Source organism: Candidatus Cloacimonas sp. (genome assembly GCA_035403355.1).
Lineage (GTDB): Bacteria > Cloacimonadota > Cloacimonadia > Cloacimonadales > Cloacimonadaceae > Cloacimonas.
Map to the genome: position 1 here is coordinate 1 of DAONFA010000001.1, position 57671 is coordinate 57671.

Genomic DNA, 57671 nt, shown 5'->3' on the forward strand with positions numbered 1-57671 from the left:
GTTGCACTTTCTGTTTTAACTCACAATTTTTCGGTTTGGAAACCAGCTAAAAAGCGGTTGGAAGTGAAAAAGATGGTGGGGTGTAGAGAGATTGAAGGCAGGTGAAAATTGTAAGTCAAAACTTCCCCGCCGGTTGCACTTTTTGTTTTAACTCACAATTTTTCGGTTTGGAAACCAGCTAAAAAGCGGTTGGAAGTGAAAAAGATGGTGGGGTGTAGAGAGATTGAAGGCAGGTGAAAATTGTAAGTCAAAACTTCCCCGCCGTCTGCATTGTGATTTTTCTGCGTTATCAGCGAAATCTGCTTGCTTCCATTTTCCGCCGTTAAGTTGTAAACGAGCTTTTTCTTGACGCCAAATGCTCTTTTCAGAATTGGTTCAAATTAAGTATAATATGCTTAAACAAACAATAGACGACGACAAAAAAAAGAGGTAACTGCAAAAATGGAAATCAGTAAGACATTTGAACCTAAAGACCTGGAAAAGAAATGGTATCAGTTTTGGGAAGAAAACGGCTATTTCAAGCCACGGGAAAACTCTGCCCAAAAACCATTTACCGTTCTTATGCCCCCTCCGAATGTGACCGGAATTTTACATATCGGTCATGTGCTAAATAATACTCTGCAAGATGTTGTCGTTCGTTTTCACAGAATGAAAGGCGAACCTACGCTCTGGTTACCGGGTGTTGATCATGCCGGAATTGCCACTCAAAATATGGTGGAAAAAGAACTTGCCCAGCAAGGAATTACGCGTCAGGAGCTTGGTCGCGATAAATTGGTGGAAAAAATCTGGCAGTGGAAAAACGAAAAAGGCAATATCATCATAGACCAGCTGAAACTTTTAGGGGCAAGTTGCGATTGGGATCGTTTGCGATTTACGATGGATGATATGCTTTCGCGAGCTGTGAAAGAGGTTTTTGTCTCTCTGTATGAAGAGGGGCTAATTTATAAAGGGAAATATATCATCAATTGGTGTCCGCGTTGCGTTACTGCTTTGGCAAATGATGAAGTAGAACATACAGATGAAAATGGTCATCTTTGGTATATTCACTATCCTTTTGCTGACGGGAATGGCTATTTAACTGTGGCAACAACCCGCCCGGAAACAATGTTAGGAGATGTTGCCGTTGCCGTTAATCCCAAGGATGAACGCTACAGTTCCTTAATTGGCAAAGAATTGCTGCTGCCTTTAACGGATAGAAAGATACCGATAATAGCGGATGATTATGTAGATAGGGAATTTGGCACCGGTTGCGTGAAAGTTACTCCTGCTCACGATCCTAACGATTTTGAAATTGGCATCCGGCATAATTTACAGCAGATTTTGGTGATGGATGAAACCGGAGTAATGAACGCAAATGCCGGGAAGGAATTTCAAGGTTTGGAGCGTTATGCCTGCCGGGAAAAAATTCTGAAAATGCTTACCGAACAATGCCTGCTGGAAAAAACAGAAACTCATCCGTATTCTGTAGGGCATTGTTATCGTTGCGATACAGTTATTGAACCCTATCTTTCCGATCAGTGGTTTGTGAAAATGGCTCCCTTAGCCCAAAAAGCCATAGAAGTGGTGGAAAAAGGAGAAGTAAAATTTCAGCCGGAACGCTGGACAAAGGTCTATATGCACTGGATGAATAATATTCGGGACTGGTGTATCTCACGGCAAATTTGGTGGGGACATCGCATCCCTGTATATTATTGTGATAGTTGTAATAATATGATTGTAGCCAAGGAAATGCCGGAAAAGTGTCCCCAATGTGGAGGAACGAAGTTTACTCAGGATTCCGATGTGCTGGATACCTGGTTTTCCAGTTGGTTATGGCCATTTTCTACAATGGGTTGGCCTGATGAAACGGCAGATCTTAATTACTATCTTCCTACCAATGTGTTAATTACGGCTCCAGAGATTATCTACCTGTGGGTTGCCAGAATGATTATGAGTACCCTCCATTTTAAGGATAAAATTCCCTTTGATACTGTTTTGCTACATGGAACTGTGAGAGATGAAATCGGACGCAAAATGAGTAAGTCCTTAGGCAATTCGCCTAATCCGATTGATTTAATTAATACCGTAGGAGCCGATGCTTTAAGGTTCAGTATGATTTTTGGCACTCCCAAAGGTGCGGATGTTATTTTCAGTGAAAGCATTTTGGAAACAGGACGCAACTTTGCCAATAAAATGTGGAATGCCTACAGGTTCATAATGATGAATGCGGAAAGTATTCAGGGACTTCCTGCCGAAAATGAATTGCAACTGGAACTTGCTGATAAATGGATAATTTCCCGACTTCAGGAAGTGACCATAGAAGTGCGGGCTCACTATGAAAATTTGCGGTTTAACGATGCTGCCACTGAAATCTTTAAGTTTATGTGGGATGAATTTTGCAGCTGGTATATTGAGCTGAGTAAAGACAGGTTAAACCCTTCTGCAGAAAATGAAAGCAGATTAACGGCTAAATATATACTGCTGAATGTAATGCAACAGGGAATGCGTTTATTGCATCCAATTATGCCTTTTATAACTGAAGAAATTTGGCAGGGCATAAAAAAAATCTTTCCGCTAAAAGAAGAAGCACTAATTATCGCTGCCTTCCCGGAAGCGGATGAAACACTTATAGATAACGAGATTAATAATAATATGCGCTTTGTGCAGGAAAGCATTACTGCTATTCGGAACCTGCGTAAACAAATAAACCTGGCTCCCTCTCAGGAAATTGAGATGGTTATCCGCTTTGCCGAAGGTTCTCAACAGGAACTCTTTGAAAATTATATGGCTTACTTCCGTCGTTTGGCAAAAGTGAAAAGTTTCTCCGGAGGAGTGCAGATTACTAAACCCAAAGCTGCTATCGCTTCTGTAGTTAGGAATATAGAGATATTTTTGCCCTTGAGCGGACTGGTGGATATTAAAAGCGAAAAAAATCGCCTCGGGAAACAAATTGAGAAATTGACTAAAGAATTAAACGGAATTCAGACAAAACTGGCTAATCCCAATTTCCTGAATAACGCTAAAGAGGAAGTGGTTGCCAAAGAAAAAGAGAAATTTAACGAGGTGAATACTAAGCTGGAATTGCTGCAACACTTACTGGAAGAACTATTGTAGCTGGAGGACGCTATTCCTCCCCAGGAAAAAAATGCGGAGCTACAGCGAGCTCCGGCTACCCAAAAAGCGGAGCTACAGTGAGCTCCGGCTATCCAAAATGCGGAGCTACAGCGAGCTCCGGCTACCCAAAGTGCGGAGCTACAGCGAGCTCCGGCTACTTTTTAGACCTCTTGACCTCTCGCCCTCTCGACCTCTTGACCTCTTGACCTCTCGCCCTTTAGACCTCTTGACCTCTCGCCCTCTTGACCTTCTTACCTTTTTTCATTTCCCATCCAATTCCTATTGCCAGAAGCACAACCGTTGCCAGGATACCTGTTAAACTTAAAATCAAACTAAAGCGATAGATCTCAGAGATAAATTTCATTTCCACAGTATGTTTTCCCTGGGGAACGATAACACCTCTTAAAATGTGATTTGTGGGATATATTGCTGTTTCTTTGCCGTCTATAAATGCCTTCCAGCCCGCAGGATAGTAAATTTCCGAAAGCACGAGATAAGCATTTTTATCGGTTGCCACCTCATATTTAACATTGTGCATATCAAAAAAGGTCTCTTTGGCATAGCAGCTATCGGGTTTATAAACGCCCTCTATTTTACTTTCCACAATGGCTAAAGAGCGGGGATTAAAGTATGGGTTCCGCATTTTTTGCAGACGCGCTTTCGTTTCCGGAATTACGGATAGCGAATCAACAAACCAGGCACGAGGATAAGCTGTTAAATTCTGATAAATATTAGCTCCCGAGTAACTGGTAAAAACAGGTTTTATTTTATTCAGCAGAAAAGCGTAGGGCAACGAATCGGGATAGATAATGTATTTCGTAGAAAGCATATCCAGTAAAGGGGTGGGAATTTCTTTATTTCCTTTATTATAAAAACCATTTAGATAACGATATAGTTCATTTTCATTTTTCTCATCTCCCTGAATAAGCTTCCAGACATCATCATAGCGTTTTAGTTTGGCAGCGCTGTAACCATCTATGGTTTGATGGTAATAAGCCCATTCACCTGCATTTCTTATATTACCCATATTATAAGGGTAAATACGGAAATTATCTTTATCTGCCAGAAGGAATTCATCAAAATCCTGAGTTACGAAACGAGCTTCTCTTTCTTCTGCCGGATAGAGGTCTTTTAAGTGTTTTCCTGTGTATATATACAGGTCTATAAAAGTAACGAGGGTAATAAGTAGCACTAAAGCAACTTTCTTCAGTTTTTTAGCGCTGGCAAGATAACATAACCCAAGAGAAACAGTTAACAGCAGCAAACTCAGAATTCCGCTTTTGTAAAGCAATCCGGGGCGCAAACTTTTCATTTCTTCCAATTTGGCAAGGGCATTATATTTTTCGTATTGTTCAATTTCTGCAGCATTAGTATAGGGCAGACCTTTGAAAACACTTTGTCCCAAAATGAGAAAGAGAATAAACACCGCTCCGCTAATCCAGAAAGCAGTAAATAAGCTTTTTTGCCACTTGCTGTTATTTTCCAGGGAAGCAATTGTATCCAAACCCAAAGCAGCAAGAATAACTCCAATAATCTGAACCATAATCAGCATCATAGAAGGCACGCGGAATTTATTGAACATCGGCAGATACTTAAAAAAGAAATCAGATATAAAAGGAGTAAAACTGCCAAAACTAAGCACTAAGAAAATAGCTGAAACAATCCATAAAAAGAGAGAGAACTTTTTATGTTTGCCAAAAAGAGCCATCACTCCCAAAGCTAAAACTACTATGCCAAAGTAGTTATAAATTTGCGTGAAGGGCATTGCACCCCAATAGTTCTCATTTATTCCCCCAAAGAAATCAGGGATAAGAAAGGAAATTATTTCTATAGGTGGGAAACTCCATGCTTGAGCATAACCTTTTTCCAGACCTGCTGTTCCACCTCGCATTGTGTAATGACTATACTCCCAAGTAGATAGATAGGGATTCATCACTGCCAGGGCAGTTAACCCAAAAGCAATAATCAGCAGTCCTGTCCAGCCCCCGAATTTTTTATATTGCTTACTCTGAATTGCCTCAATTAAAGCATAAATCCAGAACATACCGATAAACAGATAGAGATAATATGTTATCTGAGGATGGTTTTCCCTTAATTGCGTAATCAGAAAAGTTGCCAGTAAACCCAAATTGAGCATATTGGGCTTTTCCTTTAAACGCAAGAGAGCCCAAACAACCCAAGGGATATACATTATAGCACGGAATTTGGTATTATGGCCAATATCCAAAAGCCCTACCCAATGGCAGGAAAAAACAAAGGCAATTGCAGCAAAAAAAGCAATCCAGGAATCCATTTTCAGCTGCCTTAAAAGTAAAAAGATACCCAAACCGCCAACAAACAGCAAGAAGATACGCCAGTTGATAACTTTATCGGTAATCTTGGTTATGCTTTCCAGAAAAGGATAGCGATTAGGAAAGGAAATCATATAAGTTGGCATTCCGGAAAACATATAAGGAGTCCATAAAGCATTATCCTTGTGCGTTGCATTATAATCAATTATGGCTTTTGCGGCTCCCTGCCATTGATTTATATCTGATGCCTGAGGTGCCTTTCCTTGATAGGCAACAGGAAAATAGATTAAACTGAGTAAAAGAAATAGCACTATAACTAAAATCCAGGGAAGGTGTTTGGCAAAAGCAGAGGGCTCTTTAATCTTCGCTGCGGGCTTGGCGGGATGCATAGTTTTGGAGGTTTTGCCGATATTTTGCTTTATTTTCTGATTGACATTTTTTCCAGCCATAATATCCTCTATCTATAATAATTTTTTACATACCAAAATAAAAGCGGTTATCGGTCAAGAAAAATTCCGCTACAACCTTTTTCTTAAGAGGATAAAACAATGTTTTTTGCTTTTACTAAAAGAATCTATGGCTACGAATGCGATATCTACGGTCATTTAAATAATGCCAATTACCTTCAACTTTTAGAAAGTGCACGCAGCGAAGCCCTCTATGAAATGAATCTGGCGCAGTCCGAGCTGCAAAAAAAAGGCGTCCAGCTCTTTGTGCATTATGTGGAAATGAGTTTTATTAAAGCCATTGATCACGATGAACTGATAACTGTTAAAAGCTGCTTTACCGAAATGAACAGAATTAAAGGAAAATGGCATCAGGAAATTTATAACGCTGCAGGAGAAAAATGTTTTGCAGCAGATATAACAATCGTTTTTGCCTCGGAAGGAAAAGCCAAACGACTGCCGGCTGAGGTCTTTGAACTCTTTCTGCGCTACCTGGAAAAATGAAATGAAGAGAAAAAAATTGCAGGATGAATACCGGGCACAAGATAAATGAGAGGTTTTTGGAGGGTTGAGAGGGTCGAGGTATCTTAAAGCCCTTGGGGCTTACTTTTCCCGAGGGGCTTACGCCACCGTCGCTATTTTAGTGTCGCCCTAAGGGGCTTTAGGGAACCGGGAAAGTGAAAAAAAACACTCGGGGCTTACTTTTCCCGAGGGGCTTACGCCACCGTCGCTATTTTAGTGTTGCCCTAAGGGGCTTTTTTTTGCCGGAAGAACGAGGTCCTCGTCGTTCAAGCACAAGAAGGGGTTGACCAGGAGGTCAACCATCCGATCTTGCCCTAAGGGGCTTTGGCTATTTAATAACAATGTTGTATTCATCGTAAACAGGTAAGTATTAAGTAGATAATGCAATTAGGGACGAACGGATATTTTTGAAGATTTTGCTTGACAAATAAGAGCAGAGATTTTTAAAAGAATTTATGTATATAAACCGATACAGAAAATCGGTTTCCAGGGAATAGTAACCGTTTAAAACGGAGATAGATAGCTACATTGATAGCTATTTTTTTTGAAGCAAATCGGGTATAGAGATTTGAGGATTTTTCGCTAATTGGATGGATTGATTGCGAGAAATAATAAAATAAAGTAGTTAACCGGATGGTTGATGTTCCGGTCAGTTAATTATGAACGCTGAGGACATCGTTGTTCCGGGTTTTATGAACGACAGGGACATCGTTGTTCCGGAAAAAGAATGAGGTAAAAAGATGGAATTTTACAGAGCGCAGGTAGAAGAGATAGCCAGGAAGATTTGTCAGGAAATGCATCTTGCAGTGTATGACATTGATGAAAAGATGTCTGGCAAAGGGAGAATTATAACTGTCTATCTTACTAAAATTGGGGGAGTTACATTGGATGAATGTGCTGCTTTCAGTTCTGCTTTGGGGAACGAATTGGAGACCTTTGACCTCATTCCGGAGCGTTATTTTCTGGAAGTATCTTCGCCAGGAGTGGAAAGGCCTTTAAAGTTGAAAAGTCATTATGTTAGCGCTATCAATGAAAAAGTAGCGGTGCAATTCACTGAAGGCGAAGAAAAGAAATCCATAATGGGGACTTTAACAGAGGTGAATCAGGATACAATAGTTGTAGATGATAGAGGGACGATTACGGAAATACCTTTTAAGTCCATAATCCGTGCTAAAACAGTATTTTTAGGTATTCCGAAGAGGAGAAAGTGAGCGATGGCTATTAATACAATTGAAGCTCTCAGTAAGCTTGCGGCAATTAAGCAGTTGGATACAGGGATGATTCAAAACATCATTCTGGAGTCCGTAACTTCCACTTTGCAAAAGCGTTTGGAACCGGAAGCAGAGTTACAGGTTTTTGTAGATGAACTTTCCGGTAGTGTGAAAGTGAAGTTTAAAAGTTTGGTGGTGGAACAAGAAGAAAGCTTTGGGCAAATATCTTTAATTGATGCGCGTAACGAATACAACCCCAAAGCGCAAGTGGGTGATTATATTGAAAAAACGATGTCTCTGAACGAATTTGAGCCAAAGTTAGTGAAGACAGTGCAGAAATTGATTCAAGATAGAATTCGCCAGCTGGAAGATGATAAAATTCAGAATGATTTTAATAAACAGAAACATACTATAGTAACTGGAAAAATTAAGGCAATAGATGATTTTGGAGGTTACATCATTGATATTGGACACACCGATGCTCTGCTGCCAATTGATGAACAGATTGAGAATGAATTTTACCGGGTGGGTGAAAATATCAAGGCATACATTGTTAATATCAGACCCGGAAAAGACGGGATTGTAATTATTCTTTCCCGCACCAATCCTGAATTTGTGAAGAAATTGTTTGAAGCGGAAATTCCTGCCATATTCAGTGGGGAAATTAAAATCAGGAAAATAGTGCGGGAGCCGGGAATTAGAACTAAAGTAGAATTGGAAACTGTTGACCCTAAGATAGATCCGATAGTTGCCTGCGTAGGTCCTAAAGGCACGCGTATTGATTCTTTACGGAAAGAATTGCATGGTGAACAAATAGATATAGTTGTGCATAGTGAAGACCCCGAAAAAATGATTGAAAATGCCCTTGGTATAGAAGGAATTAAACGCGTTATTATTGAACGCAATCACTCTGCCAGCGTGATTGTGGATGAAACAGATAAACTGATGGCAATAGGCAAACAGGGAAAAAATGTGAAACTGGCTGCCAAACTGGTAGGAATGAAAATAGATATTTTTACGATGGCAGAATTTGAAGAAAAAATGGCAAAAGAACGAAGAACTATAAGCCATATTACAGAAATGGATGGAGTTACTTCTAAAATTGCCGATGCATTAAAACAAGCAGGTTATACAAGCGTTCAGGATATTTATATGGCTTCCGTAGAAGAATTGTGTAATATTGAAGGGATGGGGCAAAAGACGGCTGAACGACTCAAAGAGGCAGCAAAGTATTTCTGATGCCGAATAAAAACAGTAAAGCAGCTCACCTTCCGATTCGCACTTGCGTGGTTTGTAAGAAAAAGGTTGACCAGAATCAACTGCTCAATTTTTTTCTCACGGAAAGTGGCATAGTTTTTGATTTTCGCAGGATAATTCCGGGGCGCAGATTCTACTTATGCCCTTCTGCTGATTGTTTTAAAGGACTTAACAAATGGCGGAAGGGTCATCAGAAAAGGAAAATAAGATGAATCTTAGGATTCTTACTCTGATGCAATTTGCCCGCAAAGCAGGAAAACTGGTTTCCGGTTATAGTGCCTGTGAAAGAGCAATGCATAAAAAAGAAATAGAGCTGTTAATTCTGGCAGCGGATAGTTCAGAGCGGACAAGGGATAAAATGAAGAAATTAGCTTTATCGGCAGGGATTTCCGGAGCGGTGATAGAAACCGGAAGTCAGCAAGAAATAAGCTCTGCTTTGGGTTTATCCGTAACAGGTGTATTCGGAATTATAGATAAGAATTTCGCAGGTAAAATAATGGAGTATTGGCTCTCTGAAACAGAGAGGAGGATAAATTGACGATAAGAGTTCACGAATTGGCAAAAGAACTGAAAATAAGTACGATGGCGTTAAAAAAACATCTCACCGATTTAGGAGTGAATGTTAAAAGCCACATGAGCTTAATTGAGGATGATGTTGCTAATAAAATACGCGTTAAATATAACGAACAAATAGATGCTGAAAAGCGAGCTGAAAGAGATCGTAAACGGTTGATGGAAATGCGTCAGGCAGCTAAAGCACAGCATATTGCCCAAGAAGAAGAAAGCAAAAAGGCAGCGGAAAAAGTTCCTCCCGTTCAGGAACCGGTTAAAGAAACACCTAAAGAAGAAGAACCGATACCCGAAAAAGAAACTGAAAAGATAACAGCTAAACCGGAGATAGAAAAACCGGCTGAAGAAAAACCTGCGGAACATCCTCCGAAACCAATTGTGGAAACACCTAAAACTGATGTTCAACCCAAACAGGAACATATTCAGCCCAAACCGGAAAAGGGTTATAAACCGGAGCATATTCAGCCCAAACCGGAAAAGGGTTATAGACAGGAACATATTCAGCCCAAACCGGAAAAGGGATATAGACAGGAACATATTCAGCCCAAACCGGAAAGAGGTTATAAGCCGGATCATATTCAACCCAAACCGGAAAGAGGTTATAAGCCGGAACGCTTTCAACCCAAACCGGATCAGAGAAAAGGTGACCAACGCAGAAAAAAAGAAACAGGCGTCCCTCCAGTAAAACAAGTTGCCGTTCCACCGGCAATTGAACCTGCTAAAGAACCCGAAGTAAAGAAATTCGGCAAGGGAAAAATTAGCCATGAAGAACTGGGAGATAAAAGTAAACATAAAAAAGCTATTATCTCCAGCACCAAGAAAGCGAAACAGAAATTAGTTGAAACCGTTGAAGTGGATGAGGCGGAAATTTCCCGTAATATTAAAAAGACCCTGCAAAAGAGCTCTAAGCGGAAAAAATACCACCGGGAAGCCCAAAATGTAGAAGACCGCAGTAATGAAATCATCATCAGAGAATTCACCTCAGTTAGTGAGCTGGCGAAAATTATGAATGTTTCGCCTTCCGAGATAATTTCCAAGTTCTTTATGATGGGTCAGCTGGTAACAATGAATCAACGGCTGGATAAGGACTCGCTGGAAATGATTTGCGATGAATTTAAGGTTGACTACCGCTTTGAAGATGAATACGGAATGGATATAATCAATCGGGAAATGGAACAATATAGCGAAGTGAGAGAAGAAAAACGACCTCCCGTAGTTACTATTATGGGTCATGTAGATCACGGCAAAACTTCTATTTTAGATTATATTCGCAATACCCATGTAGTGGCTGGTGAATCTGGAGGCATTACACAACATATTGGTGCTTACCAAATTGATATCAATAAATATAAAATCACTTTTTTGGATACTCCGGGGCACGAAGCATTTACAGCGATGCGTGCACGCGGAGCCAATGTTACTGATATTGCGGTAATTGTAATTGCTGCTACGGAAGGCGTTAAAGCTCAAACGCGGGAAGCTATTGATCATGCTAAAGCAGCCGGAGTGTCAATGATAATTGCCATTAACAAAGTTGATCTTCCGGATGCCAATGTAGATAAAGTTATTTCACAGTTATTAGATATGGGTGTCTATCTGGAACAATACGGAGGCGACATTCCCTGGTGCAGAACTTCAGTGGTAACCGGAGAAGGTATCTTAAATTTGATTGAGCTGATTCTTTTAACGGCAGAATTGCTGGATTTGAAAGCCAAAAAAGATGTTCCTGCTTCTGCTGTAGTGATTGAAGCGGGAATGGATGCCCGAATGGGTCCTTCTGCCACAATTCTGATGCAAGAAGGAACTTTGCGTAAAGGCGATATTGTTGTTTGTGGAGCTGTGCATGGCAGAATTCGGAAAATGGAAAACGAACGCGGAGGCGAAATTAAAGTTCTCCTTCCTTCAGATGTGGCAAGGGTATATGGTCTTTCCGATACCCCTAAAGCAGGAGATATTCTTAATCAGGTAGATAGTGAAAAAACAGCGCGCAGTATAAGTGGCGAACGACAACAAATTCGGATGGAACGGGAAAAATTCCAAAACAAGAGTTCCCTGCAGAATATCTTTGCCCGCATAAAAGAAGAACAGATAAATACCTTGAATATTATCTTGAAAACAGATACGGATGGCTCTGCAGAGGCATTGGCAGATAGCTTTCAAAAACTCTCCAACGAGGAAGTTAGCGTTAATATTATCCATAAAAGCATTGGCGGAATAAGCGAAGCGGATGTTTCTCTGGCTGCTGCTTCGGATGCTATAATAATGGGATTTCATGTGCGTCCTTCGCATCAGGCACGAAAAATGGCTGAAGATGAAGGAGTGCAAATAAAGCTCTATCAGGTTATTTATGATGCCATTGAAGACCTGCGTAGTGCGTTGGAAGGATTGCTGAAGCCAAAATATGAAGAACAGGTTCTGGGTAGCGCATTAGTGAAACAAGTATTTAAAATAAAGAAAGTGGGAACTATTGCCGGCTGCCAGGTTGATAAAGGTGTTATTCAAGCAAACTGTAAGATTCGTGTGTATCGGGATGATGTTTTAGTAATTGAAGATATGCTCAGTTCGTTAAAACATTACGCCGATGATGTTAAAGAAGTGCGTGCCGGTTCTGAATGCGGATTAACCTTAGCCAATTTCTCTGATATTAAAGAAGGAGATGTATTGGAAGCATTTGTGGTGAATGAGGTTAGCCAAAAATTGTAAATGAAGAACTATCGCATCCCCCGTTTGCAGGCAGAACTAAAAAAGCTCTTCAATATTGCGCTTTCGCAAAAATTGAACGACCCTAAACTGGCTTGGGTGCAAATTACCGATGTTGTAATCTCCAAGGATTTGCACTATGCCAAGCTTTACTTTTCGCATTATAATAATCCCGCCAGTCATAACCAAATCAGGGAACTCCTGATGAAGTCATCTGGCTTTTTAAAAAAACAAATTGCAGGAGCACAAATTATGAGAACCATTCCCGAACTCTCTTTCTACTACGACGAGACAGAAGAACGTGCCTCTAAGGTAGAGACACTGCTTGCCTCACTTAAAAAAGATGATTTTGATGACGATGACGACGAAGACCAGGATATTGATATTGACGAATACCTGGATGATGATGACGACTTCTTTGATTTTGATGAAGATGAGGACGAAGAGGATTACGACGATTTTGAAGATGATGATGAGGACGAATAGTAATTCTCTCTCTTCGCTTTAACCTGAAAACCTTTTATTACAGAAGGAAAAATCGCCCTCTGAGGCGATTTTTTTGTTTACGAGAAAAATGGAAAATATTAGAACCAAACTGCTGGAACTAATCTCCTCAGCAGACAGCATAGTAATTACTACGCATATCAGTCCGGATGGAGATGGTTATTGTGCAGCTCTTGCCTTGCAAAGAATAATTTCTTTTTTAGGCAAGAATTCGTTGCTGGTTACCGATAACGATGACCTTAGCCGCTATAACTATTTGCGGGACGGGAAAGGCAATGAAAAACGCTTTGCTATGCTTAATGTGGAAGACCTGAATTTTGCCTTGGCTATAGTTCTGGATTGTAATTCTTATGACCGCTTGGGGAATAGACGAGCTTTAATTGATAAAGCGCAATTAACGGTAGTGCTTGATCACCACGAAAAAGAGAATAACCTGATTCCAGCTGAACTAAGCTACATTGAACCTGCTTTTGCCTGTGTAGGGGAAATGCTTTATGCCCTTTTTGAACCGGAAATACTGGAAATGCCTGATGCCGATTGTCTATTTGTGGGCAATTGCCTATATACAACTATCTTAAACGATACCAATAACTTCGTGAACGCCAATACCGATGCCGCGGTATTTATTTTTGCCTCCAAATTGGCATACCTGGGAATTAAGCCCAATGAACAATACCGCCATTTCTTTATGAATCACTCTGCAGAGGAAATGCGTTACATTGGAGAAACCCTTGCTACCATTGAACTTTTTTATCAGCGCCGGATTTTAACGATGTATTCCACTGCTGCGATGAGCAGAGATAACAATATTGATCCCGAAAGTATTATGAATGCAACGCGTTGGGTGCAAGGTATAAAAGGAATTGAGGTAATTATATACTTAAGGGAAGAGCAAGAAGGGGTCTATAAAATCAGCTTGCGGTCTGAGACCGTTGATGTGAACAAAATTGCAGTTCCTTATGGAGGTGGAGGTCATAAACAGGCAGCGGGTTGTTATCTATATGGCAAATTGGAAGAAGCAAAAGAGAAACTGCTGAAGGATGTTATCAATGCCATCGCTGTCCCGAAAGAATAATGCTTTTCTGGCTATTGATAAACCTGCCGGTATCACCTCTTTTGCGGTTATCAGAGAACTGCGTAAAATTACCGGCATTAGAAAAATCGGGCATACCGGAACGCTTGATCCTTTCGCTGAGGGATTGCTTATTTGCTGTATCGGTTCCTTCACTCGTTTGGCGGGTTTTTGTGAAAGAGAGGATAAGACCTATACTGCAACAATGAAATTGGGGGAAAAAAGAGATACCGGTGATCAGGAAGGGGAAATAATTGCTACGGCTTCAATTCCCGAATTTAGGGATAAACTGGATAGCTTGGCAAAGAAGGCATTGCAAATTAACGAACTTTCCGTTCCAGCATATTCCGCGGTTAAAATACAAGGGAAAAGAGCTTATGAACTGGCACGCCAAAAAGAGCAATTCAATTTACCGAAGCGGGCAGTCCGGATAACGGAGTTTGAATTTCTACCCCTGAATACAGAAAAGCCCGATGAACTTAGTTATCGTTGCCGAGTAAGCAAAGGAACCTACATAAGGGCATTAAGTGAATGGCTGGCAGAACAATTAAACACAGTTGCCTATACCACTTTTCTTAAACGAGAAAGCATTGGCAGGATAACATTACAGAATGCCGTTAAGTTACAGGAGCTGAATAGAGATAACTGGAGTGATTACGGTCTTGATTATAACAAAGTATTTCCTTTGTTTTCCTGCCGTAATTTAACTGAGGATGAATTTGCCAAAGTGATGAATGGAACAGATATAGCGCTTGCGGAAGAGAACGCTGAAAACTATCTTTTGCTGTTCAATTCCGAGCTTTGGGCAATCGGAAAAAGAAACCAAAACCTTATCCATCCTGAAATAGTGCTGAAATGAATAGAAGAAATTTAAAACGGAAGAACGGAATCCTCGTCGTTCCACTTACAACCAGCTTCTTTCTATATAACGAATTTTGCGGTAACGAAAGAACCAGCCAAGAAAGGGCAATGCAAACATCGCTCTACCGGGGTTACAATCGGAAGAACGATGTCCTCGTCGTTCCATTTACAACCAGTTTCTTTCAATATAACGAATTTTGCGGTAACGAAATAACCAGCCAAGAAAGGGCAAAACAAACATCGTTCTACCGGGGTTACCAATGACAAAGAATTCGGTTTTAACCATTGGGACTTTTGACGGCTTGCATTTGGGGCATCAGAAATTGCTGCAACGGGTAAGAGAAATAAGCAAAGCGGAAGGTTTGCAAAGTGTTGTCCTCAGCTATAAAGACCATCCTGCTTTTGTGTTACGAGTTCATCCTTTGCCCAAAATGTTGTGTCCCGCAGTTCTCAAAGAAAGGGAACTGAAAAATTTGGGTATTGAAAGGGTGGAGTTGCTGAATTTTACTTCCGAACTGGCAAAGACGCCTCCCTTAAAATTTTTGCAGGAATACATCATTCCCCAATTTCAGCCCAAAGTAATTGTAATGGGTTATGATTCTCATTTCGGGCATTTGCGTCAGGGCAACTATCAGTTTCTCTGCAAGCATTCCGGGGAGCTTGGTTATCGGGTAGAATATGTGGAACCCCTGCTTTATGAAGGTAAACCAATCAGCAGCAGTGTTATCAGGAATTTATTGTTACAGGGGCAAGTGGAAGGAGCCGATCTTCTTTTAGGTAAACCTTACCGTTTATTAGGCACAATAGGACACAGTAATTCTCAGGGCAGGAAAATTGGCTTTCCCACTGCCAATTTGAATTTGCTAAGTCCTCATCAATTGATTCCCAAAAATGGAATCTACCTCTCTAAAGTGTATTGGCAGGGCAATGTATTTTTCGGGTTGACAAATATCGGTTGCAGTCCAACCGTGAAAAAAACGGGAATTATAGAAATAGAGACCCATATTCTTGATTTTACGGGTGATCTTTACGGTCAATATCTGGAGCTGGATTTGCTCCGTTATTTGAGAGAGGAAAAGATGTTTCACAGCATTGATGAATTGCGTGTTGCTATTATTAGCGATATTATTACGGCTCGCTTAATGCTGAAGGAGTTTGCCTAAGTGAACAGTCCTGCGTTTCAGCCATTAGCTTTCTTGGAAAAAGTAAAAAAAGGGCTGCCAGGTATGATTTTGGCAGAGAGGGGAAATGCGTAACTTTCTATCTCATCCTTCGTTTATTATGAGAAAGCGGAATTTCCTGTCTGATTTCAGCTGCATTTTATTGCTAATGTTACCGTTATTTGGCTATGCTGTTTCTCCTTTGCAGGTTGTTGCCGGCAGTGGGATTAAAGATACCGAAGACAGCAAGTTATATCACTTTCGCTACCATAATTTGGAAGATGCCTATCATCTATCGGGTCCAAAAACCTGGGCTGTGCGTTTCAATTTTCAGGGTGCATATCCTTTGTCTGATTCTGCTTCTTTCGCTTTAAATAGTTTTAAAATCTATTCTCCCTATCCCAATTTGGAAATGCGGGTTTCTTTATGGAGCGAACAATATGGCGGCAATAACGAATTAAACTATTTTCCAGGCACAATAATGCCGGGAGGGGACTGGCAAACAATAACTCTATCGGAAAACCCGGCTGTTATTACCTTTCCTGCTGTTCAAAATCCTTTGCGGATTGCCTGGTTAGTGATGGATTTTACTTTGCCTGTAAGTGATAAATATTTAAGTGCTTCGGTAGGAACCGGTAAGAACAGTTTTTATTACAATACTGAAGTGCAGGGCAATGAATATTGGCAAAGTTTATTTACTGCCGGTTTTAGTTGTGAATTACGGGTTAGTGCTATAGGCGATTTTAATTTAAGCAATACGAACCTGGAATTACTTAGTTTTTCTCTTCCGGAAAACATTTTGCCCGGTTCAAATGTTTCACCTTCCGTAACTGTTTACAATCACAGTCAATATTCCTTCAGCGACACTTTGGAAGTTAATTTCACCAATCCTTCACAGGAGCTTAATCAAACCCTGCAAATTCCTTTATTGAATATTAGTCCGCGGGATTCTCTTAGGGTGGATAGTTCTGAAAGCATTTCTTTCGGAAGAAATCCTACTCAGATAAAGGTAACTCTTGCCTTTAAAAATCATCCCGGGATAATTCTTGCGGCGCGTTATTACAATATTTTTCAGGATACAGGAAGCTGTCATCTGGTAGAATATTTCCGGCGTTATGCATCCGGGATAGATGATTTGCCTCAGGAGACATCTGATGTTCATCATTTGCTCTATTTTCCCAATCAGTCAGATGAGCTTTCCAATTTATCGGCGGTGCAAAGATTTAACTATTACCAGTTCAATTCGTTACCGCTAACCGTAATAGATGGTTATAAAAGGTTTTATATGCAGGTTGCAGCCAATTCGGAACAAGTGCTTACTGCCATTTCTGCAGCCCAGCAAAAGCGAAGTTTTATTTCCCGTAGCAATTGCAGCGTTAGTATTCTTGATCCTGAAACCCCGGAAAATTTACTGGTAAATATTGAACTCTATAACGATAGAACTTCTTTATTTGAATGGAATTCCACCTCTGCTCTCAACCCCAAATTTTATGCCGGGATTTTTGAAAGTAATCAATTTACCGGTGGTGAATATTTTTCCCTTAAAAAATGGCTTGCTTTTGAGATCCCTTTCAGTGGCACTCTGAATATTGGTGATAGTGTAGCAGTAGAAATTATTATCAATACTACGGAATTGGATTCGCTAAAATCCTATCGCATATATTACTGGCTGCAAAATCCTTATAACAGCGGGGGCACAATTTATTACGCTAAATGGGCAGAGCTTCCTTTGAATTTGGTAGTTTCCAATGCCGATGAAGTTCTTCCGCAACCCGTTATTTCCATCTATCCCAATCCTTTTAGGGGGAAAGGGATGTTAAATATATCATCTTCTTTCTATCCTGCCAGTTACACGGTTTACAACATCAAAGGGCAGAAGGTCTTCAGTATCGGTAAAAGCTTTAAAGAAACTGCAATCCCGCCTGAAATTTTCCCTGCTTCCGGCATCTATTTTTTGCGTTGTGAAACCTCAAACAGGGGCAGAGTAATTCATCAAACCCGAAAAATAACAGTTATAAAGTGATATCTTATTATGACAGAACATATTTCCGTAGCCGAATTATATCAAAAAGTTAATCAGGAAATCAGCGGCTTATATCTGGTAGCCGAAAAAGAACTCCGGGAAGGGAAAAACGACCTTTACTTGCGCCTTAAACTGCAAGATAAAACAGGAACCATCTCAGCTAATGTATGGAAGGACGCTGCCAGGCATTCCGATGAATTTGATGCCGGCGATATTATCAGCGTTCAAGGAACCGTTGTAAATTATAAAGGGCAGGTTCAGCTTTCCATTACTAAACTGCGTTTTGCCGATAAATCCGAATATAATTTGGATGATTACTTAACGCGGAGTAAAATTGAGCCGGAAGTTCTTGGCGACCGTTTTTTTGAATTTGTGGATAAAGTGCGGCAACCCTATCTGAACAAGCTGCTTCATCTTATTTTTGACGATAAGGAGTTCTTTACTAAATTCCTCCGGGCACCTGCAGCTAAAAGCTGGCATCACAATTATATCAATGGACTTATTGAACATACGGTTGCCGTTGCCTCGCTATGTGAATTTGCCTCTACTTTGTATCCTGTAGATTATGATTTACTCATCAGCGGAGCATTATTGCACGATGTAGCCAAAGTTCAGGAATATGCTAACTTGGGCAATATTGATTTTACGGATGCGGGACGCCTGATAGGGCATTTAGCGCTTTCCGATCAAATAGCGTGTGAAAATGCCTCTAAAATTCCAGGTTTCCCTGAAGAATTGTTGCTAAATTTGCGTCATTTGATTCTCTCTCATCATGGAGAATACGAAAAAGCGTCCGTCCGTTTACCGCAAACCCTGGAAGCGATTGTCCTTCACCATTGTGATAATCTGGATGCCCAAGCAAAAGGCGTAACCCAAATTATTGAAGCTGCCCCGCCTTTTGCGGTTTGGACAGAATATGACAAACTGAATAACCGCTACTATAAAATTTACAGACCAGTTTAGGACTTATGTTTCAGACCGTTATTATTGCCAGTGGCAGTAAAGGTAATTGCGTTTTAATTCAAACCGAAAAGACCGCTCTGCTATTAGATGCCGGAATAAGTATGCACAGAATTATGGATTGTCTGGCATCATTAAAGGTAGAGCCGGCAAAAATAGACGGCATTCTCGTAAGCCATGAACATTCCGATCATATCAAAAGCGTAGGAGCCATTTCCCGCAAACTGAAAATACCCGTTTATATCAATAGACCTACTCTTTTTTCCTGTGCCGCGCGTTTGGGAAATGTGCAGGACAGAATAGCCCTTTTCAATACGGGTAGCAGTTTTGCGATTAAAGATATAGTTATAGAGCCGTTTTCTTCCATTCACGATGCTGCCGAGAGCTGTAATTTCGTTTTTTATCAGGATTCCGAACCCAAACGCAAATTGGGAGTGGCTACAGACCTGGGTTATCCTACTCAATTATGCCTTTTGAAATTAACCGGAGTAAGCACTTTAATTCTGGAAAGCAATCACGACGAAAGAATGCTGATGGAAGGTCCCTACGATTGGAAACTTAAACAGCGCATTCACGGAAATCAGGGTCATCTTTCCAATATGCAAGCAGTTGGCTTAATTTCTGCCCTGGTTCATCCCGGTTTAAAAAACCTTATTCTGGCACATCTAAGCGAGATAAATAATTTGCCTTCTTTAGCAGAACAGACAATGCAGGAATATCTGGATAGCATCCGCAGCGATATAAAACTGTTTATTGCCGCCCAAGATAGACCTACAGCCCTGATAGATATTTAAATGGTCACCTTTCTTTGAGTTAAAATCGGCTTTTTTCAAGCCAATTCTATCTTTTCTTCCTTGCGGATAGCTTTCAAACTCTTTCCGCATTTACGGTTGCCTTCTGCCGATTTTGACACCAAGAAATTGTCTGCACTGGCTTCTACTCTCTGGAAATTATCTTACTGCAATTCCATAATTATCAATCTATCAAAGAAATTCCATCCTTACTCTTTTGCAATTTGCAGCCATTGAGATTCCCGTATCTTTCCCATATCGCGATACCGGAACGATACGGGAGTTATATCGGAAGATTATGAGGAAAATTCCGGGATGAGAAGACATCCTATATACTTTCCCTATTGAAAAGATATAAAAGAAAAAAGAGGATTTATGAACAAAGAGAAAAAGAGAAAAAGAGATTGAATTTGGCGAGATGGCGAGATGGTGAAATAGCGAGACGGGAAGAGATAGATAGCGAAATAGATTTTTTTACAAAGAGAAAAAGGGAAAAAGAGGATTTTGAACAGAGAGGAAAAGAGAAAAAGAGAATAAATTGAGAATGGAGAATTGAGAGTGAAGGGTGAACGGTGAAAAGTGAAAGGTGAACGGTGAACGGTGAAAAGTGAAGGTGACAGAAGGGAAAGGAAAACTTAGGTATTCATATCATTTATAGAAGCACATTCAAGTTTATAAATCCCAAAAATCCCGATAATCCTGTTCATCCCAGACCTATTATTTTTCTCTGCCCTCTGCCCAAAAGCCCCTTAGGGGCTTTTTTATTCGGAAGAACGATGTCCTCGTCGTTCATAAGAAACATCAACCCTCTAAACCTTCTCAACCTGCTAAACCATATTTTCCTTTTATGTCTTCTCAATATGATATGTATATAATCCGGCAGCCAAGAATCAGGTAAGAGATAACCTTTTATGATTGATAACTAAAAGAATAATATTACATTAAGTTATTGGGGTCAATATCTATCTGTTTACGAATATGGGAAGGGCAATTATAGGCAGAATTGAATTGCCTGATTGCCTCTTGTAATACGGTTACGGTTTGGGCTTTAAAAATTAGATGGTAGCGGTAATAGGAGCTGATTTTGCTGAAAGGAGCCGGAGCAGGACCTAATAGAAACAATTGAGGCACAGGAAATTGTTTATGTAATTTGTCAGCTGCTTCGTGAATATTGGCCACTTCCTTTTTTAACAGCTCCAGATTCGGACTCTGAAACAAAATTCTGGCTAAGCGGTAATAGGGCGGATAGTAAAGCTTTTTGCGGTAGCCCAATTCCTCTGTGGCAAAAAGAATATAATTTTGTTGACTGGCAGAAACAATGGAATAATGTTCCGGGTTATAAGTTTGAATAATCACTTCTCCAATTTTGTCTCTACGCCCTGAGCGTCCTGCAACCTGAGTAAGCAATTGAAAAGTTCTTTCGGCAGCCCTGAAATCAGGCAAATTGAGCGAAATATCTGCCATCACGATGCCCACAAGGGTAACCAGTGGAAAGTCCAAACCCTTGGAAATCATTTGTGTTCCCAGTAAGATATCCACTTCCCTGTTTTTCATACGATTATACATTGATTTATAGGTATCCCTTTTGCGTGCCGAATCCGAATCCATCCTTAAGATTTTTGCTTCGGGGAAAAGGATTTTCAGGTTCTGCTCTATTTTTTGAGTTCCCGGAGCTCCATAGGTGAAAGAATAGGAACCGCAATGAGGACATTTACGAGGACTGGGAATTGTGTTGCCGCAATAGTGACATTGCATTTCTTCACGGTCACGATGATAACTCATACTGATTTCACAATTCTGGCAGGTTATCAGTTTTCCACATTTCAGGCATTGCATAAAGGAAGAATAACCCCGGCGATTTTGAAAAAGAATAACCTGCTCCTTCCTTTGCAGGCGTTTATCTATTGCCTCTAAAAGGAGGGGAGAAATTAAGCTCTGGTCATATTCATCGCATAAATTTACTACTTGCACATTGGGCAGGCAATAATCCAGGGGACGGTTTTCTATTTTTTGTAATCTATACTTACCCGTTAAGGCATTATGCCAGGATTCCAAAGCGGGAGTGGCGCTGCCTAAAATTACTTGGGCATTTTGCAGCTGAGCTCTCTTAATGGCTAAATCCCTACCTTGATAACGAGGGGTATTTTCCTGTTTGTAAGTTCCCTCATGTTCTTCATCTACAATAATTAAACCCAAATTCGGTAAAGGGGCAAAAACGGCACTGCGGGCTCCAATTACAATTCTCTTCTCTCCGCTTTTAATTTTCTGCCACTGGATTAAACGGTCCTTTTCGGTTAGCTGACTATGCTGAATAGCCAGTATTTGTCCGAAATTACTTTGAAAGCGATCCACCATTTGCGGAGTGAGAGCAATTTCCGGAATGAGAAAGATAACGGTTTTATCGGCAGCTAAATAGCGTTTGATAAGTTCCATATACACTTCCGTTTTTCCGCTGCCGGTGATGCCATAAAGCAGATTTACATTAAAAGTGCCGAAAGCATTGTTAATATCTGCTATGGCTTGAAGTTGAGCATTATTTAGCGCTATCTGTTTCACTTGCGGAAGACCTTCAAAAGAAAGAGATTCGGGATCAAAACGATGCGGTTCAATTTTTATGAATCCCTTTTTTACTAATGCCTTAACTGCACTGTAAGAAATGGTGGAACTGATATTGGACATTGGAAAAGAGTTCTCTTCTTCTTTAATTTGTTCCCATGCCTCCCGCTGTTTTAAGGGAAGGGAATCTTCCGCCACAGGGGGCTGCAAACGAATGATATAATTAACTGTTCGGGGCTTATCCTTATGATTAAGTTTGCGCTCAATTTTAATGAGACCCTGCTCTTCCGCTTCTTCAATTCTTTTATAAAGAGGATAGGAAGAAAGCTCTTTGCGTAAAGTTTTCAGATTGGCATTATCACTTCCGGCAATTGCCTTTTTTAAGGGAAGAAACTGTTCCGGAACTTCCTCCGCCAGCCAAATTACATTTGCTTCCAATTCAGGTTGCAAACGCGAAGGTAACATTGCAAAAAGTGCCCTGCCAATTGAACAATGATAGTAGTTAGCCATCCAGTAACCTAATTGCATCAATTCCTGGCAGAGCACGGGAACTGTATCCAAAACCTCTATAACTGCTTTATAGCTAATGTTTTTAGCGGTTTCAGGCACTGTTTTTCTGCCGCATATACCGGTCCATAAACGGCCTGAAAGATTTACTATTACTCTGGCTCCTTCCCTTATTTCCCCAGGTGAACAATAAACCAGTTCCCTCGGTATTTCTAATGGTAGATGAATGATATAATATTCCATATTGCTACGGTTTTGCCCGGGCTGTAGTTTGTCAACTTCAAAAAGTGGAAAAATCAGCGGGAACGGTCATACCCTTACCCTCCGCTCTTCGTCCTCTGCCCAAAAGCCCCTTAGGGCGACACCGGATGGTTGATCTCCTCGTCAACCCCTTCTTGTGCTTGAACGACGAGGACGTCGTTCTTCCGAATAAAAAAGCTCCAAAGGGCGACATTGGATGGTTGACGTCCTCGTCAACCCCTCGTAAAAATGCGGAAAAAATATCTCTCCGCCCTCCGCCCTAAGGGGCTGTTTCCCGAGATTACTTCATTAACAGCATTTTGCGGATTTGGGTAGAACTTCCCGCTTGGATTTTAGCGAAATAAATTCCGCTGCTTACCGTTCTACCGTTATTATCTTTTCCATCCCAAATTAGCTTGTGTTCTCCGCTGTTTAGTTTACCCTGAAAGAGGTCGCGGACTTTTTGTCCTTTCAGGTTATAAAGAGAAAGTTCCACTTCTCTGGTTGTAATATTAGAGAAGGCAATGGTAGTGGAAGGATTGAAAGGATTGGGATAGATAGATATCCTGGTAACCGGAGCTACAGTTAAATCTTCTGCGCTATCGGGTCTATTGGAGACCTTAATTATGCCGCTATAAGTTCCCGGAGAAGGAGGTACGAAAGTAAAACTGGAGGCATAGTCATAACTGTAAATTTGGTCTGCCAGGTATATTTTTACGCTGTAATTTGCGGGCAGGTTTACCTCGCTAAGATTAAATTCTACGGGTGAATTAGAATAGCAGTCAAGTTTGAAGTGCCAGATTTTCTCCTGAGTAATTGCCTCGGCAAGGGGTTCCTGAAATTCTGCAGAAAGCAGAGGATCACGAAAACCGGTATCTTCTGCTGCTTCTCTGGTTAAATATAATTTCAGGGAAGGAAACGGTTTTACCGGCGCTGCAGGTAAATCCAGATAAAAATCGTAGCCATCAGTAGCAATGGGATTGGTGCCCAAAATGAAGGTATTGCTATCGCTATCTACGGAAGAAGCCGTAACCTGGAATTGCCAGAAATTTTCCGGAGGAGTAATTTCCGGTGCTTCAAAATAGGGGTAAAAATCAATATAAGTATTGAGGGCTTGGTCGCCATAGTATTTAATATAAAATGCCTCAAAGGGCTCAATGGTATCTACTGCCTGAAACATTCCGTTACGATAAACAAATACGGCTCGGGAAACAAGGTTCTGAGCAATCATTTCACTGTAGAGGAACTGATTGGTCTGGATCCGAAACCTTAAATTATGAACAGGATAACGGCAATAATGAGGATTGGCAATAAAATTCCAACCTGGTTCCAAAGGGAAGGAATCCAATTCCGTAGCACAAATATCGGCAGTGGCAGAAAAGAAATTAATCTCCGGAGCGTTAACCCAATAGGCAATGCCAAAAATGAGGTCTTCGTTTTCCAGCCAGGTTCCTTCATTGGTAGGGGTAAAAGCTACTGCCCCGGTGCCGTAAATACTTTCTACCGAGGGTATTAAAGATGGCCAAATAAGGGAGCGCGTTTGCCAGCCGGATTCATTATAGTGTAAAATCATCCGCGGTATAAGACCAAAAGTGTAAGTTGCCGCAAAGGTCTGCAAAAAGCCATCCACAGCATAACAATCAACATAAAAACGGGCATTTTGCATATCTGCAACAGCAGGAACATTATAGCTCCAGCTGCTTTGACTGGCAGGTATATTTCCGGTTAAAAACAAGCTGTCGGTTTCATTTTTAACATATAAATCCAGATGGTCAATCAGAAAACTGTTTTGAGCGCTCCACTGGAAGTTTATATTGGTGCCACCTTGATAAAGATGGTTGTTCTGATTGTTGAGAACTATTTTGGGTTGCAGGTTTCCCCAATACAAAGTCATAGTTCGCACACCCGTATTGGTAACGGTAAATTGATACGGTCCGCTGAATAGATTGTGCCAGGTTCCGTTTCCGGAATCGTAAAGATAAAGTTTTTCGGCACGGCTGAAATTATTGGAGGCAGTTAAATATAGAGGTGTATTCAGTTGTGTAGCATAAATTCTAAGCGTCCAGGTTTTAAGGTCTAAAGCTGGATCATAGCCACTTTTAACTTCGCGGGAAAGAGATGTTCCGCTGGAACTCCAATAAGGTTCCCAAAAACCTGCCCACACATAATTTGGTCCTGAAGGATTTGCTTTAGTTACATCGTAATAAGTATCCTGGCTATCGGAAGCATAAGGATTTTGAGCAAAATAAACAGTATCTGCCAAAGTAGCTGTGGAATTTGTAAGGCACAATGAATGGATAGGTCTAACTGCAGCCGAAACAGGGTAATTATAGAAAAATTCCTGATTATTGTTATTTGTGCAGCTAATCATATAATCCAAATTCTGACCGTTAGTAACATTGTAATCCCAAAAAGTGTAGGTGGTAGCTGTAGTATTAGCTAATAGGGGATTAGACAGATAGGAATCAAGTAAAATATAATCCGATTGGGATGAAACTTTCCGGTAAACCTTGTAACCCAGATTATTGGTTTGTCCTGAAACACCCCAATAAAGACGCACAGCATTATCCAAACCGTGAGCCATAAAAGAATAGATATTGGCTGGAGCAGGAACAGTAGTAACTTCATTGGAAAGTAGCGAATAATTGCCGTTTTTATCCTTAGCTCTAATTTTAAAGTAATAGCTGTTCTGATAGCTCAAGCCGGAAATTGTAGCAGTTTCACAATTGGGAGAAGCCAGCACTGCATTATTGTTGCGATCATAAACTGTATAGTTATCATTGCCGATAGGAGTTGTGGCATAGAGCACTTCAAAAGTATCAAAATCGTAGCAATCAACAGGTCGCCAGCTTAAAGATATGGAATATAAAGATTGATTTTGAATAGCTAAACCTGCAGGAGTAGGAGGCGTTAAACCGTCATCCATTGCGAACATATCATCCAAAACGCTATTCAGATCATAAATCCAACGCAGATAGTATAGATTGAAGTTATCAAAAAGATGGTCAAAATTCCAGCGCTGCAATGCTTCATTCCAGCCGTAAAACCATTTATAGGTGTTTTCGGTTAATTCATAAGAATTGGGTAATTCATCCATCTCTGCATGTAAAAAAGGATCATACACATCATAGTCAGTAGTTCCACTTTGCGTATATAGCATTTGATAGTTTTGAGAATAGGCAGGTAAATCAATATTGTTATTTACGGCGTAGTTATTTTCTCCGTCATCAAAGGTAAAAGGATATATACCATAATTTACTCCATAAAAATCGTTAAGAGTAACCTCTTGATGAAAACCTACGGTATTTGCCGGAATCATTATATGGTGACCTTTATTGATCATATCCAGTTTACGGCTGGAAAGGTCTCTAATAGGTAAATTAGGACAGAGGCGATTATAACCGGCTGAAATTTGAACATTAGGATAATAGGGATGAAAATTCCAGTCGTAACTATGAATTTGAGGGGAAAATTCCCTAAAACTAAATACCGCTCTAAGCTGATCGGCAAATTGCTTATAACAAACATTGAAAGGATGATTAGCTGTGCGGGTAGGATCAGATAGGGATTTGGAATTGGTATAAGTGCCTGAATTTGTCCATTTAACTTCTCTGCCTGCACCATTGATCAGTAAAAATTGCCCATCCCAAATTTGAAATGCTTCCCAAGCAAAAGCCGGAGTAGGAAAATCATCACAAGGATGAGGAACGGTTACAATAATGGGTCTGCTGCCCGCAGGATTGTATAGATATAAACCCCAACCGTAAGCAAAAGCACCGCTTTCATCATCATAAGTATCAGTTGTCCCATTATCATCATAAAATTCAGCATTGGGAATTTCGCGCAACATTCTATAGGAGATGCCACTATCTGTATCGTTAAAAATAACTACCTGATAGGGGAAACCTGCTGCATCAATAGCTGCCTGGGCTTCATCAAAAGAAGCTGCTAAAAATAAGCTCACAATATTACCCCATGTAGTCAGCTGTTCAGTTGTAGGAATTACAAAATCCCCGAATCCGTTGGTCTGGTTATCATAAGGTGCATAAGTATTATAGCCGTTTATAACCACCCCTTCCGCCAAATGAGAAATCCAATTGTCATAAGCGCAATTGGGTTCGTGCCCATATAGGAAATGCTTTAAGGAAGCGGTTTCCTGAATTACTGCTGCTAAAGGTAAAACCAGCAGCAAGCTAAATATTATCATCCAATACCTTTTCATCTGAACTCCTGATTTCTTAGGTTCTGCAAATTTCTAAAATGCATTCATTGAGCGGTTTCAAATTTAGTCAAGAACAATATGCAGGTAGGGCGAAACCTGCTTCCGGAAAAAACGACATCCTCGTCCGGAAAAACGACGTCCCCGTCGTTTTTATAAATATTTTAATCCTTGGTTGACGAGGACGTCAACCTTCCGAAAGAACGACATCCTTGTCGTTTTACTAATATGGTTGACCAGGAGGTCAACCTTCCGAAAGCGCGAAACCTCCTTCCGGAAAGACAACATCCCCTTCCGGAAAAACGACATCCTCGTCGTTTTTATAAATATCTTTATCCGTGGTTGACGGGGACGTCAACCTTCCGTAAAAAACGAGGTCAACCTTCCGTAAAAAACGATGTCAACCTTCCGCAAGAACGAAACCTCCTTCCGAAAGAACAGCATCTTCTTTCAATCAATATTTTAGCAGTCGGATTGCAGGACTGCTAAAAACACTTGACAAAAAGCCAGGATTGATTATTTTATCTCCAGAACACAATGAATAAACAATAAGGAGATTAAACATAATGGCAGACAAGAAACCTAAAGAAAAGGGAAGCTTAAGCATTCATACCGAAAACATCTTCCCGATAATCAAGAAATGGCTCTATTCACAGCACGATATTTTCCTGCGGGAACTTATTTCCAATTCCGTGGATGCTATTTCCAAACGCAAATATGCCGATCCCAACTTCAAAGAAGAAGAGATGAAAGTGGAAGTGAAACTGGATAAAGGCAAAAAGACCATAGAAGTGATAGATAGCGGTATCGGAATGACTGCTGAAGAAATAAAGAAATACATCAATCAGATTGCTTTTTCGGGTGCCGAAGATTTTATTAATAAGTATAAGGACATCCAGAGCAATATGATCGGGCACTTTGGACTGGGCTTTTATTCGGCTTTTATGGTTGCCGATAAAGTGACTATTGATTCTCTTTCCTTTACCGAAGGCAGCGAACCGGCATACTGGGAATGTGATGGCAGCACGGAATACATTATGAGTAAAGGCAAACGCAAAGAAGCTGGGACTACGATTACGGTTTATCTGAATGAAGAAAATGCGGAATATGCTGAAGCCGATAAAATTAGGGAAATTCTGGAGCGCTATTGCAACTTTATGCCCTATCCGATTATGTTTGAAGGCAAACAGGTAAATCAGAAAGAAGCGCTTTGGAATCGTAAACCCACCGAAGTGAAAGAGGAAGAATACATAGAGTTTTACAAGAATGTGTTTCACGATTATATGGATCCTGTGTTCTGGATTCATCTGAATGTGGATTTTCCTTTCAACCTGAAAGGGATATTGTATTTTCCCAAGCTGCGTAATGAGCCCGATTTCTTCAAAGGGGAAGTGAAACTATTTTGCAATAATGTGTTTGTAGCGGATAATCTGGAAGACCTTATTCCGGAATTTCTGCTGCTTTTGAAAGGTGGCATAGATATTCCCGATATTCCGCTTAATGTTTCTCGCAGTTTTTTACAGAACGATGCTCAGGTGAAAAAAATCAGCCAGTATATCGTGAAAAAGGTCTCTGACCATTTTAATAATACTTTCAAAGAAGACCGCAAAAAATATGAAAGTTACTGGGAAGATATTAGTGCCTTTATCAAATTCGGTTTACTGAAAGATGAGGGCTTCTTTGAGGCAATGAAGGATATCATTATCTTCAAATCCGCCAGCGGTGACTATGTAACTATTGAAGAATACAAAGCCCGCAATAAAAGCGAAGACGATAAAACAAAGATTTGGTACGCAGCCAGCGAAGATACTCAGGTAAGCTATTTGAACTTAATGAAAGAACAGGGAATTGAAGTTGTTTTTCAAAACAGCCCTCTGGATACCCATCTCTATCAACAGCTGGAAAGCAAACTGGATAAAGTGGAATTTGTGCGGATAGACAGCGAAGTGAATGACCTCCTGGTAAATAAAGAAGGGGTTGCAGGGGACTCTGAAGAAGAACTGAAGGAACTATTTTACAGAGCATTAGACCAAAAAGTTGAGGCAAGTTTCAGCAAAGATAGTTATGCCGATTATGTGAAGAAATTCCCGCAGGCAGCAACTCTTTTAAGCCCCTATCTAATTCAAAAAGATGAGCAGACCATCATCAAACCCTTTGAGCTGCCTGAAAATGTGCGTAAAGAACTGGGCACTGAAGCAATGCAAGCTCTTGAAGCTAATGCTTTTACCGATATTAAAGTGGAAGTGAAAAGCTTGAAAAGCCAGGAAATACCTTCAATGATTGTGTTTAGTGAATATATGCGGCGCTGGCATGATATGGATTTGCTAACTCACCAAAACTCCTCCTCCGATATGCTGAAATACCATACATTAGTAGTAAATCGCGATAATCCTATTATCAAAAAGATTCTCACATTACACGAACAGGGAAAAGAAGATGTAGTTAAAACCCTTTGCTCCTATATTCACGACCTTTCTCTATTGGAGCAGAAACCTTTCAGTGGCAAAGAATTAAAGAGTTTTATTGGCAAAGCCAATCAGGTGCTTAGTTACTTAAGCGAATAAAAAAAATTGCAGGGTTTAAAAAACCCGAAGGTATAAACTACAGGGACTTTTATAAAAAAAACAGTCCCTGTATTTTTTTCCCCTTAAGAGGTGAATATGAAAAAAGCGTATCTTATTCTTTGCCTGATGTTTTGCCTAAGTATCAGCTTAGTGGCACAAACAGATTTTTACGATATCAATACCGTGAACACAATTCAGTTATTTTTCACGCAATCCAATTGGGATCAAATTCTTGACCAGCTTTATGCGGCAGGAGAAGAACGGTTGGTGGGCACAGCAATTATCAACGGAGTTACTTATGATAGTGTAGGAGTGCGTTATAAAGGCAATAGTTCCTACAGTGCAAATCGCAATAAAAACCCTTTCAATATTAAGGTGGATCATATTATTGAAGACCAGCTGATTGACGGAAAATATGGAACAATTAAGCTTGCCAACGGTTTTTCCGATCCTTCTTTTGTGCGGGAAACCCTTTCCTACGAAATTGCCCGAAAATATATGCCTGCCTGCAAAGCCAATTATGCTAATGTTTGGGTGAATAATGTCCTCATTGGTGTTTATACTTCCGTGGAAGATGTGGACAGCAATTTTATGGCAGAACATTTTCATACTTCTGGCAAGCCACGTTTTAAGTGTGATACCAATACTATGGCAACTGTAACCGTTTGGGGTTACTTGGGAGCTGATTCTACTGCCTATATGCAATATTACGGTTTGGAATCAGATTACGGCTGGAATACTTTAATCAACTTTACTAATACCCTGCAAAACAACTATGCTAACATAAGCCAGGTGATGAATGTGGATCAGAATTTATGGATGTGTGCTTTTGATAATCTCTTGGTAAATTTGGATTCACCCATCAATGTCTTTCATAATTTCTATCTTTTTGCCGATGCCGATAACAGAATAAATCCTCTGCTATGGGATTTGAATATGTCTTTTGGCGGCTTTCAAGGTGGTTCCGTTTCCGGTATGCAAAATCTTGATCCCTTGCGCAATGTGAATAGCAGCACTTTTCTCCTGCTCAAGAATGTATTAGTAAATCCTCGTTACAAAAAGATGTATCTTGCTCATATACGCACAATGATAGAAGAGAACTTTTCTAATGGCTGGTATGCAACCAGGGCAGCTGAATTGCAAAGTATTTGCGGTCCCTCTGTGCAAAACGATCCTAATTACTTTTATACTTATGCCAATTTTCAAGCAAACTTGAATAATCAGGTGGGAGGTGGTTCAGGAGGTCCCGGAGGTGGACAAACCGTTCCTGGAATTACTCAACTGATGAATGCTCGGGCTACCTATCTTTTAAGTAATACCAATTTTGCCGGAACTGTCCCTACAATGACGGTGCAAAATTATTCTCCTGCCAATCCTGAGCCGGGCTCAACAATGCAATTTACTGCTACTTTTACCAATGCTACTTATGCTCAGTTGGGTTTTAAACAGGACATAGCTCACAAATATACCTATTATCAAATGTATGATGATGGAGCTCATTCCGATGGTGCTGCTAATGATGGTGTGTTTGGAATTAGTGTTCCTGTCACTTATGGTGATATCAATTATTTTTTCTGGGCAGAAAATACTTCGCAGGGGATGTTCTTTCCTGCGGGAGCAGAACACGAATATTACACAATTCCGGTTGCCGGTTTTACGGGGGAACTTTTTATCAACGAAATTATGGCAAAAAATGCCTCTTATACCGATCCGAATGGCGAATTTGATGACTGGGTGGAAATTTACAATCCCAATGATTATGCAGTTGACCTTGGCGGGATGTATATGACCGATAGCCATTACAGCAATGGAATAAGTGCCTGGACACAAATTCCGACAACTAATCCTGATGTTACAACTATTCCTCCGCATAGTTATAAAATTGTGTGGTTTGATGAAGACCTTGATCAGGGTCCTTTGCATATCAATGATAAACTCGGAGGCGGAGCAGACGCTGTTTATTTAATTGATACGGATGGGATTACAGTTATTGATAGTTATATCTGGACTGAGGCAGCTGATTTAAATGTAGATGACAGGTCTATTGGCAGATTACCTGATGGCAGCGATAACTGGATTTTATTTGGAGCGGGACAAACCAATCCCTGCACTCCCGGCGCTTCCAATCAGGGAACTGTAAACACGCTTCCCATTATTGAAAATATTGCTTATAGCCCTCTTATTACAGATGAAAACAGCATTATAACCGTTTCCACCAGTGTTAGTGACAGTGATGGAACTATAAGTAGCGTGCAATTATTGTATGGCATTTCCGACTGGACTTTGAACACTGTGGCAATGAGTTTAAACCAAAACAGCTACACTGCCCAAATCGGATCTTTTGCTTTGGGCTCTATTATTAAATACCGGATTCAAGCAACCGATAATGCCTCAGGGATAACTCAGTCACCTGTCTATTCAATACTGATTGGATATACTGCTCCAGTTCTATATATTAATGAATTGATGCCTTCCAATGCTACAACCGTTATGGATGAAAACAGCGAATATGAGGATTGGATAGAAATATATAATCCCAATGATTTTGCAGTTGATTTAGCGGGCTATTATTTGACGGATGATCATTATCCCGATACCGGAACTTCTTTAACTCAAATTCCTGCCGGTTTTTCCGAGACCATCATTCCTGCCCACAGCTATAAAATAATCTGGTTTGACGAAGACCTTGACCAGAGTCCTTTGCATATCAATACGAAATTGAGCACAACAGCTGATGCTGTATATTTATTAGCTCCGGATATGTTAACCGTAGTTGATCATATTGCCTGGAGCGAAGATTTGGCTTTAGGCAGTGATATTTCTTATGGCAGATATCCTGATGGGAGTGAGAATTGGATACAGTTCGGAGTTGATTTTGAACATCCCGTAACGGCAGGAACAAGCAATAATCCTGTGTCCAATAACGATAACAACATTACTCCGGTAGTGATCAGTTTGGATGTTTGGCCTAATCCTGTAAGAGATGTTCTGAACATCAATCTGAAAGGTGCCTCCGATAAATATAGAGTGAAAGTATATAATCTTAAAGGTCAGTTAGTTGCGGATTACTATACTGCCCAAGGCGGTAAAAATGAATGGAACCTGAAAGATAAACACAGCAACAGAATCAGCAGTGGAATCTATCTTGTCCGCACGCAATATGCGGGCAAACAATTCAGTAAAAAAATCTGTATCATCCAATAAGGAGTAAAAATGAAAAAGTTCTTGTTCATAGCATTCATCCTGATGTGGGCTGCATTAAATGCTACCGTTATTTCTTCCTGGACTTTTGAAAATACACTTTTACCTTCAACAGGTAGTGGAACTGTTTCTTTAATCGGAGGAGTTACGGATGATGGTTTCAATACCGGTTATAGTGGAGGACTGGGTTGGAGTACTACATCTTATCCTGCTCAGGGAACTAATAATATGACGGCAGGAATAATGATTGAGCTCTCTACCCAGAATTTTCAAAATATAACTATCAGTTGGGAGCTTCGGCATAGCAATAAGTCCGCTAATAGAGCAGTCCTGTTTTATACTTTGGATAGAACCGCAGCTGAACCGGTTTGGATTCAGGCAGGGGTTTACGATGCTACCGGTGGTGACAGCTGGTTTCCCAATTCTTTTGATGCGAATTCTATTGCCGGGATAAATAATAATCCTAATCTTGCTTTTAAGCTTGTTTCCGCTTTTGCCAATTCAGAGAATACTCTTTATATGCCTTCCGATCCCACAAAGGTTTACGATGGCGGCAAATGGCGTTTTGACGATATTATTATTTCAGGAACTTCTGCTGCTCCTTATGTGCAAATAACTTCAGAGTTGCAACCTTTTTATGCTATGGTGGGAGATGTTTCCCCGGTTCAGACCTATCAGATAACTGCTACTAACTTAACCGGAAATCTAATTGTTACAACTCCTCAATATTTTTACCTGCGTTTGTTTGATACCGATTCCTTCGTTTCTTCTTTAGAGCTTATTCCTCGTAATGGTTGCTTTGATAGACAGATACAAGTGGTTTTTCAGCCAACCGTAAGCGGCAATTTTAATGGCAGTATTTTACATAACGGAGGCGGAATTACTTCTCAACTGATTGAAGTTAGCGGTTCCACCATTTTCCCCGAGCCGACAAATTATCCCGTTTCTTTATCTGCCTCTGGAATAAACTATTATCAGGCATATCTGAATTGGACAGATGCCACAGGGGCAATTTTACCGGCTGGTTATCTGATTAAAGGTAGTGAAAACGGCTTTTCAGATATTGCAGACCCCATTGATGGCATTCCTGAAAGCGATGCAGAGCTTAGTAAAAATGTCAGTTATAGCGTTCAGACCCAGCTATTTTATGGATTAAAAGAAAATCAGGCATATTATTTTAAGATTTTTCCCTATACCAATAGCGGAGACAACATTGACTACAAAGTTGATACTAACGTACCTTCTGTTCAATGGACAACCCCTACAGGACCCGTTGGTTCTGTTTTACTCCCGGGAGATTTAGCGTTTGTAGAATATGCTACCGATTCCCCTGACCGTTTCAGTTTCGTGCTTTTGAAGGATATTTTGGAAAACACTAAAATATGCTTTACCGATAAAGCGTGGACGGGAACCGCTTTTACGGCAAATGAAGCCCTCTATGAATGGAGAGGAGTAGGACGCACTTATGCTACAGGAGAAGTTATTCATCTGGTTGAAGGGCAAACCTTTACCAATGAAGGTATCCATAGTCCCGGTGTAGAAGGTCTTTCCAACGACGGTGAACAAATTATTGCCTTCCAGGGAACCATAAACGAGCCCTCTTTCATTGCAGCTATTTCTTCTACCGGATGGTTAACAGAGGGAACAGTAAGTAACAATAGTTCCTACCTTCCTTCCGTTTTAACCTTGGGAGTAAATGCTTTAGGTTTTGCCACCGAAGTGGATGATGGTGTCTATAATGGTGCTACCACAGGTTCCGTTGCTGAAATAAGAACTGCTCTTAATAATCCAGATAATTGGAACAGAGCGGGGAACTTGAACAACATCATTTTTCCGAACTGGAATTTTGTATTAAATGCCCTGGTTATTCCGGAACCGCTGATTACCCAAATCAGTAGCACTACGATTAGGATTTCCTGGCAACCGGTATCCGGAGCTACGCATTACAATGTCTATAAATCTACATTACCGTATGCCAGTTTTCCGCAGGACTGGGTTTTGGCAGCGGATAATGTCACTGGACTATTTTGGGAAACGACCGAAATTACTAATCCGAGACAGTTCTATCGCATTATGGCAGCTAACTGATTTATGCTTTTATCTTGCTTTGCCGGCTGGGATGTCCTTCCAGCCGGCAAATTATATTTAGGCGTGATAAATTCCAATTTGAGCAACTTCCGGTAATAATATGCATTTCATATTGAAAAGACATAAAAGGAAAATAAGGTTTAGCAGGTTGAAAAGGTTTAGAGGGTTGATATCCAAAAATGGCTGCTAAACCCTTCGCTCTAAATGTGTCACTCTAAGGAGCTTTTTGTTCAGGAAGAACGACGTCCTCGTCGTTCAAGCACAAGAAGAGGTTGACCAGGAGGTCAACCATCCGATCTCGCCCTAAGGGGCTTTCAGGATGCGGGAAAAGGATAAAAAATATTGTAGCTTACACTAAACGAGGGGCTTACGCTACCATCGCTATCATTGTGTCGTCCTAAAGGGCTTTTATTTTTGTTCATATAATCATCATCTATAACAATAAGTCCTCTAAATCCTTAAATCCTGAAATCCTTGTTTCTAAAATGCCAAATTTGTAAAACCTGTAAATCTGCGTGAAAATAAATCTAAGATTATTGCATATAAAACTACAAACAATGCCCTTCAATTATGTTATCAAAAATTCAGAAGACACGCAATAACTTTTGCAGTGCAACATTTTTCAAATGTAACAATCGCTTTTCTAATAAAATCCCCATATTTTGTCTAATTCCTTCCTTGCTTGAGGACATTAATTTAGCGTTTAACATCCCTTAATCAAGCGTTAATAATTAACGCTTGATTAAGGTTTGATTAACACTTGATTGACGCTTATAGCTAAGGGCGAAAAGCGCAGCTGGCATCCGATATGCTGTCTATTAAAGTAGCAAATACTTAAGAATAGATAAATACCTATTGCATTTAATATCATTATAGAGAGGATATCAGCATTGTTGTAATATTCATACAATCCAATGGGATTTCTTATTTGAATATTACTCTACAATAGCCATAAATTAGAGAGATAATATGCTTGCTCTTAATTGATAAATTGTATTATTAATATTAACTAAGTGGTTTTCATCTGAGGGAACAGGATAACTTCCTTGATGGAGTCGTTTTCCGTTAGCAGCATAACTAAGCGGTCTATACCGATTCCCTGACCCCCCATTGGAGGCATTCCGTATTCCAGCGCTTCCAAAAAATCCTCATCCACAACATTGGCATCGTCAATTCCCAAAGCGCGCAGTTTTGCCTGTTCTTCCAAACGCGCTCTTTGTTCTAAAGGGTCATTCAATTCACTGAAGGCATTGGCAAATTCCCCGCCTGCAATATACAGTTCAAAACGGTCTGCAACAAAGGGATTTTCGGGTTTTGCCTTTGCCAGAGGAGAAACCTCTTTGGGAAAATCGCAAACAAAGGTTGGCTGAATTAGCGTTTCTTCAATAAATTCTTCAAAAAGCAGAGCAATCAGTTTCCCTTTTTCTGAGCCGGCAGGAATCTCTAATCCCTTGTCTTTACAGACAGAGGCAAGCTCCTCTAAGCTGATGCTCATAACATCCTGCCCCAGATATTCACTAACCAGATCGGGTAACGATGCTCTTTTCCATTTTCCGCTTAAGCAAACCTGGTGCTGATGATAAATGAAAGTATCCTTGCCGATTACATCCATTGCCAAATGCTTAATCAGCTCTTCAGCGATATCCATCATACCCTGCAAATCGGAATATGCTTCGTAAAACTCAATCATCGTAAATTCCGGATTATGAGTTCTATCCATCCCTTCATTGCGAAAATCCTTGCCCAGCTCGTAAACACGCTCAAATCCACCTACAATTAAGCGTTTTAAATAAAGCTCCGTAGCAATTCTTAAATATAAATCCATATCCAGAGTATTATGATGAGTAATAAAAGGTCGGGCATTAGCACCTCCGTAAAGTGGTTGCAAAATAGGGGTTTCCACTTCAATATAACCGTGACTATCCATAAAATTGCGAATAGCGGTTATAATTTTGGCGCGCAGAGCAAAGACCTTTCTATGTTCAGGATTGAGCAAAAGATCAAGATAGCGTTTACGATAGCGCAATTCAATATCGGAAAATTCATCGTAACGAATAGTTTTGCCGTCAACAATCTTTTCTTTAACTGCCGGCAGAGGTCTGATATTTTTGGAAAGAAGCGTTATTTGACTGCATTTTAAAGAATACTCACCTGTCTGGGTGAAAAATGGTTTTCCCGTTGCCTGAATAAAATCGCCGGCATCACAGAGCTTAAAAAGTTCGTAATTTTCTTCGCCAATAGTATTTTGAGCCACATAAAGCTGAATTTTTCCGGAACTATCTTCCAGATCGCCAAAACCGATTTTTCCCTGTCGGCGCATAGCTGTTAAACGACCGGTTATAGTAACTTCTTCATTTTTTTGCAGGCACTCTTCTTTATCTGCCAAAAGAGAAGATATATAATTAGTTCGGAGGGATTTTACAGGATAGGGATCAATCCCCAGCGCTTTGATTTTTGCCAGTTTTTCTTTACGCAACTGGATAAACTGATTGGATTTGGAGAGCATTACGGCTGTTTATAAATCTTTAAAGGGATTATCTGTTACAGGATTCACTTTTTGGCTGGCATACTTGCGCCAATCCTCATCATTACGATTTCTTCCACCCCGGCGCTGATTTGAGCTATGAGGTCTATCGTTATGCTGTTCTCTATGATTATGTTCTTCAGAACGGGCACGCTCTTCAGCAATTTCCATCGGTGTGCGGTCTGTATAATCCAAAGTAATTCTGTGATTATCTTTATCTATGGCAGTCACCATTAAAGTTATGGGATCGCCTGATTGAAAACTATCGCTTTTCCGGACTCTGGATTTAGGTAAAAGCCCTGTAATACCTTCACTGATAGTAACAAAAACGCCAAAATTGGTGGAACTTTCTACAATTCCTTCAAAAGGATTTTCCAGCTGTACAATTTCGTCAATTTTATCCCAAGGGTCTTCTTCCAAGGCCTTCAAGGAAAGGGATATTTTGCGGGTATCTTCATCTATGCGAAGAATTTGCACCTGCACCCAGTCCCCTTCTTTTACAATTTCCCGCGGATGAGATATTTGGCGATTGCGGCTCATTTCAGAAACAGGTATCAGCCCTTCCACCCCGGGTTTAAGTTCTGCAAATGCTCCAAAATTATGTAAACGCAGAACCCGACAATTAATAATATCGCCTTCGTGCAGTTCTTTCAATGCCTGTTCAAAAGGATTTTCTAAAAGCGCTTTGCGGGACAGGGCAATTTTTTCTCCCTTAATATCCAGAATTTTAACTTCAATTTCCTGCCCTTTTTTCAGCTCGTCCTGCGGTTTAACTATATGCTGCCAGGAAATTTCCGAAATATGTAACAAACCCTCAATGCCATCTAAATCTACAAAAGCGCCAAAAGTGGTCATCCGCAAGACCTTGCCGGTAACAACATCCCCTACATTCAGTTTGGCTAAAGCTGCTTCTTTTCTTTCCTGCTCCTGCATTTCTTCAAGCTGCCGATGCGAAACAACAATCCGACGGCAATTTTCGGAACATTCTATTACCAGAAAATCCATCGTTTTGCCTATATATTGAGCAGTATCTTCTGAGGACCTTTGAGATACTTGAGAAACGGGACAAAATGCCTTTGCTCCTAAAATATCAACATTAAAGCCACCCTTGGTAGGAGTAAATATCTTTCCCTGCACGGGAATTTTCTTTTCGTATGCCTCAAGGATTGACTGCTTATCTACATATTGCTTGGTTAAACTTTTAGCTATAACATAGCCATTTTCATTCTGGTCAACAACATAACCTTTTAAGCTGTCTCCCACTTTGTAAGATAGAACTCCACTGGCGTTGGAAAATTCTCCGATTTCGGCATAAGCATCATATTTGCCGCCCAAATTCAAAATTAAATATTGGTCGCTGATACTTACAATAGGGGCTTCAATAACATCGCCCTTTTTAATTTCAGCCGTGTTTTGAAAGGATTCTTCCAACATCCGCAGATATTCATCCTTCATTTCTCTCATAGCAGCTTTGCTGCTGGTAGTATGTAACTTATCTGACATAAGATTCTCCTAAAGGCAATTCAGAAAGACCAACTTTCCTGTTGCCTTCTTTTTGTAAAGGTTTTTATTCCTCAGCTTCTTTTAATTGTAAAAATAAGTGTCTGTTAGCTAATTAAGACCCCTGTTATAAACCTCTGTAAATCCTAATAATTCAGTTGCCCTATTTCAGATTGTATATCTGCGACTGAGTTACCTGAAGTTCTTGATAAAAAACTCCTTATCTTGTGGCAAAAAAGAATACTAAATCTGTTTTTATTTGACAATTATCATAGGATCTGAAAATGATGCTTTTCATAAGTTAAAGCGGGTTATTTAAACCGAAGAGCCAGATAAATGGCTAAAGGATTGACTATGGCAAACGATATTGAACTGCTGGATGAAATTCTGGCTAAGTATCAAGGCAAAAAGGGGTCTTTAATTCCGTTATTACAAGAAACGCAGAATACCCTGGGTTTTTTATCCCGGGAAACAATGGCTTACATAGCGGAAAAAATGCATATTCCGGCAGCTGAGATTTTTGGTGTAGCTACCTTTTATTCAATGTTTCGTTTAAAACCACAGGGAAAACATCTTATTCGTGTTTGTAAAGGAACTGCTTGTCATGTTTCCGATGCGGATGGCATAAAAAAAGCCGTGATGGATGCATTACAGCTTTCCGAAGAGGAAAATACAACTGCCGATATGCAGTTTACTGTAATGGAAGTTGCCTGCCTGGGTTGCTGTTCTTTATCTCCGGTAATTATGATAGACGGAAGAACTTATGGTAAATTAACGCCGGGGGCAATTCCTGCTGTTCTGAAACAATATGAAACCGAGGATACTTTATGAATAATATAATCGTAAAAGTTGGTTTGGCAAGTTGTGGTGTTGCAGCTGGTGCCAAAGAAGTATATAATGCCCTGGAACAATATCTTGAAAATAATCCAAGACCTGTTACTCTAAAAAAGACAGCGTGCATTGGAATGTGTTTTGAGGAGCCAATTGTGCAATTTGAGGGCTCCGAACTTGGTTCTATTCATATCGGTAGAGCTAATCCGGAAACCATAATTCAAATACTGGAGGACTATATAGCCGGAAAAGCACCTGCCGAAAATATCATTTTAGCTGAAAAGATAAGCGGTAAGCATAATGCTCTTTTGGCAAATCAGCAAAGAATCGTTTTACGCAATTGCGGAATTATAGACCCGGAATGCCTTGAGGATTATGAAGCCGGAGATGGTTATAAAGCACTGCAAAAAGCACTGCAAATGGAAAGAACAGCCATCATTGAAGAAATTAAAAAATCCGGTTTAAGAGGAAGAGGTGGAGCTGGTTTTCCTACAGGGCTGAAATGGCAATTTTGTGCCTCTGAAAATTCGGATAAGAAATATGTAATTTGTAACGCTGATGAAGGAGACCCCGGTGCTTTTATGGACCGCAGTACTCTGGAAGGTGACCCCCATTCTGTAATTGAAGGTATGACTATTGGTGCTTATGCCATTGGAGCTAACGAGGGCTATATTTACTGTCGTGCAGAATATCCTATGGCTTTGGAACATTTGAAAACAGCTATTTCTGCCGCCGAAGAAAAGGGTTATCTGGGAAAAAACATTCTGGGCAGCTCCTTCAGTTTTGATTTACATATCAAAGAAGGAGCCGGTGCTTTCGTTTGCGGAGAAGAAACTGCTTTAATGCAATCCATTGAAGGAAAAAGAGGTATGCCAACTCTACGCCCTCCGTATCCTGCAGCAAAAGGACTTTGGGGCAAACCAACAAACATCAATAATGTAGAGACCTGGGCAAATATTCCCTGGATAATTATGCACGGGGCACAGGAATTCAGGAAATACGGAACGGAAAAATCACCCGGAACCAAGGTCTTTGCCTTAGCCGGAAAAATTGCCGGTAGCGGTTTAATTGAAGTTCCCATGGGAATTACATTGCAGGATATTATCTACAATGTCGGAGGAGGAATGAAGACCTCCAAACCCTTTAAAGCAGTCCAAATGGGAGGTCCTTCCGGGGGCTGTATTCCTGCTGAAAAACTTGATACTATAGTTGATTATGATTCTATTACGGCAACAGGTGCAATTATGGGTTCCGGAGGTATGGTGGTAATGGATACAGGAACCTGTATGGTTGATGTAGCCAGGTTTTTCCTTAATTTTACCCAAAACGAATCCTGCGGCAAATGCACTTTTTGCCGCATTGGTACAAAACGGATGCTGGAAATTTTAACCCGCATTACTGAAGGGAAAGGTGAATTGCAAGACATTGAAAAACTGGAAGAACTGGCAGTAAATATTATCAAGGGTTCTCTTTGTGGTTTGGGTCAAACAGCTCCCAATCCGGTTTTAACTACTTTACGCTATTTTAAGGATGAATATTTGGCTCATATTGTAGATAAACACTGTCCCGCAGGTGTTTGCAATGCTCTCATAACCTATAAAATAAATCCCGAAAAATGTATCGGCTGCACTCTTTGTGCCCGAAAATGTCCTGTTTCCTGCATTTCCGGACAAGTAAAACAAGTTCATACTATAGACCAAAGCAAGTGTACTAAATGTGGAACCTGTTTCCAGGTATGCAAGTTTGATGCCGTAACTAAAGAATAGGAGTTTAGGCAATGATAAATGTAAGTTTAAACGGAAAACCAGTGAAAGCAGAGCCCGGAATTACTATTTTAGAACTCTGCAAACAGAATAAGATAGATATTCCTACTTTATGTAACGATGAAGAATTAAATCCTTATGGTTCCTGCTGGGTTTGTTTGGTAGAAGTAAAAGGCAGAAAGGGTTTTGTAACATCCTGCGGAACTATTATTGCAGAAGGAATGGAAATTATAACCGATAGCGAGTCCATTCACACAGCTCGTAAAATGGCTTTGGAATTACTTATTTCCAATCACTATGCGGATTGCATTGCTCCCTGCACAATTGCCTGTCCTGACCAGGTTGATATTCAGACCTATATATCTTTAATAGCCAATGGCAAATATCATGAGGCAGTGAAAGTTATTAAAGAGAAACTCCCAATGCCTCTATCTATTGGAAGGATATGTCCTGCCTTTTGTGAAAAAGAATGCCGCAGACAAATAGTAGATGAAAGCATTGCTATCAGGCAGCTGAAAAGATATGCTGCCGATGTGGATAACGAAGATGTATGGAATTATGTTCCTGAAAAGTTACCTTCCAAAAACAAGAAAGTTGCCATTATCGGAGCCGGACCCAGCGGACTTACCTGTGGCTATTATCTTTCCCACCTGGGCTATGAAGTTCATATTTATGAGGCAGCTCCTAAGGCAGGGGGTTGGTTGCGTTATGGGATTCCGGAATTTCGGCTTCCCAAAGATATTCTGGATGCGGAAATAGAGCTTATTTGCACCAATGGAATGCAGATTGAATATAATCAACAACTGGGCAAAGATGTCTTTTTACAAGACCTGGCAAATGATTTTGCTGCAGTGTATCTTGCCCTCGGAGCTCAAAAAGCAGTGCCAATGCCGGTTAAAGGTAGTGATTTGGAAGGTTGTTTTTTAGGGGTTGATTTCCTGAAAGCACACGCTTTAGGCAATTCTCCTGATTTAGGATTTAAAGTAGCCATCGTTGGAGGTGGAAATACTGCTGTTGATTGTGCCCGAACTGCTGTTAGAAAAGGTTGTGAAGTTGCTGTTATTTATAGAAGAACCAAAGCTGAAATGCCTGCCGAGCCAAGCGAGGTCTTTGCCTGTGAACAGGAAGGCGTGAAATTTTACTACCTTGCCAATCCTGTAGAATATATAGGTAAAGGTGGACATCTAACCAGCGTAATTATTGAAAAAATGCGTTTAGGAGAACCCGATAAAAGCGGAAGAAGAAGACCTGAACCAACCGGTGAATTTTTTGAACTGCCTTTTGACAGTATTATTGCTGCTATTTCTCAGGTTCCTGAGGTGGATATCTTTACGGAAGAGAAAAACTATGTAGCAGATAAAATATTGCCCATTTCGCGTTGGCAAACAGCTATTGTGGATGAATCAACTATGTTTACCGGCTTGGGAAATGTGTTTGCCGGAGGCGATTTTAGAAGAGGTGCTGCAACAGCTATTGAGGCAATTGCTGATGGAAGAATTGCCGCAACCGCTATAGACAGATTTTTGGAAACAGGAGAAATAACTGCTGAACTTATCCCTTTTGACAGTAAAAAAGCTAACACAGTGAAAGAAATCAGCCCTGAAGAGTTTTCTATTTATGAAAAAATAGAGCGACGGGAGATGCCGGAACTGCCTGTTGAAGAAGCAAAAATCAGTTTTAAAGAAGTGGAGCTTGGTTTTTCGGAAACAGCTGCCGTAAGTGAAGCAAAACGCTGTCTGGAATGTGGTTGTTTTGTGAATGAGACCTGTTTCCTGCGTAAATATTGCACTGATTATTTAGTTAATCCTGCTCAATTTTTAGGGGATAAAAATAAACATCCGATTGACTACACTCATCCTTTCATCGTTCGGGATGCCAATAAGTGTATTTATTGCGGACGCTGTATCAGAACCTGTGCCGAAATTCAGGGTCCGGCTGTTTTGGGCTATATTTATAGAGGTTTTGCCACTCTCGTAGCTCCAGAATTTGGGGATTCGTTAACAAAGACAAGCTGTCTTTCCTGTGGAAAGTGTATTGATGTTTGTCCCGTGGGGGCTTTAACAGAAAGGACTGTTCACTATAAATTCAATCCTCATCCTAAAGATATTTCTCTGCAAAATTGCGGTTTATGTGGAGTGGGCTGTTTTATTCAAACCGAAACCCAGGCAGGAACTATCACCCGGGTTACAACTTCACAAAAGGAACCTGGCTTTAACGGTAAAAATCTCTGTTTTAAGGGAAGATTTGGCTGGCAAGGTCTTGATGATAAAGATAGATTGACTGTGCCTCTGAAAAAAGAAAAGGGCATTTTTAAAGAAATCAGCTGGCAGGAAGCAACTGACCTCATAGCAGAAAATATATCTTTAGGCAAAACCCAACGCTTTGAAATCAGCCCCTATATTTCTCTGGAAGAAATGCTGCTGCTGAAAAGAGCTGCGGATAAATATTCTACCGGGCTTTCTGCCAATCCTGCTTTTTCAGCTTTCAGCGATTCCTGTATTTCCTTAAGACCTCAAAAAGAACCCTATAGAATTTTGGACAACTTTCAGGAATATGTTGTTTACGGAGAACTGAATCAGGTGCTGGCAACTTTAATCCGTTTGCAACAAAGAAAAGGCAAGAAATTAACCCTCGTAAACTATCCGGAAAGCCCCTTTTCCCGTTTTGCCGATGCTAACTATGCAAATTTAAAAGAAGTTATGGCAACGGAGAAAACCCTGTTTGTTTATAATCAGAATCGCATCTCAGAACAGGAAGCATATAATTTATGGTGTTTTGCCTCGGAAAAAGGAAAAGATAATCTTCTGGTTTCTACCGATTATCGTAATCATCCTGGTTTTTTAGCGATGCAGCCGAATTTTTCGCTAACCGTTTCCGATTTTGTTATGGGTTGGGGTGTTTATCCTTCGTTAGCTGCTGAAGCAAAATTCAGGGTTGCCGTAATGACTTTTAAGGATGAAAAAGCACCTGTGGATTTGTTAATTCCGGCTCCAAGTTATCTGGAAATGGAAGGAACCGCTTTAAGCGACATTGGACAGGTAACAAAAAGTGCCAATCCTGCCAAGTCAATTATAATCAATGAATTGATGAGGATGTTCTATTGCCTAAAATGGATTCATCCCAATAGCGCTGAAATACCTTTTTGGAATGCTGAAGCGGAAAAGTTGCTGGTTAGTTTACAGAATTATGTTCCGGCAAAGTTTGAACCGAATGCTGTTAAAAGTGCCGAACTGAGTAAAACTATCAATGTTATTCCCTCTCAGGTAGAAAAGTATATCGCTAACCTTTTTGAACAGAGACAAAAGCCAACAAAATTCTCCGGAGGGTTGACCTCCTGGTCAACCAAGGAGTAACATTTTTTAGAACGACAAGGACGTCGTTCTTCCGGAAAGGGATGTCGTTTTCCGGAGGGTTGACCTCCTGGTCAACCAAGCATTAACATTTTTTAGAACGACGGGGAAGTCGTTTTTCCGGATGGGGATGTCGTTCCTCCGCAAGAAAAAAAGAGAGGAGCTTCAGTGAGCTCCGGTTACCCATTTTGCGGAGCTTCAGCGAGCTCCGGTTACTCATTTTGCGGAGCTTCAGCGAGCTCCGGCTACATAATTTCAGCTATCACTGCATCTCTTTTGGTTTTGGCAAGAGAGTGCAGTTCATAGCCAAGTTCTTTATGTTTTTGTTGCAAAGCGGATAAAATATCAGACGCAGTATGCTTTTGCAGCATTTCCTGCCACAAAATTTTGTGTTCTTCTTTATTCCAATAGAGGTTTAAGAGCTTGGCAAAATTTTCCAGTTGCTGCATTTCCTCAAAAGAGAGGGCATCCGAGGCAAGGCATTGATAGGGTGGCTGGTTAAGCCATTTATAATTTAAGTCCAAAGCAATTTTCTGCATCGGGGTATCGGGAAGAATTTTTAAAATGCCCAGTTGGACAGCATCCGGAAGAGTTGCACAGACCTCATTTAAGCCATTTATCACGGAAGCATAATTTTCTCCGGGCAGTCCGGCAAGCAAATCAGTATGGATGCGTATTTTAGTGCGTTTTTTCAGTTCCAGCAAAGTCCATTTTGCTTTTTCCCAATTTGATTTTCTGCCACAGTTCAAAGCCACTTCTGAGTTTATGGTCTGAATGCCGATTTCCAAACGGATTCTATTTTCCGGCGCTTTTTCCAGTATGGCAATATCGTCTTCTGTCAGCAAATCAGGGTAGATTTCAAAATGGACATCGCCAAGGCAGTTATGTTCAATAAAGAAATTCCAGATATGATGTGCCATTTTTTTTTGGAGGTTAAAGCTGCGGTCAACGAATTTAATAGTTCTGGGTTGTAAAGAAATTAAGGTTTCCAGTTCCTTATTTAGGCATTGCAGATCTTCTTTATTTTCAGGATGATAACGAAGTTCAGAGCGTTTATCGGAAGCTGAAAGACAATAGACACAGGAAAACGGACAGCCCCTAAATGTTTCGTAATATAGCAATTTGCCTTTTAAAGTTTCTATATCGCTTTGTCTGTAAGGAAAAGGAATATCTTTCAAGGGAATATGTTCTGCCTGAAATAATTCTTTTTCATTTGCAGAAAAATCGTGTTCTGCCAAATAACGAAATTTACCTTCACCGGCACCTTGGACAATGTAAAGCCCTTTTCTTTTCAGGCAGGATAGGTTTTTTGCTTCAGGTCCGCCAATTACAATAACTGCTTCCGGCAAAAGTTTGCTAACTTCAGGAATCAATTCCTGCAGATAAAGACGGTTCCAAATATAGGCAGAAAAACAAAGGACATCGGCATTTTGGCTATAAATATCATATAGCACATCCAAAAGTCGGTCTTTTAATGTCCATTCTTTCAGAAAAACGGTATAAGGCAAATCTGCAATCATTTCCCGTAAGTAGTAAAGGGCAGGATTGGATTGACTCCAGCTGCTGTTTATGGCTGTTAGAAGAACTTTTTTCATTTTTTCCTTCCTTGTAAACACTGAGGACACAGAGGACACAGAGGACACTGAGGACACTGAAAACACAGAGAACACAGAGGACACTGAGAACACTGAGAACACAGAGAACACTGAGAACACTGAGGACACAGAGAATTCCAGTAATAATTATAAAAGTTTAATAGACAGCTAATTACTACTGGATTTAGTCCTGCTAATCCTATTGTTGCAGTTATCCGTTTTCTATAAATCCTAACTTACATCGTCGCACAAAATCTCTTTTTCTCTTTTCCTCTTTGTTCAATTCAATCTCTTTTTCTCTTTTCCTCTTTATCTCTTTGTATCATAAACTTTCAGTGTTCTCAGTGTTTTCAGTGTTCTCAGTGGTCAAAATATCTCTCTTTTTCTCTTTATCTCATTGTATAATAAACTCTCAGTGTCTTCAGTGTTCTCAGTGGTTAAAACATCTCTCTTTTTCTCTTTGTTGTCAGTCCTATATCTCAGATAACCATCTCATCAGATTCCCATATTGCGATACGGGAACGATACGGGAACGATACGGGCATCATACGGGAAAGCGTTATGGGTTTTCCAACCGGTTTTACTCCTTGTTTCTGGGGTGTCCTTTTTTATATGCCTCTTTAATATCTTCCAGGGAAATGTGGGTATATGTTTCTGTAGTAGAGAGTAAAGAGTGTCCTAAAAGTTCCTGGATAGCTCTTAAGTCCGCTCCTCTGGAAAGCAAATGGGTGGCAAAACTATGTCTTAACGAATGGGGTGAATAGCCCTTAGCTCTGGCAACGAGTTCAAAATAGCGTTTTAGAATGAGGTCCAGCTGTTTTGTGTCAAATGCTTTACCGCTTTTTGTTAAAAAAAGCAAATCGGGACTTTCTGCTCGCCAAAAATGTTGTCGCACATTTAAATAGTTATTTATAGCCGCAACGGCATACGAACCAAGGGGAACAATACGCTGTTTATTGCCTTTTCCTGTAACCCTTACCAGCCCTCTTTTAAGATCTATATCCTGCAAACGGATTCCAGCCAGTTCGGAAATCCGCAATCCGGAAGAATATAAGGTCTCCAAAATTGCCTTATTTCTTATTCCAAAGGGGCTATCGGTATCCGGAATAGAAAGTAAAGTTTGCACTTCTTCTTCGGTAAAACATTTGGGGAGAGGAACTTCGTATTTGGGACGCTTAATTTTTTCCATGGGATTATTTTGAATTATATCGTTTCTTTTACCATAACGGAAAAAAGCATTCAGGGCAGCGCTTTTACGAGCCAAAGAGCGGTTGCAATCCGGTTTTTCATTTAAGAAGCGTAAAAAATCCCGTATATTAAGAACAGTAATTCCTTTAATATCCACTTCGCCATTTTCAAAATAGCGTTTCAGAAAATTGTGGAATTGTTCCAAATCCAGCTTATAGGCAGTAATCGTTCGGGGCGATTTGCCTTCCAAAGCCAGATAATTACAGAAATCAGCAATATAATTTTCCATAAAGCCATTTTTTCCTTGCCTTAAAACTAATCAAGCAAAAAATGGTATTAGCTAAAAAAAGGGAGGACGAATGAACCGGTTTATTGACGAAAGTGCTGAAATTGGAAACAATGTTACCTTGGGCAATAATGTAGTTATTATGGCAGGAGTCCAAATCGGCAATGACTGTAATATAGGGCATAATGTTGTTATTCATCCGGATACAAAAATCGGAAATGCCTGCCGGATTGATGATGGAACCATAATTGGCAAAAAACCGCTTTCCTCTCCACGCAGTATATTTAAGGTTGCTGAGGACTTAAAAGGCGCAAAAATAGGTGATTTTTGCCAGATTGGCAGCAATGTAATTATTTACTGTCAATGCACTGTGGGTAGCCGAAATTTGATTGCTGATCTGGCAACTATTCGCGAAAATGTAACCTTAGGCGATTTGAACATTGTGGGCAGAAATGTTACAATAGAGAATTTTGTGCATATAGGCAACCGAAATAAGCTGGAAACAAACTGCTATGTAACTGCCTATTCGGAAATCGGGGACTATTGTTTTATAGCACCCTGCGTGGCAACAAGTAACGATAATTATATGGCTCGCGATAAAGAACGCTTTAAACACTTTAAAGGAGTTACAATGATAAGTGGCTCTCGGATTGGAGTTAACGCTACAATTCTGCCCGGGAAAGTTATTAATGAAGATGGAACAGTAGCTGCAGGAGCTATTGTAACCAAAGATGTTCCCGCAAAAACAATCGTAGCAGGCAATCCGGCAAAGCCATTTAAAGAAGTTCCCGAACCGCAACTAATGGAGAATAATTTGGATAAGCAATGAAAACACTAATAATTATCCCTACCTATAATGAAATTGAAAACATTGAACAACTGCTGGAACAGGTCTTAGCTAAAAGCGAAACAATTGAAGTGCTGGTGATTGATGATAACTCTCCAGACGGCACTGCTTTAAGAGTTAAATTTATGCAAAGTTCCGAACCGCGCATTCATTTATTGGAGCGTCCGGGCAAAATGGGGCTCGGTTCTGCTTATGTTACCGGCTTTAAATACGCCTTGGAAAAGGGCTATGACTATATTATGGAAATGGATGCCGATTTTTCGCATAACCCTGATGATATTCCCCGCTTTTTGGAAACAGCGAAAAAATATGATTTAGTGATTGGCAGTCGCTATTGTGACGGAGTGAACATTATTCACTGGCCTATTAAAAGATTACTAATCAGTTACTTTGCCAGTAAATATGTGCGTTCAATTACCAGAATGCCTATTAAAGACCCCACCGGGGGATTCAAATGTTTTAGGCGTAAAGTGCTGGAAAGTATTGATCTGGATAATATTCTGTCGGATGGCTATGCTTTCCAGATAGAAATGAACTTTAAAGCATGGGTGAAAGGTTTTCGCATCAAAGAAATACCGATTGTGTTTACAGAACGACTGAACGGCGTTTCTAAAATGAGCCGAAAAATTGTTTGGGAAGCTGCCTGGATGGTTTGGCGTTTAGAAATGATGAAAATACTAAATAGATTGAGATAAAATAACAGGATACGCATAATGAAACGATTGATAATACTGTGCTGCGTGTTTTTTCTTGGGCTATCGCTTTCGGCAATAACAATTCCCAGAGTTTATGTGCAAAAACTGACACTGGATAACGGCAATAATCCTACCATAACCTGGGAGAAAGATAAAAGTGCCAATGAATATATCCTTAAAGCATGGATAAATACCCGTCCGGAGGAAATAGTAAGTACGGAAACTCATCCGCTGCATACTATTGCTTTGAAACAGGTGGGCGACGGGAAAAAATTTCCTGTTACCGTTATTGCCAGTTTGCAATTGGGAAATTTCCCCAGCCAATGGCAAGCTGGAGAAGTTATTCATCTGGAAGTAACCCATAAAAAAACAGGACAGAAAAAGACCTGGACGCAATCCATCCCTGAAGGCACAAATTTAATAAAAATGCTGGAGAAACCGATTGTTATTCCCCCCTATACGAAAAAGAAAAACAAATAATGCTGGAAAGAATTAATAATCCCGATAAATTGAATGAAGATGTAGAGCTGGATAGAGCTTTACGCCCCCGCTCTTTAAAGGAATTTATCGGGCAATCTCATATCAAGGAACTTTTGGATATTAGTATTAGGGCAGCCCAACTGCGGGGTGAATCGCTTGACCATATCCTTTTTTACGGACCTCCCGGTTTGGGAAAAACAACCCTGGCAGGAATTATAGCACGCGAAATGGGGGTAAATATTACTGTTTCCAGCGGTCCGGTTATTGAAAAACCATCGGATTTAGCAGGAATTTTAACTAATCTGCAACGGCACGAAACACTTTTTATAGATGAAATTCACCGCCTATCCCATATAATTGAAGAATATATCTATCCTGCAATGGAGGATTTTGAAATGGAGATTATTCTGGATAGCGGTCCCAATTCCCGCACTCTAAAAATTCCGCTGGAACATTTTACTTTGATTGGTGCCACTACCCGAGCCGGATTATTAACCCCTCCTTTGCGTGATAGATTTGGAATCGTGCTGCGTTTGGATTATTACGATCAGGAATCCATTGCCCAAATAATTCGCCGAAGTGCACGCCTGTTAAATATTCCTGCAGAAGATGATGGTGTTCAAGAAATTGCCAGACGCAGTCGGGGAACCCCTCGCATTGCCAATCGTTTATTAAGAAGAGTGCGGGACTATGCTCAAATTAAAGGTGAAGGAATAATAACTTTGGATATTGCTTTGGCTGCCTTACAAATGCTGCAGGTGGATAATGCCGGCTTGGATGAAATGGATAAACGCATTTTAACTACCATTATTGAAAATTATAATGGCGGTCCTGTTGGCATTAAAACAATAGCTACAGCCATCGGTGAAGATTCCGGAACCATAGAAGAAATTTTTGAACCCTATTTGGTGCAGCAGGGCTTTCTGGAACGCAGCCCCCAGGGCAGAAAAGTTACTTTCAAAGCATACCGTCATTTAGGTTTAACTTCTGCCCCCGAGCAGACAGAGATTTTTTAACAGAGGCAAATGCATACCAAAACAGTGATTTCGGGCATTCGCTGGACTCTTTCCACTACTGTTTTAAGAAGAATTATCAGCTTAATTCTGTTCATCTTTCTGGCAAAATGGCTAACTCAATCCGATTTTGGTATTTACCGCAGCTTTTCGGCAATTTTAGCTCTCCTTACTTATCTTACTCATTTAGGGCTGGATTATCTGTATCTTGTTTCCAGAGGGAAAGAGCGCGTAAATTTGCTGGCTCTTTTGCAGACAGGATTACTTGTTTCTGCCTTGATAACTGTTTTGCTGGCTGTTTTTGGTAAAAACATCGGGGCTTATTATCATAGTGCAGAACTGGGCAAAGTTCTTGTTTATGGCGGGGGCTTAATTTTCATTGAATCCCTGCGTCGTATCGTTCGTGTTTATGCTCAAAAGAATTTTCAGTTTAAAGACCTGGCTTTGGCAGAAACCCTGAATGTCTTCATATATTCTATTCTCTGCCTTGCTCTTATCTATTTTTGGCGTTATGCCTGGTTGTTTATTTTGCTTTTTTACATAGGCAACTTGGGGGAACTGGTTTATTTGTGTTGTAAATTGCCCCGCATACCGTCTTCCTTGCTGAAAAGGGTTTTTAGTTTCAGCTGGCTGAAAAAGACCTTTGCACTGTTTTCCCGAAACGGCAATTTCCTGCTGATGGTTAATGCGATAAATCTTTTACAGTCCTATTCTATCAATGCTCCAATCTTGTTTTTGGGAACTTTGGTGGAGCCGGCTTTAATGGGTGTTTATTTCTTTGCTTCACAACTAATTGCTATTCCGGTAGGGATGCTGAATGCTTCCTTCGCTCAGGTTTTCTTTCCGGTTTTAGCTAAAAGTGAAAAGTCCGCAAGTGTTACCGGTATCAGGCATTACACTTCTCTGGTGCTGAAAATAGGCATTCCGGCTTTGATTGTTTATGCCCTTCTTTTGCAATATCTGGTTCCTGTAATCTGGGGCGATAAATGGCTTTCAGCAATGCCGTTAATCCTTTATTTGGTAATCTATTATGGCACCAGTATGCTGCATAATCCAATTAGCGGGATACCTTTTATTTGCCGCAAACCGCAATGGGAATTGCTGTGGAACATTGTTACTCTCTGTTTGCGGATTTTAGTGCTGTATTTGGGTTTACGGGTAAGTTTTACTTTTGCCGTGTTGCTGTTTTGTTTGGTTAGTGCAGTTATGCACTTTGCTTTTTACTATATGTCCTTAGCTTTGCTGAAAGCAGATTTATGGCAGATTACGCTTGATATTTTAACTTATCTTCCGTTGCTATTAGTGCTGGCATTAGGTTGCCTGTATATGTGGAAGTTATCTTTTGTGTTTCCGCTGGTAGTGCTAATTGGATATGTTTTGTATCTTTTAGTGGCAGAAAAGGAAACCCTGCAGGAAGTATTGTCTCTGATAAAAAAATGAAGAAGTGAGAAGGAAAAAGATTTCAGTCAGAAGCCCCCGGAATGAAGTCAGAAGCGGTTACTGTAGGCATAGCTTTTACCTTGCTTCCCGATTTTGCTTGGCAATGAGAACTCGTGCCTGAAGATTATAGGAACACTGATTTAACGGATTGGTACGGAATAACCCTGATGTATTCTTATATAAACCGCTTTTTATGAACCCAGAGTAGTTTGGATAATATAACTGGATGGTTAAAACGCTAATGAGGTTATTTCCCATCCCAGGTTATCAATCAGCTGTTTTACTTCGCTTTTTTTGCTTTCCGGAATTTTATGCAGTTCGCGCTCAATGGCTTTACGGGAAAGAATTTTAAGGGCAGGAGCATTTTTCCGCATTGCGGTTAAAGTGTTTTCTTCAATAGTAAAATTGAAGCGCAAGGCAAATTGCAGAGCTCTTAGCATTCGTAAAGGGTCTTCTGTAAAGCTTAGGTTCGCATCTTTTACGGTGCGGATTATTCCGTTTTTCAAATCGCTTAGTCCTTTGCCGCATAAATCCAGAATTTCACCTGTGGCAATAGAAATCAGCAAAGCATTTATTGTAAAATCCCTTCTGAGAACATCATCGGTTAAGGTTCCAAATTCAACTTTCGGATAACGGCTATGGGAAAAATATTGTTCTTTCCGGGTAGCTACAAATTCCAGTTGCAGGTTTTGGTAGTGTAAAGAGGCAGTTCCAAAACTTTTATGGATAACTAATTCCCTTGCCTGCAAGCGGTTCTGCAAAAAACGGGCAAGGGCAATTCCTCCTTCTGAAAGCTCCACGCAAATATCTACATCACCTATTATAACGGCAGCGGGGTTTAAAACATAGTCCCGCACGCATCCACCGGCAAAATAACTTTTGTCGGCAAATTCGCTATCCTGGATAAGTTCCTTTAAAAACAAACGCAATTCATTCAAGGTCATAGAATTAAATCCCCGATAACGCTGTTGGAAACAAATAATGCCTTTTCAGTTAATGCCAAATTATGCTCCGTTAAATTCAGCATACCTATTTTTTGCAGCTTAGCTATCTTTTCTCCATACAGCTCTGGAAGCTTAAACCGGAAACGGTTGTTAAATTCATCCAGAGCAATGCCTTCCTTCAAACGCAAACCCATCATAAGATAGTCCTGAACAATTCTTTGTTCGGAAAGTTCTTCTTTCTGAGGAAATGCTGCACCTTTATCTACGCCTTGATAATAGAGATTCAGGTCTGCGGGATTTTGATAACGGCAGGGGGAAATCCAACCTGCAGCAGAAGCACCTAAAGCTAAGTAATCATCACTATGCCAATATCTTAAGTTGTGTTGAGAAGCATAACCTGAAAGCGCAAAATTGGAAATTTCATAGTGCTCATAACCCTCTTGCTTTAAACGGCTGCAAATGTATTCATATTGTTCTGCCTGTTTTTCGTCATCCGGTAAGAAGGCCTTATCTTTCGCTTTCAGACAATCATTATCCAGAGTTAATAAGTAGCAGGAAATATGTTCCGGTTTTAGCGTAAGATATTTTTCCACTGTCCTTTGCAAGGATGGGACAGAACTATCGGGCAAACCGTAAATAAGGTCTAACGAAATATTCCGATAGCCAAACTGGCGACAGAGAGCTATTTTTTCCTTAATTTGTTCCGGTTTATGATGCCTGTCCAACCAATGTAATTCTTCTGGATTCATACTTTGTACTCCGATGGATAAACGATTGACAGGGGTTGTGTTAAGTGCTTGAAGATAGGGCTCCGTTATTTGTAAAGGATTGATTTCCAAGGTAATTTCTGCCTCGGGGAGCAAATTCAAGCCGCTTAATAGCTGCCTAATCTGCTCTGCTATTAGTAAAGATGGAGTTCCACCACCAAAATAAACAGTAGCGACAGGACATTCTAATTGGCGTTGGTAAAGGGCTTTTTCCTTGTTCAGATAAACAACATATTCATCCAGCGCACTTTTACGGTAAGGCACACTGAAAAAGCTGCAATATCCACAACGACTGAGACAAAATGGAAGATGAAGATACAATCCTAATGCGGATGACGGAAAATCCTGTTCCATCTAATATGCGGTTCGTCATAAAGCTTATTAAATTCAATGCCTTTACTGAAAAAGATCAGCCAGGGTGTTCCCGTAATATATTTTCTTTCCAGAAAACCCCAATAACGACTGTCTTCACTAACATCACGATTATCGCCCATTACAAAATAACTCTTTTCCGGAACTTTTATAGGACCAAACCAGTCCCGGTTAAAAACTTTCCGCACAGCAGTGGTATCACCTGCAATTCTTACTCTGTAGGGCTCATACCAGGGGTTCATTGAAACATAATCAAAACTATTTTCCGGATAAGTGAAATCTTCAATGCGCTCCGGAGCTGCAGGTGGGCTGGGAATAGCTACTCCGTAATTTTCAAACCCGCGGGTGTATTCCTTGCCGTTTACATACACAATTTTATTCTTAATTTCCACAATATCCCCGGGCATTCCGATAATCCTTTTAACTACATTTCTGCGTGCATAATAGCAAATATGAAAGGCAGTGAAAGGATGCTTGGAAAAACTATTCTTTTTGTTGATGTAGAGAGGGGGAAAGATTTTGATAAAATCATTCTTGGAATCCTCATATTCAGGAGTGCCTTCCTCAATTTTAGGATAACGAAAAGTGACAATTTCACCTTGCTTGGGAGTATTGAAAAAATACTTTATCTTATTGGCAACAAGATAATCACCCACTAAAAGGGTCTTCTCCATAGAAGAAGAAGGAATTAGAAAATTCTCAAAAGTATAATTGCGGATGATCATTGCCACCACAAAAGCAAAAAGAATTGCTTCTACCCAGTCCTGCAAACCGGGTTTGCGTTTATGAAACTTTTTCTCCCCAGGAAGAGGGGTTAAAGTGTAAGGTAGAGTATCAGATTTTGTTTTATCACGCCGGGGATTGATTTTATCCTTCATCAAGTAATATCCTTTTCTTTATCTGCAATTTCATTACCAACCTCTGAAAGAGTTGTTTGTGTCAAGCAAAATGGTGAACGGGATTGTTGGATCACGCAGATTACGCAGATTTTAGAAACACCTGTAAGACCAGACACAAAAAAACAGCTCACAGATTACACAGATTACACAGATTACACAGATTACACTGGATTATATATCCTTCCAAAAAAAAAGAATAGTTCGTTATAGTAAACGCCGGCATACCGAAAGAAGGCATATCTTTATTTAGTCCAAAATTCCCTCGTCACTCCTGCGTAAGGAGGAATCCAGAGATAATTAATCTAATGGAAGTTACAATCCAGGATTTCATTTTTGGTATTCATTTTAGCAAGGTTACTTTCTGCATATAGCTCTCTTTATCTACCAGCATTTTTATGAAATAGATTCCACTTCCGCAATTGCTGTTATTTTTATCCTTACCTTCCCAGATAAGTTTATATCTGCCCTTATCTTTTTGTCCTAAGGTAAAAGTTTGGATTCTTTGACCGCGGTCATTGTATATTTCTATTTTTACTTCAGCTTTTTTACTTAGTTCATAACCAATAGTAGTAGAAGGATTGAAAGGATTAGGATAGATAGAACGGATTCCTGTAATTAACTGATATGCCGGGGTACTATTGTGTGCTCCCTCAAAATAGATACATCTTGAGCCGTAATAACTATTAGAGGCATTATAATCTTGTATTTCCAGCCAGTAATAATACATCCCAGCTACATAAATATCTTTATCGGTGAATAAATACACTTGTTGTTGAGAAGTATTGGTAGCTTGAATTAAAGGACTAATAACTGTTGCTTGAGAAAGGTCGTCAATGGTTGCACGAAGCAAATAATAACCGTTCACATTGGTTTCCGATTGAGTCGCCCACAGCAAATTTATACCATACTGAGAATTGACAGAAGCATTAAAAGAAGATAATACAACGGGTAAAGTATTATCTTGCTGAGCAATAATAATTGGAATCTCCACTGTTCCCTTAGTTCCACTAAATGTTATAGAAAAACTTATCTTCTCCTCATCACCATAAATTATATGCCAGGCACTATTTTGATAATAAGCTCCATAATCGGAAGTTGTTTGGAAAGTAATAGTCCAATTGGAAATACTATTATCTAAAACAAAGTTATATTTGGAATAAGTTACATTGGGATTAGGCACAGGAGGGAAATCATCATTTATTACACCTTTATCGGCATCTCCACCTGATACTGTAACAGAAATTCCTTGTTCAACTACAGGAATGTTATTAAGAAAATAAGGCATACGCAATTTGGCTACATAGATGTTATCATATCCATTGCATGTTAAAGTGGTATTACCGAAAGTTGCATTACCGAAAAAATTTCCTACAATATAATTATTTCCATTAGTATCTACAGCAATGTCATATCCACCATCATTACTTGTCCCTCCGGCTTGGTTAATCCAAATCCAATTACCGTTACTATCCAACCTGGCAACAAAGATATCGTCCTTCCCTCTGCTGGTTAAAGTAGTATTACCAAAAGTAGCACTGCTGGAAAAATAACCGCTAATAAAACTGTTTCCGCTATCATCAATAGTAAGACCACTACAATAATCACGAACTGTGCCTCCGGCTTGTTTTACCCAAAGCCAGTTACCGTTGCTATCCAGCTTGGCAACAAAGATATCCCAATAGTTACTGCTGGTCAAGGTAATAGTGCCGAAGGTAGCGCTATGATAAAAACTACCTGCAACATAGCTGTTTCCATTGTTATCCACAGCAAATCCATCAGGGGTAGGCGTATTAGCTGAAGCTACCCAAAGCCAGTTACCGTTACTATCCAGCTTAGCAACATAGCTGCCATCTCCTGTGTTACTTGTTACAGTGTAATTTCCAAATGTAGCACTTTCCATAAAATAACCACAAGCATAGCAGTTACCGTCATTATCTACTGCAACGCTATAACCGACATTATCAACAGGTCCTCCAGCTTTCTTTGCCCAGAGCCAGTTACCGTTATTGTCCATCTTAGCTATAAATATATCTTCATCTGCCTGTCCTGTCAGAGTAGTGCTTCCAAAAGTGATATTACTATCAAAACATCCTGTAACATAGCAGTTCTCATTGGAATCTACAGCAAGTCCATAACAAAAACCACCTTCGGCACCTCCTGCACTTTTTCCCCAGAGCCAGTTTCCGTTGCTGTCCATCTTAGCTATAAAAATATCCCCAGCTCCGTTACTGGTCAAGATTGTGGGGGGAGTAGTGCCAAAAGTAATACTACTCCCAAAATTACCGGTAATATAAATGTTACCGCTATTATCCATTACAATATCATTACAAGTATAATAACT

General features: G+C 40.2%; 38 protein-coding genes (1 of these 38 running past the window's edge). 27 read left to right on the plus strand and 11 right to left on the minus strand.

The annotated features are described in order from the left end of the window. The first annotated feature begins 441 nt into the window (after window positions 1-441). Window positions 442-3093, plus strand: a complete 2652-nt coding sequence (locus PLE33_00005; protein ID HPS59628.1) for a valine--tRNA ligase — start codon at window positions 442-444, stop codon at window positions 3091-3093. A 217-nt stretch (window positions 3094-3310) separates the two neighbouring features. Here PLE33_00005 and PLE33_00010 read toward each other — a convergent pair whose 3' ends face one another. Then, the gene (locus PLE33_00010; protein ID HPS59629.1) at window positions 3311-5833 is read right to left on the minus strand and encodes a YfhO family protein; all 2523 of its coding nucleotides are present in this window, start codon (window positions 5831-5833) and stop codon (window positions 3311-3313) included. Window positions 5834-5932: 99 nt separating this feature from the next. Here PLE33_00010 and PLE33_00015 point away from each other — a divergent pair, with 99 nt between their 5' ends. The 15 genes from PLE33_00015 to PLE33_00085 all read left to right on the plus strand — a co-directional run bounded on the left by PLE33_00015 (window position 5933) and on the right by PLE33_00085 (window position 20003). After that, the gene (locus tag PLE33_00015) at window positions 5933-6334 is read left to right on the plus strand and encodes a thioesterase family protein (GenBank protein ID HPS59630.1); all 402 of its coding nucleotides are present in this window, start codon (window positions 5933-5935) and stop codon (window positions 6332-6334) included. 758 nt (window positions 6335-7092) lie between these two features. Beyond that, the gene (gene rimP / locus PLE33_00020; protein ID HPS59631.1) at window positions 7093-7563 is read left to right on the plus strand and encodes a ribosome maturation factor RimP; all 471 of its coding nucleotides are present in this window, start codon (window positions 7093-7095) and stop codon (window positions 7561-7563) included. Window positions 7564-7566: 3 nt separating this feature from the next. After that, complete coding sequence (gene nusA, locus PLE33_00025) at window positions 7567-8802, plus strand: transcription termination factor NusA (GenBank protein ID HPS59632.1); 1236 nt, start codon at window positions 7567-7569, stop codon at window positions 8800-8802. Next, entirely contained in the window at window positions 8802-9032 is a 231-nt protein-coding gene (locus tag PLE33_00030; GenBank protein ID HPS59633.1) for a YlxR family protein, read from the plus strand. Before nusA ends, PLE33_00030 begins: the two co-directional genes overlap by 1 nt. Next, window positions 9029-9358, plus strand: a complete 330-nt coding sequence (locus tag PLE33_00035; GenBank protein ID HPS59634.1) for a ribosomal L7Ae/L30e/S12e/Gadd45 family protein — start codon at window positions 9029-9031, stop codon at window positions 9356-9358. The genes PLE33_00030 and PLE33_00035 overlap by 4 nt, the downstream gene beginning before the upstream one ends. After that, a complete protein-coding gene (gene infB / locus PLE33_00040) occupies window positions 9355-12093 on the plus strand; it encodes a translation initiation factor IF-2 (GenBank protein HPS59635.1) in 2739 nt (912 codons plus the stop codon). Before PLE33_00035 ends, infB begins: the two co-directional genes overlap by 4 nt. Continuing rightward, the gene (rbfA, locus tag PLE33_00045; GenBank protein ID HPS59636.1) at window positions 12094-12576 is read left to right on the plus strand and encodes a 30S ribosome-binding factor RbfA; all 483 of its coding nucleotides are present in this window, start codon (window positions 12094-12096) and stop codon (window positions 12574-12576) included. Window positions 12577-12664: 88 nt separating this feature from the next. Then, window positions 12665-13669, plus strand: coding sequence for a bifunctional oligoribonuclease/PAP phosphatase NrnA (locus PLE33_00050; protein ID HPS59637.1), 1005 nt, complete (start codon window positions 12665-12667; stop codon window positions 13667-13669). Beyond that, complete coding sequence (gene truB, locus PLE33_00055) at window positions 13644-14525, plus strand: tRNA pseudouridine(55) synthase TruB (GenBank protein HPS59638.1); 882 nt, start codon at window positions 13644-13646, stop codon at window positions 14523-14525. The genes PLE33_00050 and truB overlap by 26 nt, the downstream gene beginning before the upstream one ends. Next, window positions 14522-14791, plus strand: a complete 270-nt coding sequence (locus PLE33_00060) for a hypothetical protein (GenBank protein HPS59639.1) — start codon at window positions 14522-14524, stop codon at window positions 14789-14791. Before truB ends, PLE33_00060 begins: the two co-directional genes overlap by 4 nt. Then, window positions 14788-15690, plus strand: a complete 903-nt coding sequence (ribF, locus tag PLE33_00065) for a riboflavin biosynthesis protein RibF (GenBank protein HPS59640.1) — start codon at window positions 14788-14790, stop codon at window positions 15688-15690. Before PLE33_00060 ends, ribF begins: the two co-directional genes overlap by 4 nt. Before the next feature lie 85 nt (window positions 15691-15775). Then, entirely contained in the window at window positions 15776-17710 is a 1935-nt protein-coding gene (locus PLE33_00070; GenBank protein HPS59641.1) for a T9SS type A sorting domain-containing protein, read from the plus strand. Window positions 17711-17719: 9 nt separating this feature from the next. Next, window positions 17720-18673 (plus strand): HD domain-containing protein, encoded by a 954-nt coding sequence (locus tag PLE33_00075; protein ID HPS59642.1) that lies wholly within the window; start codon window positions 17720-17722, stop codon window positions 18671-18673. Window positions 18674-18678: 5 nt separating this feature from the next. After that, complete coding sequence (locus tag PLE33_00080) at window positions 18679-19464, plus strand: MBL fold metallo-hydrolase (protein HPS59643.1); 786 nt, start codon at window positions 18679-18681, stop codon at window positions 19462-19464. A 341-nt stretch (window positions 19465-19805) separates the two neighbouring features. Next, window positions 19806-20003 (plus strand): hypothetical protein, encoded by a 198-nt coding sequence (locus PLE33_00085; GenBank protein HPS59644.1) that lies wholly within the window; start codon window positions 19806-19808, stop codon window positions 20001-20003. 394 nt (window positions 20004-20397) lie between these two features. Here the strand turns inward: PLE33_00085 and priA are convergent, their stop codons facing one another. Together priA and PLE33_00095 are read right to left on the minus strand one after the other, a co-directional pair. After that, on the minus strand, window positions 20398-22767 hold the full coding sequence (gene priA, locus PLE33_00090) for a primosomal protein N' (GenBank protein ID HPS59645.1): 2370 nt from the start codon (window positions 22765-22767) through the stop codon (window positions 20398-20400). Between the two features lie 298 nt (window positions 22768-23065). After that, a complete protein-coding gene (locus PLE33_00095) occupies window positions 23066-26986 on the minus strand; it encodes a T9SS type A sorting domain-containing protein (GenBank protein HPS59646.1) in 3921 nt (1306 codons plus the stop codon). 563 nt (window positions 26987-27549) lie between these two features. Between PLE33_00095 and htpG the strand changes: the two genes are divergently transcribed. The 3 genes from htpG to PLE33_00110 all read left to right on the plus strand — a co-directional run bounded on the left by htpG (window position 27550) and on the right by PLE33_00110 (window position 34836). Further along, window positions 27550-29547, plus strand: a complete 1998-nt coding sequence (htpG, locus tag PLE33_00100; protein HPS59647.1) for a molecular chaperone HtpG — start codon at window positions 27550-27552, stop codon at window positions 29545-29547. Window positions 29548-29643: 96 nt separating this feature from the next. Next, window positions 29644-32751: a CotH kinase family protein gene (locus PLE33_00105; GenBank protein HPS59648.1), complete on the plus strand. Its 3108-nt coding sequence runs from the start codon at window positions 29644-29646 to the stop codon at window positions 32749-32751. Window positions 32752-32760: 9 nt separating this feature from the next. After that, entirely contained in the window at window positions 32761-34836 is a 2076-nt protein-coding gene (locus PLE33_00110; protein HPS59649.1) for a hypothetical protein, read from the plus strand. A 1009-nt stretch (window positions 34837-35845) separates the two neighbouring features. Here PLE33_00110 and lysS read toward each other — a convergent pair. Together lysS and PLE33_00120 are read right to left on the minus strand one after the other, a co-directional pair. Further along, a complete protein-coding gene (gene lysS / locus PLE33_00115; GenBank protein ID HPS59650.1) occupies window positions 35846-37342 on the minus strand; it encodes a lysine--tRNA ligase in 1497 nt (498 codons plus the stop codon). Between the two features lie 9 nt (window positions 37343-37351). Beyond that, window positions 37352-38863, minus strand: a complete 1512-nt coding sequence (locus PLE33_00120) for a S1 RNA-binding domain-containing protein (protein ID HPS59651.1) — start codon at window positions 38861-38863, stop codon at window positions 37352-37354. Between the two features lie 333 nt (window positions 38864-39196). Here PLE33_00120 and nuoE point away from each other — a divergent pair, with 333 nt between their 5' ends. Genes nuoE through PLE33_00135 form a run of 3 tightly spaced genes read left to right on the plus strand, consistent with a single transcriptional unit; the run spans window position 39197 to window position 44807 of the window. Then, on the plus strand, window positions 39197-39691 hold the full coding sequence (nuoE, locus tag PLE33_00125) for an NADH-quinone oxidoreductase subunit NuoE (GenBank protein HPS59652.1): 495 nt from the start codon (window positions 39197-39199) through the stop codon (window positions 39689-39691). Further along, entirely contained in the window at window positions 39688-41457 is a 1770-nt protein-coding gene (locus tag PLE33_00130; protein ID HPS59653.1) for an NADH-quinone oxidoreductase subunit NuoF, read from the plus strand. The genes nuoE and PLE33_00130 overlap by 4 nt, the downstream gene beginning before the upstream one ends. 11 nt (window positions 41458-41468) lie before the next feature. Beyond that, a complete protein-coding gene (locus tag PLE33_00135) occupies window positions 41469-44807 on the plus strand; it encodes an FAD-dependent oxidoreductase (protein ID HPS59654.1) in 3339 nt (1112 codons plus the stop codon). A gap of 242 nt (window positions 44808-45049) precedes the next feature. Here PLE33_00135 and PLE33_00140 read toward each other — a convergent pair whose 3' ends face one another. Continuing rightward, window positions 45050-46399, minus strand: a complete 1350-nt coding sequence (locus tag PLE33_00140) for a DUF4080 domain-containing protein (protein ID HPS59655.1) — start codon at window positions 46397-46399, stop codon at window positions 45050-45052. 580 nt (window positions 46400-46979) lie between these two features. Next, complete coding sequence (locus PLE33_00145) at window positions 46980-47876, minus strand: tyrosine recombinase XerC (GenBank protein ID HPS59656.1); 897 nt, start codon at window positions 47874-47876, stop codon at window positions 46980-46982. 70 nt (window positions 47877-47946) lie between these two features. On the opposite strand from PLE33_00145, the gene PLE33_00150 reads away from it, so the two are divergent. The 5 genes from PLE33_00150 to PLE33_00170 are packed head-to-tail and all read left to right on the plus strand — an operon-like array spanning window position 47947 to window position 52348. After that, window positions 47947-48702 carry a DapH/DapD/GlmU-related protein gene (locus tag PLE33_00150; protein HPS59657.1) on the plus strand — a complete coding sequence of 252 codons (756 nt, stop codon included), beginning with the start codon at window positions 47947-47949 and terminating at the stop codon, window positions 48700-48702. Continuing rightward, complete coding sequence (locus PLE33_00155) at window positions 48699-49415, plus strand: polyprenol monophosphomannose synthase (GenBank protein ID HPS59658.1); 717 nt, start codon at window positions 48699-48701, stop codon at window positions 49413-49415. Before PLE33_00150 ends, PLE33_00155 begins: the two co-directional genes overlap by 4 nt. 18 nt (window positions 49416-49433) lie before the next feature. Further along, on the plus strand, window positions 49434-49895 hold the full coding sequence (locus PLE33_00160; GenBank protein ID HPS59659.1) for a hypothetical protein: 462 nt from the start codon (window positions 49434-49436) through the stop codon (window positions 49893-49895). Beyond that, complete coding sequence (gene ruvB, locus PLE33_00165; protein HPS59660.1) at window positions 49895-50911, plus strand: Holliday junction branch migration DNA helicase RuvB; 1017 nt, start codon at window positions 49895-49897, stop codon at window positions 50909-50911. Before PLE33_00160 ends, ruvB begins: the two co-directional genes overlap by 1 nt. 9 nt (window positions 50912-50920) lie before the next feature. Beyond that, entirely contained in the window at window positions 50921-52348 is a 1428-nt protein-coding gene (locus PLE33_00170; GenBank protein HPS59661.1) for an oligosaccharide flippase family protein, read from the plus strand. 230 nt (window positions 52349-52578) lie between these two features. On the opposite strand, the gene PLE33_00175 is transcribed toward PLE33_00170, so the two are convergent. The 4 genes from PLE33_00175 to PLE33_00190 all read right to left on the minus strand — a co-directional run. After that, window positions 52579-53292, minus strand: a complete 714-nt coding sequence (locus tag PLE33_00175; protein HPS59662.1) for a CCA tRNA nucleotidyltransferase — start codon at window positions 53290-53292, stop codon at window positions 52579-52581. Beyond that, window positions 53289-54413 (minus strand): radical SAM family heme chaperone HemW, encoded by a 1125-nt coding sequence (gene hemW, locus PLE33_00180; protein ID HPS59663.1) that lies wholly within the window; start codon window positions 54411-54413, stop codon window positions 53289-53291. Before hemW ends, PLE33_00175 begins: the two co-directional genes overlap by 4 nt. Next, window positions 54383-55309 (minus strand): signal peptidase I, encoded by a 927-nt coding sequence (gene lepB, locus PLE33_00185; protein HPS59664.1) that lies wholly within the window; start codon window positions 55307-55309, stop codon window positions 54383-54385. The genes hemW and lepB overlap by 31 nt, the downstream gene beginning before the upstream one ends. A 361-nt stretch (window positions 55310-55670) precedes the next feature. Next, window positions 55671-57671, minus strand: the 3' portion of a protein-coding gene (locus PLE33_00190) for an SBBP repeat-containing protein (GenBank protein ID HPS59665.1). It continues 1608 nt past the right edge of the window; 2001 of the gene's 3609 nt are visible here — the last part of the coding sequence; the start codon falls outside the window, past its right edge; it ends in the stop codon at window positions 55671-55673.

What these genes read in the sequence shown, in the direction of transcription:
- PLE33_00005 (HPS59628.1), top strand. Translation starts at nt 442, where the DNA reads ATGGAAATCAGTAAGACATTTGAACCTAAAGACCTGGAAAAGAAATGG.
- PLE33_00010 (HPS59629.1), bottom strand. Translation starts at nt 5,833, where the DNA reads ATGGCTGGAAAAAATGTCAATCAGAAAATAAAGCAAAATATCGGCAAA.
- PLE33_00015 (HPS59630.1), top strand. Translation starts at nt 5,933, where the DNA reads ATGTTTTTTGCTTTTACTAAAAGAATCTATGGCTACGAATGCGATATC.
- rimP (HPS59631.1), top strand. Translation starts at nt 7,093, where the DNA reads ATGGAATTTTACAGAGCGCAGGTAGAAGAGATAGCCAGGAAGATTTGT.
- nusA (HPS59632.1), top strand. Translation starts at nt 7,567, where the DNA reads ATGGCTATTAATACAATTGAAGCTCTCAGTAAGCTTGCGGCAATTAAG.
- PLE33_00030 (HPS59633.1), top strand. Translation starts at nt 8,802, where the DNA reads ATGCCGAATAAAAACAGTAAAGCAGCTCACCTTCCGATTCGCACTTGC.
- PLE33_00035 (HPS59634.1), top strand. Translation starts at nt 9,029, where the DNA reads ATGAATCTTAGGATTCTTACTCTGATGCAATTTGCCCGCAAAGCAGGA.
- rbfA (HPS59636.1), top strand. Translation starts at nt 12,094, where the DNA reads ATGAAGAACTATCGCATCCCCCGTTTGCAGGCAGAACTAAAAAAGCTC.
- PLE33_00050 (HPS59637.1), top strand. Translation starts at nt 12,665, where the DNA reads ATGGAAAATATTAGAACCAAACTGCTGGAACTAATCTCCTCAGCAGAC.
- truB (HPS59638.1), top strand. Translation starts at nt 13,644, where the DNA reads ATGCCATCGCTGTCCCGAAAGAATAATGCTTTTCTGGCTATTGATAAA.
- PLE33_00060 (HPS59639.1), top strand. Translation starts at nt 14,522, where the DNA reads ATGAATAGAAGAAATTTAAAACGGAAGAACGGAATCCTCGTCGTTCCA.
- ribF (HPS59640.1), top strand. Translation starts at nt 14,788, where the DNA reads ATGACAAAGAATTCGGTTTTAACCATTGGGACTTTTGACGGCTTGCAT.
- PLE33_00070 (HPS59641.1), top strand. Translation starts at nt 15,776, where the DNA reads ATGCGTAACTTTCTATCTCATCCTTCGTTTATTATGAGAAAGCGGAAT.
- PLE33_00075 (HPS59642.1), top strand. Translation starts at nt 17,720, where the DNA reads ATGACAGAACATATTTCCGTAGCCGAATTATATCAAAAAGTTAATCAG.
- PLE33_00080 (HPS59643.1), top strand. Translation starts at nt 18,679, where the DNA reads ATGTTTCAGACCGTTATTATTGCCAGTGGCAGTAAAGGTAATTGCGTT.
- priA (HPS59645.1), bottom strand. Translation starts at nt 22,767, where the DNA reads ATGGAATATTATATCATTCATCTACCATTAGAAATACCGAGGGAACTG.
- PLE33_00095 (HPS59646.1), bottom strand. Translation starts at nt 26,986, where the DNA reads ATGAAAAGGTATTGGATGATAATATTTAGCTTGCTGCTGGTTTTACCT.
- htpG (HPS59647.1), top strand. Translation starts at nt 27,550, where the DNA reads ATGGCAGACAAGAAACCTAAAGAAAAGGGAAGCTTAAGCATTCATACC.
- PLE33_00105 (HPS59648.1), top strand. Translation starts at nt 29,644, where the DNA reads ATGAAAAAAGCGTATCTTATTCTTTGCCTGATGTTTTGCCTAAGTATC.
- PLE33_00110 (HPS59649.1), top strand. Translation starts at nt 32,761, where the DNA reads ATGAAAAAGTTCTTGTTCATAGCATTCATCCTGATGTGGGCTGCATTA.
- lysS (HPS59650.1), bottom strand. Translation starts at nt 37,342, where the DNA reads ATGCTCTCCAAATCCAATCAGTTTATCCAGTTGCGTAAAGAAAAACTG.
- PLE33_00120 (HPS59651.1), bottom strand. Translation starts at nt 38,863, where the DNA reads ATGTCAGATAAGTTACATACTACCAGCAGCAAAGCTGCTATGAGAGAA.
- nuoE (HPS59652.1), top strand. Translation starts at nt 39,197, where the DNA reads ATGGCTAAAGGATTGACTATGGCAAACGATATTGAACTGCTGGATGAA.
- PLE33_00130 (HPS59653.1), top strand. Translation starts at nt 39,688, where the DNA reads ATGAATAATATAATCGTAAAAGTTGGTTTGGCAAGTTGTGGTGTTGCA.
- PLE33_00135 (HPS59654.1), top strand. Translation starts at nt 41,469, where the DNA reads ATGATAAATGTAAGTTTAAACGGAAAACCAGTGAAAGCAGAGCCCGGA.
- PLE33_00140 (HPS59655.1), bottom strand. Translation starts at nt 46,399, where the DNA reads ATGAAAAAAGTTCTTCTAACAGCCATAAACAGCAGCTGGAGTCAATCC.
- PLE33_00145 (HPS59656.1), bottom strand. Translation starts at nt 47,876, where the DNA reads ATGGAAAATTATATTGCTGATTTCTGTAATTATCTGGCTTTGGAAGGC.
- PLE33_00150 (HPS59657.1), top strand. Translation starts at nt 47,947, where the DNA reads ATGAACCGGTTTATTGACGAAAGTGCTGAAATTGGAAACAATGTTACC.
- PLE33_00155 (HPS59658.1), top strand. Translation starts at nt 48,699, where the DNA reads ATGAAAACACTAATAATTATCCCTACCTATAATGAAATTGAAAACATT.
- PLE33_00160 (HPS59659.1), top strand. Translation starts at nt 49,434, where the DNA reads ATGAAACGATTGATAATACTGTGCTGCGTGTTTTTTCTTGGGCTATCG.
- ruvB (HPS59660.1), top strand. Translation starts at nt 49,895, where the DNA reads ATGCTGGAAAGAATTAATAATCCCGATAAATTGAATGAAGATGTAGAG.
- PLE33_00170 (HPS59661.1), top strand. Translation starts at nt 50,921, where the DNA reads ATGCATACCAAAACAGTGATTTCGGGCATTCGCTGGACTCTTTCCACT.
- PLE33_00175 (HPS59662.1), bottom strand. Translation starts at nt 53,292, where the DNA reads ATGACCTTGAATGAATTGCGTTTGTTTTTAAAGGAACTTATCCAGGAT.
- hemW (HPS59663.1), bottom strand. Translation starts at nt 54,413, where the DNA reads ATGGAACAGGATTTTCCGTCATCCGCATTAGGATTGTATCTTCATCTT.
- lepB (HPS59664.1), bottom strand. Translation starts at nt 55,309, where the DNA reads ATGAAGGATAAAATCAATCCCCGGCGTGATAAAACAAAATCTGATACT.